Annotated in this window: 51 protein-coding genes; 31 read left to right on the forward strand and 20 right to left on the reverse strand. The window is 64.9% G+C overall.

Annotation, left to right across the window (positions count from 1 at the left end):
• The 3 genes from WG208_RS13415 to WG208_RS13425 form a co-directional block, all read left to right on the forward strand.
• A partial coding sequence (locus tag WG208_RS13415) for a hypothetical protein (protein ID WP_337171880.1) occupies positions 1-1,525 on the forward strand: 1,525 nt, incomplete at its 5' end.
• Between the two features lie 267 nt (positions 1,526-1,792).
• The gene (locus WG208_RS13420; RefSeq protein ID WP_337171881.1) at positions 1,793-2,575 is read left to right on the forward strand and encodes a sigma factor-like helix-turn-helix DNA-binding protein; all 783 of its coding nucleotides are present in this window, start codon (positions 1,793-1,795) and stop codon (positions 2,573-2,575) included.
• A 139-nt stretch (positions 2,576-2,714) separates the two neighbouring features.
• Positions 2,715-3,539, forward strand: coding sequence for a hypothetical protein (locus tag WG208_RS13425; protein ID WP_337171882.1), 825 nt, complete (start codon positions 2,715-2,717; stop codon positions 3,537-3,539).
• Between the two features lie 6 nt (positions 3,540-3,545).
• Here the strand turns inward: WG208_RS13425 and WG208_RS13430 are convergent, their stop codons facing one another.
• From WG208_RS13430 to WG208_RS13445, 4 genes are all read right to left on the reverse strand, one after another.
• Positions 3,546-4,346, reverse strand: a complete 801-nt coding sequence (locus WG208_RS13430; protein WP_337171883.1) for a hypothetical protein — start codon at positions 4,344-4,346, stop codon at positions 3,546-3,548.
• A gap of 1 nt (position 4,347) precedes the next feature.
• Positions 4,348-7,446, reverse strand: a complete 3,099-nt coding sequence (locus tag WG208_RS13435) for a CHAT domain-containing protein (RefSeq protein ID WP_337171884.1) — start codon at positions 7,444-7,446, stop codon at positions 4,348-4,350.
• Positions 7,447-7,576: 130 nt separating this feature from the next.
• A complete protein-coding gene (locus tag WG208_RS13440) occupies positions 7,577-8,491 on the reverse strand; it encodes a hypothetical protein (protein ID WP_337171885.1) in 915 nt (304 codons plus the stop codon).
• An 80-nt stretch (positions 8,492-8,571) separates the two neighbouring features.
• Positions 8,572-9,534: a hypothetical protein gene (locus WG208_RS13445; protein WP_337171886.1), complete on the reverse strand. Its 963-nt coding sequence runs from the start codon at positions 9,532-9,534 to the stop codon at positions 8,572-8,574.
• A 132-nt stretch (positions 9,535-9,666) separates the two neighbouring features.
• On the opposite strand from WG208_RS13445, the gene WG208_RS13450 reads away from it, so the two are divergent.
• The 5 genes from WG208_RS13450 to WG208_RS13470 all read left to right on the forward strand — a co-directional run bounded on the left by WG208_RS13450 (position 9,667) and on the right by WG208_RS13470 (position 13,502).
• Positions 9,667-9,876, forward strand: coding sequence for a DUF1289 domain-containing protein (locus WG208_RS13450; RefSeq protein WP_337171887.1), 210 nt, complete (start codon positions 9,667-9,669; stop codon positions 9,874-9,876).
• Between the two features lie 123 nt (positions 9,877-9,999).
• Positions 10,000-11,259, forward strand: coding sequence for a serpin family protein (locus WG208_RS13455; protein ID WP_337171888.1), 1,260 nt, complete (start codon positions 10,000-10,002; stop codon positions 11,257-11,259).
• 284 nt (positions 11,260-11,543) lie between these two features.
• On the forward strand, positions 11,544-11,702 hold the full coding sequence (locus WG208_RS13460; protein WP_337171889.1) for a hypothetical protein: 159 nt from the start codon (positions 11,544-11,546) through the stop codon (positions 11,700-11,702).
• A gap of 164 nt (positions 11,703-11,866) precedes the next feature.
• Entirely contained in the window at positions 11,867-13,159 is a 1,293-nt protein-coding gene (locus tag WG208_RS13465) for a metal-dependent hydrolase (protein ID WP_337171890.1), read from the forward strand.
• 19 nt (positions 13,160-13,178) lie between these two features.
• Positions 13,179-13,502, forward strand: coding sequence for a putative quinol monooxygenase (locus WG208_RS13470; RefSeq protein ID WP_337171891.1), 324 nt, complete (start codon positions 13,179-13,181; stop codon positions 13,500-13,502).
• A gap of 97 nt (positions 13,503-13,599) precedes the next feature.
• On the opposite strand, the gene WG208_RS13475 is transcribed toward WG208_RS13470, so the two are convergent.
• A complete protein-coding gene (locus WG208_RS13475) occupies positions 13,600-15,222 on the reverse strand; it encodes a serine hydrolase domain-containing protein (RefSeq protein ID WP_337171892.1) in 1,623 nt (540 codons plus the stop codon).
• A 112-nt stretch (positions 15,223-15,334) separates the two neighbouring features.
• Here WG208_RS13475 and WG208_RS13480 point away from each other — a divergent pair, with 112 nt between their 5' ends.
• From WG208_RS13480 to WG208_RS13525, 10 genes are all read left to right on the forward strand, one after another.
• A complete protein-coding gene (locus WG208_RS13480) occupies positions 15,335-16,261 on the forward strand; it encodes a methylated-DNA--[protein]-cysteine S-methyltransferase (protein WP_337171893.1) in 927 nt (308 codons plus the stop codon).
• 62 nt (positions 16,262-16,323) lie between these two features.
• Complete coding sequence (locus WG208_RS13485; protein WP_337171894.1) at positions 16,324-16,947, forward strand: histidine phosphatase family protein; 624 nt, start codon at positions 16,324-16,326, stop codon at positions 16,945-16,947.
• Positions 16,937-17,701, forward strand: coding sequence for a class I SAM-dependent methyltransferase (locus WG208_RS13490; protein ID WP_337171895.1), 765 nt, complete (start codon positions 16,937-16,939; stop codon positions 17,699-17,701). Before WG208_RS13485 ends, WG208_RS13490 begins: the two co-directional genes overlap by 11 nt.
• A gap of 95 nt (positions 17,702-17,796) precedes the next feature.
• A complete protein-coding gene (gene mog / locus WG208_RS13495; RefSeq protein WP_337171896.1) occupies positions 17,797-18,348 on the forward strand; it encodes a molybdopterin adenylyltransferase in 552 nt (183 codons plus the stop codon).
• Positions 18,345-18,545 carry a Trm112 family protein gene (locus tag WG208_RS13500; protein ID WP_337171897.1) on the forward strand — a complete coding sequence of 67 codons (201 nt, stop codon included), beginning with the start codon at positions 18,345-18,347 and terminating at the stop codon, positions 18,543-18,545. Before mog ends, WG208_RS13500 begins: the two co-directional genes overlap by 4 nt.
• Positions 18,546-18,561: 16 nt before the next feature.
• On the forward strand, positions 18,562-19,713 hold the full coding sequence (locus WG208_RS13505) for a cystathionine gamma-lyase (protein WP_337171898.1): 1,152 nt from the start codon (positions 18,562-18,564) through the stop codon (positions 19,711-19,713).
• 28 nt (positions 19,714-19,741) lie between these two features.
• Positions 19,742-21,430, forward strand: coding sequence for an amidase (locus tag WG208_RS13510; RefSeq protein ID WP_337171899.1), 1,689 nt, complete (start codon positions 19,742-19,744; stop codon positions 21,428-21,430).
• Entirely contained in the window at positions 21,427-21,831 is a 405-nt protein-coding gene (locus WG208_RS13515) for a hypothetical protein (protein ID WP_337171900.1), read from the forward strand. The genes WG208_RS13510 and WG208_RS13515 overlap by 4 nt, the downstream gene beginning before the upstream one ends.
• Positions 21,831-23,045 carry a dipeptidase gene (locus tag WG208_RS13520; RefSeq protein WP_337171901.1) on the forward strand — a complete coding sequence of 405 codons (1,215 nt, stop codon included), beginning with the start codon at positions 21,831-21,833 and terminating at the stop codon, positions 23,043-23,045. Before WG208_RS13515 ends, WG208_RS13520 begins: the two co-directional genes overlap by 1 nt.
• 167 nt (positions 23,046-23,212) lie before the next feature.
• Positions 23,213-25,168 (forward strand): serine/threonine-protein kinase, encoded by a 1,956-nt coding sequence (locus WG208_RS13525; RefSeq protein ID WP_337171902.1) that lies wholly within the window; start codon positions 23,213-23,215, stop codon positions 25,166-25,168.
• A 73-nt stretch (positions 25,169-25,241) separates the two neighbouring features.
• On the opposite strand, the gene WG208_RS13530 is transcribed toward WG208_RS13525, so the two are convergent.
• The 3 genes from WG208_RS13530 to WG208_RS13540 form a co-directional block, all read right to left on the reverse strand.
• Positions 25,242-26,603 (reverse strand): hypothetical protein, encoded by a 1,362-nt coding sequence (locus WG208_RS13530; RefSeq protein ID WP_337171903.1) that lies wholly within the window; start codon positions 26,601-26,603, stop codon positions 25,242-25,244.
• A gap of 187 nt (positions 26,604-26,790) precedes the next feature.
• Positions 26,791-28,107: a hypothetical protein gene (locus WG208_RS13535; protein WP_337171904.1), complete on the reverse strand. Its 1,317-nt coding sequence runs from the start codon at positions 28,105-28,107 to the stop codon at positions 26,791-26,793.
• A gap of 84 nt (positions 28,108-28,191) precedes the next feature.
• Positions 28,192-29,412 (reverse strand): amidohydrolase, encoded by a 1,221-nt coding sequence (locus tag WG208_RS13540; RefSeq protein ID WP_337171905.1) that lies wholly within the window; start codon positions 29,410-29,412, stop codon positions 28,192-28,194.
• A 72-nt stretch (positions 29,413-29,484) separates the two neighbouring features.
• Between WG208_RS13540 and WG208_RS13545 the strand changes: the two genes are divergently transcribed.
• Positions 29,485-30,174 carry a hypothetical protein gene (locus tag WG208_RS13545; RefSeq protein WP_337171906.1) on the forward strand — a complete coding sequence of 230 codons (690 nt, stop codon included), beginning with the start codon at positions 29,485-29,487 and terminating at the stop codon, positions 30,172-30,174.
• 27 nt (positions 30,175-30,201) lie between these two features.
• Here the strand turns inward: WG208_RS13545 and WG208_RS13550 are convergent, their stop codons facing one another.
• Complete coding sequence (locus tag WG208_RS13550; RefSeq protein WP_337171907.1) at positions 30,202-30,594, reverse strand: luciferase family protein; 393 nt, start codon at positions 30,592-30,594, stop codon at positions 30,202-30,204.
• A gap of 170 nt (positions 30,595-30,764) precedes the next feature.
• Complete coding sequence (locus tag WG208_RS13555; protein WP_337171908.1) at positions 30,765-32,987, reverse strand: glutamine synthetase III; 2,223 nt, start codon at positions 32,985-32,987, stop codon at positions 30,765-30,767.
• Between the two features lie 280 nt (positions 32,988-33,267).
• Between WG208_RS13555 and WG208_RS13560 the strand changes: the two genes are divergently transcribed.
• A complete protein-coding gene (locus WG208_RS13560) occupies positions 33,268-33,861 on the forward strand; it encodes a hypothetical protein (RefSeq protein ID WP_337171909.1) in 594 nt (197 codons plus the stop codon).
• 499 nt (positions 33,862-34,360) lie between these two features.
• Complete coding sequence (locus tag WG208_RS13565; protein ID WP_337171910.1) at positions 34,361-35,734, forward strand: serine hydrolase domain-containing protein; 1,374 nt, start codon at positions 34,361-34,363, stop codon at positions 35,732-35,734.
• An 18-nt stretch (positions 35,735-35,752) separates the two neighbouring features.
• Here WG208_RS13565 and WG208_RS13570 read toward each other — a convergent pair whose 3' ends face one another.
• Positions 35,753-36,988 carry an HDOD domain-containing protein gene (locus WG208_RS13570; protein WP_337171911.1) on the reverse strand — a complete coding sequence of 412 codons (1,236 nt, stop codon included), beginning with the start codon at positions 36,986-36,988 and terminating at the stop codon, positions 35,753-35,755.
• Between the two features lie 141 nt (positions 36,989-37,129).
• Between WG208_RS13570 and WG208_RS13575 the strand changes: the two genes are divergently transcribed.
• The 5 genes from WG208_RS13575 to WG208_RS13595 all read left to right on the forward strand — a co-directional run bounded on the left by WG208_RS13575 (position 37,130) and on the right by WG208_RS13595 (position 41,047).
• Entirely contained in the window at positions 37,130-37,663 is a 534-nt protein-coding gene (locus WG208_RS13575; RefSeq protein ID WP_337171912.1) for a hypothetical protein, read from the forward strand.
• A gap of 88 nt (positions 37,664-37,751) precedes the next feature.
• On the forward strand, positions 37,752-38,261 hold the full coding sequence (locus tag WG208_RS13580; protein ID WP_337171913.1) for a hypothetical protein: 510 nt from the start codon (positions 37,752-37,754) through the stop codon (positions 38,259-38,261).
• Between the two features lie 130 nt (positions 38,262-38,391).
• The gene (locus tag WG208_RS13585) at positions 38,392-39,786 is read left to right on the forward strand and encodes a DUF3696 domain-containing protein (RefSeq protein WP_337171914.1); all 1,395 of its coding nucleotides are present in this window, start codon (positions 38,392-38,394) and stop codon (positions 39,784-39,786) included.
• A complete protein-coding gene (locus WG208_RS13590; RefSeq protein WP_337171915.1) occupies positions 39,783-40,358 on the forward strand; it encodes a hypothetical protein in 576 nt (191 codons plus the stop codon). The genes WG208_RS13585 and WG208_RS13590 overlap by 4 nt, the downstream gene beginning before the upstream one ends.
• Complete coding sequence (locus WG208_RS13595; RefSeq protein ID WP_337171916.1) at positions 40,358-41,047, forward strand: RNA ligase family protein; 690 nt, start codon at positions 40,358-40,360, stop codon at positions 41,045-41,047. The genes WG208_RS13590 and WG208_RS13595 overlap by 1 nt, the downstream gene beginning before the upstream one ends.
• Positions 41,048-41,999: 952 nt before the next feature.
• On the opposite strand, the gene WG208_RS18805 is transcribed toward WG208_RS13595, so the two are convergent.
• From WG208_RS18805 to WG208_RS13605, 3 genes are read right to left on the reverse strand one after another with little or no spacing between them, the layout of a single operon-like run.
• Entirely contained in the window at positions 42,000-42,404 is a 405-nt protein-coding gene (locus WG208_RS18805) for a very short patch repair endonuclease (protein WP_345787003.1), read from the reverse strand.
• Positions 42,401-43,588 carry a DNA (cytosine-5-)-methyltransferase gene (dcm, locus tag WG208_RS13600; protein WP_337171917.1) on the reverse strand — a complete coding sequence of 396 codons (1,188 nt, stop codon included), beginning with the start codon at positions 43,586-43,588 and terminating at the stop codon, positions 42,401-42,403. The genes WG208_RS18805 and dcm overlap by 4 nt, the downstream gene beginning before the upstream one ends.
• A gap of 55 nt (positions 43,589-43,643) precedes the next feature.
• Positions 43,644-44,627: a hypothetical protein gene (locus tag WG208_RS13605; RefSeq protein ID WP_337171918.1), complete on the reverse strand. Its 984-nt coding sequence runs from the start codon at positions 44,625-44,627 to the stop codon at positions 43,644-43,646.
• On the opposite strand from WG208_RS13605, the gene WG208_RS13610 reads away from it, so the two are divergent.
• Positions 44,626-45,471, forward strand: a complete 846-nt coding sequence (locus WG208_RS13610) for an HNH endonuclease (RefSeq protein WP_337171919.1) — start codon at positions 44,626-44,628, stop codon at positions 45,469-45,471. The two genes, WG208_RS13605 and WG208_RS13610, sit on opposite strands and share 2 nt — an antisense overlap.
• Positions 45,472-46,146: 675 nt before the next feature.
• Entirely contained in the window at positions 46,147-47,172 is a 1,026-nt protein-coding gene (locus tag WG208_RS13615) for an ImmA/IrrE family metallo-endopeptidase (RefSeq protein ID WP_337171920.1), read from the forward strand.
• Positions 47,173-47,237: 65 nt separating this feature from the next.
• On the opposite strand, the gene WG208_RS13620 is transcribed toward WG208_RS13615, so the two are convergent.
• From WG208_RS13620 to WG208_RS13630, 3 genes are all read right to left on the reverse strand, one after another.
• On the reverse strand, positions 47,238-48,179 hold the full coding sequence (locus tag WG208_RS13620; protein ID WP_337171921.1) for a hypothetical protein: 942 nt from the start codon (positions 48,177-48,179) through the stop codon (positions 47,238-47,240).
• Entirely contained in the window at positions 48,176-48,988 is an 813-nt protein-coding gene (locus tag WG208_RS13625; protein ID WP_337171922.1) for a hypothetical protein, read from the reverse strand. Before WG208_RS13625 ends, WG208_RS13620 begins: the two co-directional genes overlap by 4 nt.
• Before the next feature lie 98 nt (positions 48,989-49,086).
• On the reverse strand, positions 49,087-50,037 hold the full coding sequence (locus tag WG208_RS13630; protein WP_337171923.1) for a thymidylate synthase: 951 nt from the start codon (positions 50,035-50,037) through the stop codon (positions 49,087-49,089).
• Between the two features lie 292 nt (positions 50,038-50,329).
• Here WG208_RS13630 and WG208_RS13635 point away from each other — a divergent pair, with 292 nt between their 5' ends.
• Both WG208_RS13635 and WG208_RS13640 read left to right on the forward strand, forming a co-directional pair.
• The gene (locus WG208_RS13635; RefSeq protein WP_337171924.1) at positions 50,330-51,205 is read left to right on the forward strand and encodes a class I SAM-dependent methyltransferase; all 876 of its coding nucleotides are present in this window, start codon (positions 50,330-50,332) and stop codon (positions 51,203-51,205) included.
• A gap of 36 nt (positions 51,206-51,241) precedes the next feature.
• Positions 51,242-51,928: a VOC family protein gene (locus tag WG208_RS13640; RefSeq protein WP_337171925.1), complete on the forward strand. Its 687-nt coding sequence runs from the start codon at positions 51,242-51,244 to the stop codon at positions 51,926-51,928.
• Here WG208_RS13640 and WG208_RS13645 read toward each other — a convergent pair.
• From WG208_RS13645 to WG208_RS13655, 3 genes are all read right to left on the reverse strand, one after another.
• Entirely contained in the window at positions 51,890-52,729 is an 840-nt protein-coding gene (locus tag WG208_RS13645; protein ID WP_337171926.1) for an aldo/keto reductase, read from the reverse strand. The two genes, WG208_RS13640 and WG208_RS13645, sit on opposite strands and share 39 nt — an antisense overlap.
• A 79-nt stretch (positions 52,730-52,808) precedes the next feature.
• Positions 52,809-53,180: a hypothetical protein gene (locus WG208_RS13650; RefSeq protein ID WP_337171927.1), complete on the reverse strand. Its 372-nt coding sequence runs from the start codon at positions 53,178-53,180 to the stop codon at positions 52,809-52,811.
• 170 nt (positions 53,181-53,350) lie between these two features.
• A complete protein-coding gene (locus WG208_RS13655; RefSeq protein WP_337171928.1) occupies positions 53,351-56,344 on the reverse strand; it encodes an Ig-like domain-containing protein in 2,994 nt (997 codons plus the stop codon).
• A gap of 153 nt (positions 56,345-56,497) precedes the next feature.
• Here WG208_RS13655 and paaX point away from each other — a divergent pair, with 153 nt between their 5' ends.
• Positions 56,498-57,433 carry a phenylacetic acid degradation operon negative regulatory protein PaaX gene (gene paaX / locus WG208_RS13660; protein ID WP_337171929.1) on the forward strand — a complete coding sequence of 312 codons (936 nt, stop codon included), beginning with the start codon at positions 56,498-56,500 and terminating at the stop codon, positions 57,431-57,433.
• The last annotated feature ends 238 nt before the right edge of the window (positions 57,434-57,671 follow it).

Consider the following 57,671-nt stretch of genomic DNA (forward strand, 5'->3'; position numbering starts at 1 on the left):
GCGCATGCGCGGCGTGCGCATCTTCGACATCTCGAACATCCGGGAGCCGAAGCTGGTGGCCAATGTGCAGACGTGCCGCGGCTCGCACACGCACACGGTGCTCGAGGACCCGAAGGACAAGCAGAACGTCTACATCTACGTGTCCGGTTCGTCGGGCATCCGCTCCGCGGACGAGCTGGCCGGCTGCGCGGGTGATGCGGCGAGCAACGATCCGAACTCGTCGCGCCTGCGCATCGAGATCATCAAGGTGCCGTTGGCCGATCCGAGCAAGGCGGCCGTGGTGGGCCGGGCGAACATCTTCGCCGGTCTCTCGGACAACCCGCGTCACGGTCTCTCCGACGCCGACAAGGAAGCGGCGGCCAAGCAGCTCGCCGACGCGCGCGCGCGTGGTGGCTTCGTCGCGAAGAACCCGCAGTCGGGGCTCGATCAGGTCGTACCGCCGCAGATCGTGCGTCCGCTGCTCGACAGCCTGGCCAAGGTGCGTGGGGCGTCCACGCCCAACGCCGCCGACTCGGCCGCGGCCCGTCCGCTCGTGCAGAACGCGCTCAACCGCATGTTCGCGAATGCCGCGGGTCCCAACGCCAGCAATGGCGCGATCAGCGAGCGCTCGCAGTGCCACGACATCACGGTGTATCCGTCGCTCGGTCTGGCCGGCGGCGCGTGTGAAGGACATGGCCTGCTGCTCGACATCAGCAACCCGGTCGCGCCGGTGCGTCTCGACGCCGTGGCCGACTCCAACTTCGCCTACTGGCACTCCGCCACGTTCAACAACGACGGCACGAAGATTCTCTTCTCCGACGAGTGGGGCGGTGGCAGTGCACCGAAGTGCCGCGCGGGTGACAAGCACGAGTGGGGTGCCGACGCGATTTTCAACATCGTGAACCGCAAGATGGTGTTCCAGAGCTACTACAAGATTCCCACCTACCAGACGTCGAACGAAAACTGCGTGGCGCACAACGGCTCGCTGATCCCGATCCCGGGCCGCGACGTGATGGTGCAGGCGTGGTATCAGGGCGGCATCTCGGTGTTCGACTGGACGGATGGCAAGGCGCCGAAGGAAATCGCGTCGTTCGACCGCGGTCCGGTGGACAGCACGCGTCTGGTGTCGGGTGGCTCGTGGTCGGTGTACTGGTACAACGGCAGCATCGTGAGCTCCGAGATCGCGCGTGGCATGGACGTGGTGGAGCTGGTGCCGAGCGAGCACATCTCGCAGAACGAGATCGATGCCGCGAAGACGGTGAAGTGGGACTATCTGAACGCGCAGGGGCAGCCGAAGATCGTGTGGCCGCCCAGCTTCGCGCTGGCGAAGGCGTTCACCGATCAGCTCGAGCGCAAGGGCTGCGCGGCGGGCACGGTGAGTGCGCTGCGGACGCAGATCGCGGCGGCGGAGAAGGCCAACGGCGCGGCGCGCAACGATGCGCTGGCCAAGGCGGTGAGTGATGCGGAAGGCGCGCGCAGCTGCGATGGCGCCAAGGTCGACATGCTCAAGAAGTCGCTGCAGGATCTCCGCGCGCTGGCGATGTAAGCGCGGCGTCATCGCGACAGGCAGGAAAAACGGGCGATGCTTCCTGAGGGAAGCATCGCCCGTTGTACATTCGGAACTGGAAGAGGCGACGGCGGGAGTCGTGAACCACGCACAACGACCCTCGAGGGAAAGAAACAATCAATCATTGCATCAATGGTGCGACAGGCGCGGATTGCATCCGCGACGCTCTCCCGTCTTTGATGAGACGGACGGGTGGCTCCGTTTTCCCGGCCCCTCGGGTACATTGGCCGGACGCGCGCCATAACCATGAGTCAGCTTACCGCCACCGAGAGACAGTTCCTGGAACTGTTGCCGACGATCGACCGGATCGCCGGGGCGTTGGCGCGTCATCGCCAGTTGTCCGATGCGGAGATCGACGATTTTGTGGCCCTGGTGCGGGCCCGGTTCGTGGAGACGCAATACGCCCCACTGGAGCAGCATCGGGGAGAAGCCCTGATGACCACGTATCTGCGGGTGGTCATCGGCCGGTGGCTGCAGGATCTGATCGTGGCGCGGGATGGTCGCTGGCGTCCAACGGCGGCGGCGTTGCGGCTGGGCCCGGTTGCCGTGCATCTGGAGCGCCTGGTCGATCGCGGATGCTCAGTGGATGAGGCCGTCGCGAAACTGATGACCGAAGGTGGTCACGGATACAACGCGAGCGAGCTGCGTGCGCTGTTGCACCAGCTTCCCCGCCGGCCGCCGATGCGCCCGAAGCTGGTGACCGAGGAGGATGCGCACAGCGTACCGGCCGGCGATCAGGACAATGCCGATGCTGTTCTGTCCGCGAAAGAGAGCGTTTCGGCATTTGAAATTGCCGGTCTGGCCCTCAAGGAGGCTCTCGCTGCATTGGACGAGGAAGATCGTCTCCTCGTGACCATGCGGTATCTCGATGGTCACACGCTTGCGCACATTGCGCGTGTCCTGCACCTGGAGCAGAAGCCCCTGTATCGTCGACTGGAACGCGCCATGCGGTTCCTGCGGCAACGATTGGAAGCGGGTGGAATCAGGGCGGAGGACACGACGGATTGGCTCTCGCGGGTGAATCGGTGATGCCGATGATTTTTTCGGTGAAATTTTCTGAAACGGCGGTGAGAAACATGTTTCTGCGGTCCGTCAGAAAGTGTGGAAGGCATTGGGAACATGACAGAACATGCAAGGAGCAGCGGTGAACAAGCGGGCCGATACCCGAATGCTGTCTGACGCGGAAGAGGTGGCAGCATTGATCGACGGAACATTGCCGGAGGACCGGCGCCGGGCTTTGCTGGCCCGGCTGGCGGACGATCCTCAGTGGCGTGATGTCCTGATGATGGCGTGGGAGGTCGAAGCGCCGCAGCCTCTGCACGGGTTCGCCCCGCGCGTGAGGCGATGGCGCTGGACCGTAGCGGCGGCGGCCGCGATGATCGGCGTGGTGGGCCTGTCCTATTGGACCCACATACAGATGTCGGCCGCAAAATCGCCGGTCCTGGCGCTTGCCCTGGTCGATCCGTCATTCATGGCCAACCCCTCGGGTGTTGCCGATGTCAGCCCGGCGATCACCCGCTGGACCCGTGTCCGTGCGGCGCAGCAGGTGCTGCCTACGCAGGCGTTGTCGGTACGGCTGGGGGCGCTGTCGGCGGCCGCCCTGCAGGCTTCACAGGGAAGAGACGGGGAACGTCTCGCTCTGTATCGCGAGGACATGCACGCGCTGCTGCGCCAGCTCCCCGGGAGCAGCCCATTGCTGGGCGCCCTGGACACGGCGAAGGATGCACCGGCATTGTTCGAGGTGTTGCAGAATCTGCGGGCGCTGGTGGATGGCGACGCCTTCGATGCCGGCGTCATGCTGGCGTTGTCGCACGCCCGGGTGGACATCGCTTCCGATCGCCTGACCACCTTGCTGACGCGGGATTCGGCCAACGATACCGAAGTGGCGCGGCTGCTGACCCGGCTGCACGACGCAGGGGCCATCAATGCCCCCGCGCCGAGTGCCGTTACGGTCGCAACGCTCGATTCCCTGCTGGTGCGTCTGGGACGCTGAGTGGCGTCAGGGGCCGCCCACGAAGGCGCCGGCGCACAACTTGTCTTCGAATTCGCCCACCGTTTGCACGTCATCCCCTCGAATCGTGTGATGAGGGATTGTGCGCGTCATGTAGTGCGGCACCGGTCGTGGCAGGGGAGAATCGGCGCGCTGCGTGAGCAGGTAGTTGGCGGCAAAGTCGTCGTCCGACCGGCTTTCCGTTGGACGCTGCCCCATGCGATCGGCCAGGGACAAGACCTGGATCACCAGCGTGATCGCGCCGTTCTTTGCGGCATCACCACGCAGGGTGATGGACTCCTGCTCACTGCCGTCACGCAGGGTGCGCGAAATGCTGACCACCTCACCCGTGAGCGGCGCGCTCCACGCTTCCCGATAGGTCAGCAGTAGATCCAAGTCGTCACCGCAGGCGGCGGGTCCCACCAGCGGAAATGCGCCGGGCGTCAGCATGCCGGCCGTGAGCTGCACGAGACCATTGACGGCATCCGGGCATTCCACGAAGGGGTCCTTGCGTGTCACGGGGGCGCCCTCTTCCGCACGCAGCCCCACGAGAAATGGCTGCGCCACGGTGGCCTTGGGCTGGGGGCGGGTCGCCTTGCGCAGATCCAGCTTCCAGTTGCGCAGATCCCAGTACACCGGCTTTCCATCTTCCGTATATGCACCGTCGATGTACAACGATGGATCGTGCGGTGCGATCCACTGTCCATCCGGAGACTTGGCGTGTTCCGCGACAGGGAACATCAACTCCCACCACGATCCACGATCGACCCAGACTCCAAGTCCCTGATGGAACACGGTCATGACACTCATGCTATTGCTCTCCTCGGCTCAGTATCTGAAACGCAGCCCACACGGATGGTGTGTTGCGTGTCGGGTCCGGATCATGGCGCAGGGCAAGCTGGGCCTGCCGCAATGCCGATACGGGGGATACGCCGGAGCGCAGGGCCTCGTGCAGCTTCTGCATGAGGACGACCGTGGCATCGTCATCGATCGGCCAGCCGGCCGCGATGACATTGTGAACTCCGGCGCGATGCAACACACCCGCCAAGGACTCCAATCCACTCAAAGGCGTAACACGACCCACACGGGTGTCGCAGGCGGCGAGGATCATGAGTTGCACATCGGGCAGGCGATACGTGCTCAGCGCGCTCGCCCGGAACAATGAATCCCCCGTGGTGGTGGGAATACGCAGCGCCGATTGTTCCGGAATCTCATTGTCGATGATCGCATGTCCGGCAAAGTGCACGATGTCGGCCGACTGCATGGCCTGTTGCAAGTCGGCATGCTCCGCAGTGGCCGTCGACACGACGCGCGCATACGCTCCCCAGATGGTGCGTAGTGTCGCCACTTCCTGTATAGCGCCTGGCAGGCGCGAAGCTCCCAGGCGTGGTGCGGCGTCGATGATCAGTGTGCGTGATGGATGGACCGTACGTTCCGTCAGTTGGATGGTCGCGATCCGACGGGATGGGGTAAGAACGATTTCGTAATCGTCGACGAGATAGCGGAGTGATGCCGGGAGTGATGCCACGCCTTGCTGCTTCGCATGCAGCGCGGGCCAGGGAACACGCGTGGCGATGCCCTGGACATCTAGCACGAGGCGGGGAGCCGCATCGTGCTTCGGGAGAGCCGACAATCTCCGTTGCCACGGCGCGATCAGGGCGTCGTACATGACCGACAGCGCCTCGTCGTCGGTGCGGGTGACCAATGACTGCAGTGTCCGGGTCGTGATTGGCGACAGATCGATCCGGACCGTGCCCGGCGACTCCGGAGGCCTGGTGAACAACAGCACCGAGTCCCCGATCTGTCGCACGGCCAGCCACGAAGATGCGGCCGGTGATGATGGCGACCTGGTGTAGCCCAGCGAATCGACCAGCGACAATCCACTGGCTACGGCAAGTGCCGCATTGGCCCGTTGCTGATGGAGCAGAGATCGGACCAACTGTTCCCGTGCGTTGCTCATCATCGCCACCAGCCGCGACTCGGCAAACACCGTGGCGTCACGTGTGCCACGCGCGCGATAGGCGGTCAGCACGCTGTCGAGTTCCAGTTGGGCGGCCGTGGTGTCTCCCGCGCGCAGTCGGGCCCGTCCCCGCAGTTGCCGGAGAGAAAGCAGGCGATTGGCATTGGGTTTCTGCTGCGCTACGCGTAACGCAGAATCCAGATACGACAGGACCGCCTGCATGTCCGGTTTGCTCTGCAAGAGCTCCATCTGAGCGGAAAGCTCCTGGGCAAAATCCGTTGAGGCGGCACGAATGCTGGGCGGACTTTCGGCGGCTACCCGCGCCGCATGTTCCACCGCGCTTTGCGCGAGAGCAATGGCCCTCTTACGCGCCGAGGGCAATGCGTACTCTGTGCGTGAAATGGCTTCCTGCGCCCGACGGTAGGCGTTGTCGAGGCGGGTACTCGGACGCAGTGTCCGCGCAGCGAGGAATTCGGTTTCCTCGGTCATGGCCGCGGCCGCATATGATAGGCGATTGAGCTCGACACCCCGCTGCAACTGTCCGAACGCGCCCCAGCTTCGTATGACGATCGGTTGACGAGCGGCACGACGGGCTGCCCGCAACCCGCTGAGCGCCGCGGCGTGGAGATTTCCCATCTGATTCTCCGCACCCACCCGCATGGCCGGCACCGCCACGGCACACTCTTCGTCATCGGCGGCCAGGCATTCCTGCTCGAGCGTGATGAACAGCTCGCGCGCCTGCGCCTGCTCACGCGTGACCAGCTTCACGAGTGCGTCGAGCCAGGCCACCCGACGTTTCACCCACGGGTATTCATCCGTGGCGTATCGGGGACCCTGCGTGGCCAGCACCTTCCGCGCCTCCTCGGGTGCGCTGCGTTGTGTCAGCAGCAGCGGCCCGAGATACCACGTCCATGCCGGGAACGCTTTCATGAACGCGTGCTGGCGTTTCATCCGCGCCAGCGCGGAGTCCGCCTGCGTGAACTCCGACAGATAGAAGTGCGCCCAGTACTCGCCATACGCCACGAACCCTTCGGCGAGTTCACGGCGGGCCGTGGTGTCCACGGTGGTCAGTACGACCTGCTGCACGGCGCGGGGAGAATGGTGCCGGTCGGGGTCGTGGCTGGCACGAACGATCGTGTCCAGCTCCGCGAGTGCCTTGGCCGTGCCTTCGGCGTCGTCGGCCAGCCAGGCGCGGCCCCATGCCGGCGCCACCGTGCGCCAGACGTACTCCCGGGTGAAATCGAGCCATCGAGCCCGCCGGGCGTTGTGACCGGGGCTGCGCATGATGTCGTCGTCGCCCAGATCGATCGTGGGGCGCGGGCGTCCGCTCACCTTCTCGTACCGCGCCCAGGCCGATTCCTGCGTGCGACGCAAGCCGATCCAGGTCGACGCGAGCGCACTGTTCCATGCCGCTGCCGCAGAGGTCGGTTCGATCACCAGGGCATGTTCGGCGGCATCCAGTGCTGTCAGCAGATCCATGCCATCACCATGACGCCTGTAGCGCAGCAACAACGCAGCAGATATATCAGACCAGATGTCGGAACCAGCGCGTGGGTCGCGCGAAGCCTCCTGGAGTGTGGACACCGCTCGCGCCAACACGGTGTCGTTGCTCACGCCGTACCAGAGGTCGATCAGCCCGCGGGTGTGCACGACTTCCAGGTTTGCCGGGGCGGTGTTGGCATTCTGAGGAAGTTCCGGGCCGAGGTCGACGGCCAGCGCCGTCAGGCGGCTGGTGGCGGCCGCATCGTCCCGCCGCGTGGTGCTGCCGCAGTCGGCCGCCGTCACTGTCGTGGTATCCGCAAAAACGAAGTGATCGCAGTCCCGGCCGCCGCCGGTGGACAGCGCCACGGGAATTCCCCAGGACAGACCTTCCAGTCGATGCTGGGGGGTCTTGTCCTGACAGGCGGAGAGCGCGAGCAGCGCGAGGAACAGGAGCCGGGAAAATCGCATTCCTGTGGAGTATGTCGGCCTCCACTCGAGCTCGCCACGGGAGACGGATCGGCTGCCGCCGTTTGCCAACCCGGGGCGGACCAGGGTGCGGGGTTGCCCGGTATGCGATCTCTGGCGGTTCAGGGAGGTCTCAGAAGGTCCAAGGCAGGAGCTGAACCTTCCGGGTGATCAGCACACGGGAGTGTCTCCCACCGATCACTCCGATCTTGGCGTTGCCCCAGGCGACATAGCCGCCGAATCTCGAAACCCCGTGGAACGGGGATTCCAGCGCCCCATCCTTCGCGCCGGCGGCCAACGCTCCCACGGTGATGTGTCCGGGGCGCAGAATGCCACCTTCCCGGCCGCCCCATCCCGGCTTCCAGATGTAGATGCGCAGCCCCGCTTCGGCCACGCTGATCGCGTCGCTGCGAATGCCTTTGCGCGGGAGACTGATCCAGGTCGGGACATACGCCGCGGACAATTCGAAACGGGACGGCGATTCATCGGACTGCGGGCCGAAGAACGGCAGCCACTGCGCGGCATAGTTGATGCCGACCTCCGCGAGATTGCGGGTGGGCGCATCGGGCCCATACTTGCGCTCGAACCGACGCAGTCGCTCGAGGCTTTCACTCAGCGACTGCCGGCGCCGCGCCGAGTTGAAGGCGTCGACGGGCACGAAGAGCTCACGGGCGCGCGGCGCACCCGCCGCTTCGGCCAGCGGCCGGCGTATGGACTGTTCCGCGAGCGCGGCGAGCGTGTCGATGGCTGCGGCCTCGACGGGGGTGAGCGCCAGCACACGGCGCCGTGCCACGTCGGAAAATCGCGCGCGCTCGGCGACGAGATCGGGCAGCGGCCGGGCACCGATGTCCGGGCGCGTGAGTCGGGAGAGGACATCCTGCAGTTTGGCGTGCAGCGGCGGCGCGCTCGTGCGGGCATCGAGCAGCGAGTCGGCCGCGCGCATGGCCCGCACGAGCGAGTCGATCGTCTGACGGGCAAAGCGCGCCCGCAGACTGTCCGCGTTGGGAGCGGGTTGTCCTCCCAGCGAGGCGCGCGGTGCAATTGTCATCAACCCGATGATGGCGCAGAAGACGAGGCTTCTCACGGCGCCTCTTGTTCCGCCGCTCACCACGCTTCGTGTGGCGCGGGTCATGCCAGCCACTCCCGCAGCCGGGCCGCGTGACGCTCCACGTAACCTTCCCAGCTATGGGGATTGTCGAGTCCGAACAGCGGTGGCGCATCGGGTTGACGCGCGGCGCGGAACGTGGCGAGCAACGCCGCCGGTGAGTCGATGTGCAGCAATTCCTGATCGTCGATCACGGCGGCGAACTGCCCGTCCACGTTCATGTATCCCCAGTCCGCCTTGTGTCGGAAGAAATAGCCGCCCACCGGATCGAGGGATCCCGTGATGGAGATCCATCGTTTCACGGAGGGGGTGAAACCGCCGAGCATGAGCGGTTCGCCGGGAATGGTCAACGCGTCGCCTTTCACCGAGTAGAGCCAGCGCCGGTTGGGTACGAGCGCGCCCATGCGATCGGCCACGGTGCGAATGAGCTGCACCGGTGACGCCATGAAGATGACGTTCTCGAAGACGACTCCCTCCGAACCGGGGCGCAGCGCATGGGTGCCCATCACGGCGGCGTGGTGCAGCGCTTCGTAGGTGTGGAAGCAGCCGAGGGAGTGGCAGACGATGGAGAGGCGCCGCTCGAGGGGGTCGACACCGGAGTCCTCGGCGTCGAGCAGCATGCGTTTGATCTGCGCGAGAAAGGCATCGCGCACGGCCGCACGCGCTTCGGCGATCAGCACCGGCCAGAGGACATCGCCGATGACTTCGGCCAGCGTCTCGCCGATCTCGTCGTCCTGTATGGAATCGGAGAGCGTCGTGACCGCCTGTTGCAGCAGCGTCCCGACGTCGAGTTTGTTCTTGACCCAGTCGTTGATCTGGTCGTACCAGAGCTGATAGATGACGGTGGAGTCGGCGGCGGGGCCCAATGCCGTCCGCACCCGCGTCAATAGCTCCTGGTAGTCCCCGGGTGCCGCGTTGCCGATGCCGTGTACGAGAAGAATGGCGCGATTGCTCTTCCACGACTGGCTCTGGGGACTCCACGGCATGCCACGTTCCTCGCAGGCAAAAGCAGAAATGGTCGGGTGTCACATTCCCGGCACCATCGATTGCGGGATCATAGTCGATTCGCGGTGGGTGTACAGGAGAGACGTACCGATCCGTGATGATAGATTCCCGGTATGGCAGAGCCCGTGAATTCGCCCATCGATGCGATGGAGGAGTGGCCGGTGGAGTCGCCGTGCATCAAGGTGTGCCGGCTGGATCTCGACGACCGGTGTTATGGCTGTGGCCGGACGCTGGACGATATCCGGCGGTGGTCCTCGATGACGCTGGAAGAACGACGGGCGGTGAATCGGCGGATCGGATTTCGTGGGCACAAACGTGCGTGATGTCACAATGACGGCCGTCGAATGTGCCGTCAGGTGGTCTGGCGCGGGCTCCGGCACGTGACGGCCGCGGGACAGGTGAGGTAAGGAAGGGGAAGGACATTCCCACCTCAACAGGATCCCGCCATGTCGAGATTGTCCCTGGGTGTCGCCGTCGTGGGCACGTTGCTCCTGACGGCATGCGGCGAAGGCACCGGCCCCGGTGATTCCAATACGCGTGTCGATTCCCTGACCGCGTTACCACGGACCCTGTCGGCCGTGGAGTTGGAAGGCGTCCAGGCGAACAACGGCTTCGCACTCTCGCTGCTGCGCAGCACAGTGACGCGGATCTCCGGAGACTCGGGCAGCGCAAAGAACGTGCTGCTGTCTCCCATCAGCGTTTCGTTCGCGCTCGGACTGACGATGAATGGCGCGGCCAACACGACGCTGGCGGAAATGCAGCAGACCCTGGGGTGGGGGAGTCGGAGCCGTACGGAAATCAACACCGCCTATCGTGATCTCGCGGCGCTACTGCCCAGTCTGGACAACTCGACCACCATCCGGATCGCCAACGGGGTGTGGGTCCTGAGCCCGATGCGAGCCGATACCGGTTTCGCGCGGGATGCCCAGACGTATTTTGGCGCGCCGGTACATTCGCTGCCCACGCCACGGAGCATGTACGACTCGGTCAACGCGTGGGGGAAACGGCAGACCGATGGGATGGTGCCCAGGGTGCTCGAAGATGCTCCGCCCCCGAATCTGGCCATGCTGCTGGTGAACGCGGTGCTGTTCTCCGGCACCTGGCGTGACCGGTTCGATCCGGCAAAGACCACGCCCCGTACCTTCACTCCCACGTCGGGTGCGGCGTTCTCCCATCCGATGATGCAGCGGACGGGAAACTTCCTGGCCTTCGGCAACGGGAAGGTGTCGGCGGTGGAGCTGTTGTACGGCAATGGGGCTTACAGCATGGTGCTGATCGCCCCACAGAACGAGCCGGCGAGCCAGTACGCGGCGCGCCTGGACACGGCGGAGTACGGGTCGATCCTGCGGGGGCTGCGTGCGGCCGACAATCGGAGTGACGTGATCCTGCCCCGGTTCACCGTGCGGGGGACGCTCGAGCTCAAGCCCATGCTGGAAGCCATGGGCATGCCACGCGCCTTCACTCCTACTGCGGAGTTTCCCCGCCTGATAGGCGGCGAGGGAGCGCAGTTGGAGTTCGTCCGGCACGGGGTGGCGCTGGAGGTGGATGAACGGGGGTCGCGCGCCGCGGCGGTGACGGTGGTGGGGGCGACGGTGGTCTCCATGCCGCCGGTCTACGCGTTCACGCGCCCGTTCGTGTTCTTCATCCGCGAGCGGTTGAGTGGCACCATCCTGTTTGCCGGTGTGGTGAACGACCCCCGCCAGTGACGGCATCGGATATTCCGGAACGACCGCGAGGTCCGGTTGTGACGGCCGGCCGGCTCATGAAGTAGAAGAAATGCACGAGCGGAGAAACCTGATGCGCCGGAGTGCGTAGGGAAGGCGCGGAGATCTCCGCTCGGGAGTCATCCTGAAGTCCTGCAGTCATAGATCAGTCATAGATCGAGAGAAAGAGTGCAATCATGTCGTTCAAAACCCGTTCTTCAATGCGTTCGACCGAGTATCCGGTGATGCGGCCCATGATGCGGCCCTTGCCGACATCCACACGCGAGATGGCGACGACGCGCCTTTTCGCTTCGCCGGTGCAGTTGGCGAAGCGCAATGCCCGTCGGCGCTGGCGTCAGCGGGTGCTCACCATGTCGATCGCGCTGCTTGTCGTCATTGTCGCGTCACTGGTTACCGTGCACCCACTGCATGCGGCCATCCGCTGAGTCGGTTTGTTGGATTGAGTGAATAGACGAGAGCCCGGTGCCGGATACGGCGCCGGGCTCTCGTGCTTGTTGGGCTCTTTTCCTGTACACGGAGCACTCTCCCACCCATCATACGGCCGGCCTTCCGCATTTCCTCTCGGATTTCCTCCGGACCCGTCACACTTTTGGACAACGTCACCCACGCCCTGGCCGGCATGCTCATGGCCGACGCCACCACTTCGCTGGTGGCGGCACGCAGCGGTACCACCGTTCCAGACAGATTCCGGCGTGCCGCCGTGGTGGTGGGAATCGCGGCGGCGGAACTGCCCGATCTCGATGTGTTCTACGCCGGGTCGATCCTGCGCATGGGGCCACTCGGCTACCTGCTGCACCACCGGGGGCACACCCACACCATCGTCTGGACGGTCATCGGGGCGCTGCTGCTGTGGGCCGGCGGACGCTGGTGGTTCACACGCGGCGCGGTCGACCATGACCGCCGCTGGTTCACGGCGCATGGCTCCCGGGCGCTGCTGGGGCTGGCTCTGGTGGGCGCACTCTCCCATCTGGCGCTCGATTTCACGAACAGCTACGGCGTACACCCTTTCTGGCCGTTCGATGATCGCTGGTACTACGGTGATGCCGTGTTCATCGTCGAACCCTGGTTGTGGGTGGTGGCGATTCCGGCGCTTCTCTGGCGACCACGGGCCACAGCGGGACGGGTCATCCTGACGCTGCTACTGCTCGTCATTCTGGCCGCCGCCTGGCGCCTCGGTGAAGTGGCCCGTGCGGTGGCCATGACACTCAGCATCTGTGCCGTGGTCTGGTTGTTCGTGCAGCGCGGATTGTCGAATGCCGCGCGCACGGCCAGCGGTATCGGCGCATGGCTCATGGTGACGATGCTGTTCTTCGTGGCCTCCCATGCCGCGGAAGCCCTTGTGGCGAAGGCGGTGGATCGTACGACACCGGGAGCGCTTGCCGATGTCGTGCTCACGCCCGCGGTGGGCGATCCGACCTGCTGGTCGGCGATGGCCGTGTCCACCGATGGTCTGTCCTATCGGCTGAGCACCGGGGTGATCGCGCCGTACCCGCGGGTGCGCACGGTGTCCGACTGCCAGCAGGCGTATCCCAGTGCACGATTGCAGGCCGATGCGCTGCAGGCGCTGTCCGAATCGTCACCGGTGGTCCCGTTCGATTCCAGCACATCGGTGCGATGGAACCGCACGTGGGTGAAGGCGCGATCGGAGTTCACGGGGCTCGCGAACGAACGCTGTGAAGTCATGGGCGCGCTGCGTTTCATGCGCACGCCCGTATGGACCGTCACACCCGATGGCACCCTGCAGATGTCCGATGCGCGCTACGGCGTTGGCGGTGGTTTTGCCAGCATGACGTTGCGCGGGAGTCCACTCGACTGCACACTCACCCATGCCTGGGTGCCGCCCTGGGTACCACCGCGTCGTGATATGCTGCTGGTCGACTGAATCGTCGCATTCCCGCCGCATGCGGTCATTCATCACCATTCCCGAGGAGCCACACCTGATGTATGGACTGATCGGCAGGATGCTCGCCGCCGACGGGCAGCGAGACGCCCTCATCGCGCTGCTGCTCGAAGGCACCGACGCCATGCCCGGGTGCGTGAGTTATGTGGTCGCCCGCGATCCCGCCGACCCCAACGGCATCTGGATCACCGAAGTGTGGGAGACGCAGGAATATCACCGGGCTTCACTGCAACTCCCGGCCGTCCAGGCCACCATCGCGAAAGCGCGGCCGTTGATTGCCGGATTCGCGGAACGCTTCGAAACCGAACCCGTCTCGCGGCCCTGACGATTCCGTCCACGATCTCGTCCACGATCTCGTGGGCGGTTGCATCGACGACTCCGTCAGGGACGCGAGCTTCAGGCCATACGCCGCGGTCGCGACGTTACTGACGACACACGGGCGGTGGTCCCACCTGCCGATCGGCCGGAATGCCGATCACGGTGAACTGCTGGATGCGCGCCGGTTCCGTTGGAGCCAGTGTGATGCCCACCTGAACCGCGCCACGGGCGCAGCGCAGCTTCCACACGCCCCGCAGCGCATTCTCGGCCCACATCGTGCCCTCAGGGCGGCAGTCACCGCCTGCGGCATTGACCACCCGCTCGATGGCCGCGGCACGACGGGGCGCCGATTCATCGCGGAAGAGATTCATCGCCGCCACACTGTCGGCGAGTGGCTGTTCCCAGCGCTGCACGAGACGTGTGGCCTTGGCCTGCATGTCGGCGAGAACGGGGGCCGGCTGCACCGCGCGAGGCGTGAGACCCCCGGCCGCCGCCAGCAGTTCGATCGCCTGATCGATGGGCGGACCCCATCCCGTATATGTGAGATTGCCCAGCGCGACGATGCCCACGCCCTGCTCGGGGAGCCAGCGCATCTGTGAACCGAATCCCGGCAATCCGCCGGAGTGCGCGACGATGTGATTGAAGAGACAGCTCTGCGAGATGCGCAGGCCGTAGCCATAACCGCCACTGGTCATGCTGAGCGTGTTGCTCTGCGCATTGAAGGCCGCGTTGCCGCCGCCGAAGCGCCAGACCTGCTGCATCTCGCGCAGCGATGACCGCTTGAGCACGGGAGACTCCGCACCATCGCGCGGCGGCCAGGCGCTCAGCATCAATCCCACCCAGCGACTGAGATCGGCGCTCGACGTGAGCATGCCGCCCATGGAGCCGAACGCGCCATCGGGCAGCGGCGGCTCTTCGAGCCACTGACCGTCCTGCAATCGGTATCCGTGCGCCAGTCGTGTGGCCGGCACGTCACGCGATTGCATCGTGGTGGACGTCATGCCGAGTGGGCGCAGGACCCTGTCGCGGATGTATGTGGCATAGGGCTGCCCCGAGACATTGACGACGATGCGACCCAGAATCGCGAACCCGTAGTTGGAGTACTCGTAGGCCACACCGGGCACATTCGAAAACGGGATGCCCTGACGGATCATCTGCGACAGCTCGGCGTCGGTGCGATCGAGCTGCTGATCGCCCCACGGGTTGTCCTCCGGAAACCCCGCCGAGTGGGAGAGCAGATGACGCACGGTGATGCGCGGCGCATCGCTGGTGGGGTATTTCAGGGTGCGCAACTCGGGTACGTATTTCTCGGCGGGGTCGTCGAGCGACAGCTTGCCGGCATCGCGGAGTTGCAGGATGGCCAGCGCCGTGAAGCTCTTGGTCATCGACGCGATGCGGAACACCGAACTGGTGTCCACGGGTGAACGGCTGGGGACTTCACGCAGTCCCATGGCCGCGACGTGCAGCAGCTGTCCATCGACGACGATGCCATACGCGATGCCGGGCACACGATTGCGGTCCATGAACGCCCGCATGAGGCTGTCGATCCGGGGCACCGTGCGCTGGATACGCGCCAGACGCTCCGGGTCGGCGAAGCGGGCGGGTGGGGCGACGCTGGACTGGGCCCGCAGCGAAGCCACGGTTCCGGGAAGGGGGAGAAGGGGCGCGAGCAGAAGCGTGGCGCAGATCGCGAGGCCGGACCGCGTGACGGCAGAAAATGGGTGCATCTCCTGATCTGTCACCGATGTGGGTATTGCGCAAGAATCGGAGCGCGGGGCCGGCGTGGTGCGCATTTCATTCGGGCATCACCTGCCACACATTTCCGGGAGGCCTCCCCTCATGACTCCACGTTCCCCGTCGCGCCCGACCTCACGTCCGCCCCGTCGCTCACCGGCGGATGCCACGCGCCAACCCGCCGCGCCATCGGCGGAGATCGTCACGCGGATGCGGCGCCTCGCCGAGTACATCGACGCGCATGCGGATGAAGCATTGCCACTGACGCGCCTGGCTCGCGAGGCCGCGATGAGCCCGTCCCATCTGCAGCGATCGTTCACGCAGGTGCTTGGCGTGAGCCCCAAAGCCTATCAGTCGGCGCAGCGCCTCGAGCAGTTCAAGCGGCGTCTGCGTGAAGGTGACGCGGTACTCGACGCCACGTTCGGGGCGGGTTACGGCAGCACGAGCCGGGTGTACGAACAGGTGACGGGTGGTCTGGGGATGACCCCGTCGGCGTATCGCAGCGGCGGCGCGGGTGAGGTCATCACCTATGCGGTGCGTGAGACCGCGTTCGGGCATCTGCTGATGGCCGCGACCGCACGTGGCGTCTGCCTCGTGGAATTCGGAGATGACACGTCCACGCTCATCGCGCGTCTCGCCGACGAGTTCCCGAACGCCACGCTGGAAGCGGCAGAAGACGCGGCCCGTGAACCGCTCGATGCCTGGATGCTGGCCCTCGATGCGCACATCACGCGGGACGGCCCGCGCCCCGAGTTGCCGCTGGATCTCCGGGGGACGGCGTTCCAGATCAAAGTCTGGCGCTTCCTGCTGCACGTGAAGCCGGGTGAGGTGGTGAGTTACACCGAACTGGCCGCCGGCATCGGACATCCCCGGGCCGTCAGAGCCGTGGGATCGGCGTGTGGCGCCAATCGCATTGCGGTGCTCGTCCCCTGTCATCGGGCGCTGCGTGGTGATGGGTCGCTGGGTGGATATCGGTGGGGACTGGAACGCAAACGCGCCCTGCTCGATCGCGAACGCCACGCGCGCGCGTAGATTGCGGACAGGTTGCTGTTTTCAATCCTGTCGAGGGTGTGAGGTCCATCATGCGGGGGAGCATGCGAGAGATCATGCTGATGATCGTGGGACGGATCGGCGCGAACGGCGGACGTCCGGCCATCGCGGGGCCGCGTCGCGTGCTGCTGGTGATGACGGCGCTGGTCGCCGCGCTGAGTGCACCGGCGGTGATGCAGGCGCAGCCGTCGCTGGTCATTCTCGTGCGGCATGGCGAGAAGCAGGCGGTGCCGGGCAGTGATCCATCGCTGAGCGAAGCGGGGATGGCGCGCGCCAGGGCGTTGAATGAAGCGCTGGCGCACACCACTCCCAACGCCATCGTGGTGACGCCGTACAAACGCACGCAGGAAACCGCCGGCGAGGTGACCCGCCGCACGGGTCTGACGCCGGTGGTGGTTCCCGTCGCGGGCGCGCATGTGAAGGCCGTGGCCGAGGCCGTGATGAAAGCCACGGGTGTGGTGCTGGTGGTGGGCCACAGCAACACGGTGCCCGGCATCGTCACGGCGCTGGGCGGGCCGAAGTTGTCCGATATCTGCGACGCCAGTTATGCGACGATGTTCGTCTTCACACCGGCCCGTGGCGGACAGCCCGCGCAACTCGTGACGGCGTCGTACGGCACACCCGATGCACCGGGCGCCACCACCTGCGCTCCCACCGGTGGGCAGTGATCACTTCTCGACGGTGTCGGTCGACTATGCCGCATACCGTCCGCAGTATCCGATATCGTTGTTTGCGGCGCTGGCGGGCTGTGCACCGGAACGCACGTTGGCCTGGGACTGTGGGTGTGGATCAGGGCAGGCCAGCGTGGCGCTCGCGCAGTACTTCGACATGGTGCATGCCACCGATGTGAGCGCCGCGCAGATTGCCGCGGCCACGGCGCATCCGCGGGTGCGCTACCACGTCGCCCCTGCCCAGGCCAGTGGCCTGCCCACCGGCAGTGTCTCGCTGGTGACGGTGGCACAGGCACTGCACTGGTTCGACGTGGACGCGTTCCACGAGGAAGCGCGACGGGTGCTGATGCCCCGTGGCGTGATCGCCGAATGGACGTACGCGCTGATGGAGACACCGGCGCATCCCGGCGTGGCGACCGCGGTGAATGCGCTCGACACTGCCATGCGCGACTGGTGGCCGCCCGAGCGGCGGCATGTGGACACGCGGTATGCCGATCTGCCCTTTCCGTTCGAGCGTTTCGCCATCGGCGAACACCGGATGGAGGCGCACTGGACGCTGCCCCAGTTGCTGGGTTACCTCGGCACCTGGTCTGCCATCACGCGGTACCGGGCAGCGCAGGGCGAGGACCCTCTGATCGCCTGCACGGAGGCCTTGCAACACGCCTGGCCCGCGTCGCCCACCGTGCACGTCTGCTGGCCGTTGACGGTGCGGGTGGGAAGGTGCCCCGCGGGCGTGGTACCGACAGGGTGAATGGGCATGAATGGGGCATGCCGGCAGGATGATTCCACCAGTCTCGGATATCCCCGGAAGAATCCGGTATGGCAACTTCATGGTAACTTACGGAGATGATCACCCTCGGCATCGTCACGATCTCCGACCGCGCCAGCCGCGGTGTGTACGACGACAAGTCGGGCCCCGCCATTCGCGAGGTGTATGCGCGCTGGCTGACGACGCCATGGCAGGATGAGTACCGCCTCGTACCCGATGAACAGCCCGCCATCGAAGCCGCGCTGCGTGAACTGGCCGATGAAGTCGGTTGTCCGCTGATCGTCACCACCGGCGGCACGGGGCCGGCTCCGCGGGATGTCACGCCGGAGGCGACCATGGCCGTCTGCGATCGTATTCTGCCCGGGTTCGGCGAACAGATGCGCGCCGTGTCGCTGCAATCGGTGCCCACTGCCATTCTCTCGCGACAGCTTGCCGGCTCGCGCGGGAAGTCGCTCATCATCAATCTTCCCGGCAAGCCCGCGGCCATCGAAGAGTGTCTGCGGGCCATCTGGCCGGCCGTTCCCTACTGCATCGAGCTGCTCGGTGGACCGCATCTCGCGTTCAGCGACGCGGCTCCCCGTCATCACCGGCCGTCCTCCGCGTCTTCACCGCAATTGTCCACCCCATGACTCTCTCTCCGCAGTTGCTCGAGATTCTCGTCTGTCCCAAGAGCAAGGCTCCGTTGGAGTATCATGCCGGTCCTCCCGAGGTGCTGGTGTGCCGCGAGAGTCGCCTCGTGTATCGCGTGGAAGACGGCGTGCCGGTGATGCTGATCGAAGAAGCCGAACCGCTCGACGAGAGCCGCTACCCCGCGCGCGATGGCTGACCGGATGGCCGACGGGATGACTGACTGGCACAAGGCCACACACGTCGTGCGGGCCGGTCTTCCGGACGCCACGCCCGGCACACCATACCTGCCCGGACCGGTGTTCGCCGCGCCGTACCATGCGCCCGGCGATCCCGCGTTGTCGCCCTACACGTACGCGCGTTTCGACAATCCCACGTGGAAGGCGTACGAAACCGCGCTGGCGTCGCTCGAAGGCGGTCCCTGTGTGCTGTTCCCGAGTGGCATGGCGGCCACGGCGGCGGTCCTGGCGACGATGGTCCCGCCCGGATCGACCATGGTGATGGCGGCGGAGTGTTATTACACCACGCGGGTGCTCGCCACGCAGGAGTTTGCCGGGGCATGGTGTGCCGCGCAGGGGATCACCGTGATCCTCGCCCCCACACATGGTGACGGTATCGTGCAGGCCATCGAGGCCGCGAACGCGCCCCTGGCGATGGTGTGGCTGGAATCGCCCACCAATCCGCAACTCGACGTGTGCGATATCGCGGCGATCGCGGCGCATGCCCATGCGCGCGGCGCGCTGGTGGTGGTGGACAACACCACGGCCACACCGCTGCTCCAGCAGCCGCTCGCGTTGGGGGCGGACGTGTGTGTGGTGTCCGATACCAAGGCGATGACGGGGCACGCCGATGTGCTGCTCGGGCACGCCGCCGTTCGCGATGCCGCACATGCCGAGGCGTTGCGCACCTGGCGCACCCGCATGGGAGTGATTCCGGGACCGATGGAAGTGTGGCTCGCGCATCGCTCGCTGGGCACGTTGCATGTGCGGTTGATGCAGCAGTGTCGTACCGCGCAGATCGTCGCGGAGTTTCTCACCGAACGCGCGGCCTCGGGCCCGACGGTGCGGAACGTCCGCTATCCGGGATTGCCGGGTGACCGTTCGCACGCGATTGCCGCCGGACAGATGTCGCACTTCGGTGGGGTGATCAGTTTCGAACTCCCCGATGCCGCCGCGGCGACGAAGTTTTTTGCGACCTCCCGCCTGGTGTACGAGGCCACGAGTTTTGGCGGGTTGCATACCAGTGCCGAACGTCGGGCGCGCTGGGGTGGTGACGCCGTGGGTGAAGGATTCATCCGACTCAGCGTCGGACTGGAAGACGTGAACGATCTGGTGCGCGATCTCGCGCAGGCACTCGATGCGATCTGAGCGATCTGAACGACCGGAGTCCCCCGTCATGTCCGGGAGTGTGCCTCAAAGCGAGGCCGGCGATCCCCGTATCATCGATCGACGCCGTTTCATGACGGCGGCCGGTGTGACGACGCTGGCTGCCATGGCGGGTGTGAGTTGTGTCGGTGACCCGTCGCCCGATGAGACGACGGGCTCCGACACGTCACGTCGTGCGGCAGGCGGCGATGCCGCATCGACGGTATTCGCCTTCGACGAAGCCACGATCGCTTCGTTGCAGGAACAGATGCAGCGGGGCACGCTCACATCGAAAGCCCTCACCGAAGCGTATCTCGCACGCATTGCGGCCATCGATGCCGCCGGCCCCACACTGCGCGCCGTGCTGGAAACCAATCCCGATGCGCTCTCCATTGCCGCCGAACGTGATGCCGAGCGCAAGGCGGGAAAGGTGCGGGGACCCTTGCACGGCATTCCGGTGCTGGTGAAGGACAATCTGGATACCGGCGACCGGATGCAGACCACCGCCGGATCGCTGGCGCTGGTGGGCACACCGGCCGCGCAGGATGCGCATGTGGTGGCACGACTGCGTGAGGCCGGCGCGGTGCTCATCGGCAAGACGAATCTCAGCGAGTGGGCCAACTTCCGTTCCTCGCATTCGTCGAGCGGCTGGAGTGGACGTGGCGGACAGACGCGTCATCCCTATGTGCTCGATCGCAATCCGTGCGGGTCGAGTTCGGGCACCGGTTCGGCCATCGCCGCCAACCTTGCGACCGTGGGCATCGGCACCGAAACCGATGGGTCGATCATCTGCCCGAGTTCGATCTGCGGACTGGTGGGACTCAAGCCCACCGTTGGTCTCGTGAGTCGCACCGGCATCATCCCCATCTCGGTCACGCAGGATACCGCGGGTCCGATGACTCGCACCGTCGCCGATGCGGCCGCGCTGTTGCAGGTGATTGCCGGTCGTGACGAGCGGGATGCCGCCACCAGCGGGGCACCAGCCACGCTTCCCGACTACAGCGCCGGTCTCACACCCACCGCGCTGCAGGGCGCCCGCATCGGCGTGGCGCGCAATCTCGCCGGCTTCAATGCCGCCGCCGACGCGGCGTTCAACACCGCCCTCGACGCGTTGCGTGCGGCGGGTGCCGTGCTGGTGGATCCCGCGAACGTGCCCAGCGTGGGCAAGTACGACGATGCCGAATTCACCGTCCTGCTGTACGAGTTCAAGGATGGACTCAACCGGTATCTCGCGGCGCGTGGCGCGACGGTACCGTACCACACGCTGGCCGATCTGATCGCGTACAATCGCGAGAACAGTGCCCGCGAGATGCCCTGGTTCGCGCAGGAGATTTTCGAGCAGGCCGAGGCCAAGGGGCCGATCACCGATGCGGCCTATCGCAGTGCGCTGGAGGTGTGCCGCCGGCAGGCGAGGGATCTCGGACTCGACGCCGTGTTCCGTGAACATCGACTCGATGCCCTGGTGGCGCCGTCGAACGCTCCGTCGTGGGTGACCGACCATGTGAACGGCGACAAATACAGCGGCGGCAATTCGTCGGTGGCTGCGGTGGCCGGATATCCCTCGCTCACGGTGCCCATGGGGTATGTGCACGGACTCCCACTCGGCATCAGCTTCATCGGACTCGCGTGGAGCGAGGCCCGGTTGCTGGGTTACGGATTCGCCTTCGAACAGCAGACCAAGGCGCGGCAGACGCCAAAGTTCCTGAGGACGCTGGAATGAACGCCGATGGTGCGAGAGGTGGTGCGAGTGGGGGTGCGAGCGGGGGTGCGAGCGGCGGTGCGGGTCCGGAAAAACCGCCGGTGGCCGCGTTGCTCACCCTCGTGGTGGCGCTCGTGGTCGCGGTGGTGGCCTGGCGGTTGTTCGGCAAGGCCGCCGATGCGGGTGTGGAGCGATTGGCCCGCATCGACGTGGTGCGGGCGTGGTGCGCGGAGTTCTATGCGCAGGCCCGGACGTCGAACGACACGATGCGCGTGGATCGGGTCGCGTTGCCGGACACCATCGATCCGGCGTCGAGCGATGCCATCGACCGGTGCGGGGATCTCCGCGAGCAGATCGTGCAGAGTGCGCCGTCCAATTCCCGTGAGATGACCGGCAAGGAGATGCCGCGAGGACTTCGCTGATGACCGCTGCGAACGCAACCGCAAACCCGACCAGAGGCCGCACCTGGGTGCGGGTCGGGATCGGCGTGGTGGTGCTGCTCGCCGCGGCGCTGGTGATCTTTCACACCGTGGTGCCGCGGGTGGTGGACAGCCGGATGAACAGCGTGGTGAGCACCACGATTCCAGCGGTTCCGCCGGAAGCCGCGGCGCTGCACCGCACGTTGTTCGTGGCCGACATGCACGCCGACGAACTGCTCTGGGGGCGCGATCCGCTCGTGCGGGTGTCGCGTGGCCATGTCGATGTGCCGCGTCTGCAGGAAGGGCATGTCGCGTTGCAGGTCTTCAGCGCCGTGACGAAGACGCCGCGTGGCATGAACTACGATCACAACACCGGCGAGACGGACAACATCGCACTGCTGGCGCTGGCCCAGCGCTGGCCCGCCGAGACACGCACCAGTCTTCGCGCGCGTGCGCTGTATCAGGCCGACCGGTTGCACGATGCCGCGCTGCGTTCGCGGGGGGCGCTCACCGTCATCACCTCGCGCGATTCATTGGCGGCGTTTGCCGAACGCCGGCGTGGCGATCCGGCGCAGGTGGGCGCGCTGCTGGCCATCGAGGGACTGCACGCACTCGACGGCAAGCTCGAGAGCGTGGACGTGTTGTACGGCGCCGGTTATCGCATGATGGGACTCGTGCACTTCTTCGACAACGAAGTCGCGGGCAGTGCGCACGGGGTCACGCATGGCGGGCTCACCCCGCTCGGCCGCCAGGTCATCCAGCGCATGGAGGCGCTGGGCATCATCGTCGATCTGGCCCACTCCTCGCCGCAGACGATCACCGAAACCCTGGCGATGGCCACGCGCCCGGTGGTGGTGTCCCATACCGGTGTGGCGGCCACCTGCGCCGGTCCGCGAAATCTCACCGACGACCAGTTGCGCGCGATCGCCGCGAACGGTGGCCTGATCGGGATCGGCTACTGGGACGGCGCGGTGTGTGAACCCACGGTGGCCAACATCGTGAAAGCGATCCAGCACGCGGTGTCGGTGATGGGGGTGCAGCATGTGGCACTGGGCTCGGACTTCGACGGTGCCATCCGTGCACCGTTCGACACGCGTGGTGTCGTGCTGATCACGGCGGGATTGCTCGAGGCGGGGATGCCGGCCGCCGATGTGGCGCTCGTGATGGGACGAAACACCCTGGATTTCCTGCTCCGCAATCTGCCGCCGGCCCGCTGAGGGCTGCCGGTTGTCCGCTGGTGGTCAACGGATCGCCACCGGATCGTTTGTCTGCGGCTTGCTTCCCGACGGGACCGGCGCATGTTGACTGTTGCCCCGGTCATTCGTCATGTCTGGGAGCGAATTCTGTTGCCATGTGACATGCCGTACCCGCCGCACCCTTCCGCATGACCCTGCCCACACCGCCGAACGAACCGATCGCGATCGGGAAATACCAGATCCTGGACCTCGCAGGCGAAGGGGCCATGGGATCGGTGTATCGCGCGCGCGATACCGTGCTGAATCGTGTGGTGGCGATCAAGGTCATGAACGCCACCATCGCGCGCGATCAGAGTCTGCGCGACCGGTTCCTGCGTGAGGCGCAGTCGGCGGGGTCGTTGCAGCATCCGAACGTCGTCACGATCTACGACTTCGGCGAACTCGATGGCCATCTGTTCATCGCCATGGAGTACGTGGAAGGCAGCGATCTGGAGACGCTGCTGGCAAAACAGCAGACGCTCACGCTGCAGACCAAACTCGAGATCATGATCGATGTGCTGGCCGGGCTGGCCTACGCCCACCAGCATGGCATCGTGCATCGCGACCTCAAGCCGGCGAACATCCGGGTGACCCCCGAGCCGCGCGGCAAACTGATGGACTTCGGCGTCGCGCATCTCGAATCGCAGAAGATGACGCAGACCGGTGTCATGATCGGCACGCCGAACTACATGGCGCCGGAGTACATCTCCGGGAAGCCGGTGACGGGGGCCAGCGACATCTTCTCGATGGGTGCGGTGCTGTACGAGGTGCTCACCGGACGGAAGCCATTTCTCGGGGATACGCTGCACGCGCTGCTGTTTGCCGTGGTGCAGGAGGAACCGGTGCCTCCCAGTCAGCTCGTGCCCGGATTGCCGGTGGCGCTCGATGCCGTGGTGCAGCGGGCGATGGCCAAGGAGCCGGCGGACCGTTACGAGTCGGCCATCGACATGGCGCAGGCGCTCACCGCCGTGCGGGCCTCGCTGAGCGGAGCGGCGTACAACGAGTCGATGGCGCTGAGTCAGACGCTGGCGCACAAGGTGGCTGCCAAGGGCGCGGACGTGGCGCGTGAAGCGGCTGCCCGCGAGGCGGCCGCGGTTGCTGGCGGACGGGCCAATCGCACCGTGCCGCCGGGCGCATCGACGTCCGCGTCTTCTATTTCGTCTTCCTCGACACCCGCCGCGTCGGCCCCGCGAAATACCCGCACGTTGCTGTTTGCCGGCATAGCCGCGGTCGCGGCGTTGTCGGCCGGTGGTGTGGCGCTCATGAAGCGCTCGGTGGTCGAAGCGTCGGCTGAACCGGCGACATCGGCCGCCCAAACGGCCGCCGGCAATGCAGCGGACGCGGGTGCAGCGGGTGCCGCCGGGAACGCACCGGCCGGTGGTGGGAACGACGGAAGAACGAACGACAGTCCGACCTCGGCGCCAGCCTCTGCATCGGGATCCGCCACCACACCCGCGCCTCCCGCACGCGTGGCGTCAGGCGCCGCGGCACCGACCCGTTCGTCGAACGTGCCCGCAACACCTGCTACGGGAACTGCCCAGCCATTACCCGTCGGTGTCGCCAGCAGTGGCGGCAACGGTGGCGCCAATGGTGGCGGCAACGCATCGGCGCACACCGCGGCGGGATCTCCGGCTGTATCGGCACCAGTGTCTCCCGCGCCGGTGAGCACGCCTCCCGTCACTGAACCCACTGTGACGGCGCCGGTGACCAGTGCACCCGCGAGTGTTTCGCCGAGCGCTTCAGCGAGTGCTCCCACCGGTGCATCCGCTGGTGAGGCCCGGTCGGCGCAGGCCGATCTGCGCGAGATCATCGCGCGTTACGCCCGTGCCATCTCCTCACGCGACATCGGTGCGGTGCGTTCGGCCTACCCGGGCATCACGCGTGACCAGCAACAGGGCTTCGAACGGTTCTTCTCGTCCACCAAGTCGTTGACCGCATCGCTGCTGATCGGCGGTCTCGACGTGCGGGACCGGGCGGCGGAAGGACGGGTGACGGGCACCTACGAATTCATCGGTGGCAGCGGACGCAAAGAAGTGCAGATGGTGTCGTTCCGCGCGCAGTTCGAACGGGACGGGGAGACCTGGCGCCTCACCAGCGTTCGCTGACAGCGTGCGTTGACCCGGATCCGCCGGCAGTCGGAGAGTCGACTGCCGGAATGCACGGCCTGAGTCGCCGCCGTCAGAACGAGTACTCGAGCCCCAGCGTCCACGTCTGATTGGCCCGCATGCCGCCGCGGTTCAGCGGCAGCAGCGCGTTCGTCACCACGATGACATTGCGTGAGGCGAGGAACTTGAAGCCGAACGATCCGTTGATGAGATCATCGCGGATATCGGGGATCGTCGTCGGGCTGACACTGCGGCGATAGGGCGAATCGAAATAGATCGGCTGCGGCAGCACGAGTTTGCTGGCGCCCACCTGGAACTCGCTCACCACGTCCACCGCCATCGTGACCTTGGCGCCGAGCAGGTGATCGAACCCCGCGGTGGCCAGCACCGAATGGTTCTGCGACCGGTCGGCCCGATAGAGAAAGCCCGCGTTCAGGTGCGGTGAAAAATCGCCGAACCGCGACGAGAGAATGGCCTGACTGCGCAACGCGAAGTGGCCCATGCCGAGCAGGTCTTCCGTGTCGCCAGTGGGGAAGCGGGCGTCGGCGAGAAAGGCCACCGCGGTGTTCTGCGACTGATAGGCGTTGACCTTGAGGCGCGCCGCCACGTCGCCGATGCCGAAGGTGTTGCCCTTGGAAGTCTTCGTGGCCTGCAGCACCGGATCGGTGGGGGTGCCCGAAAAGAAGTGCGCCGCGGCCGTCCCGCCGAACGGATTGATCTGCGCGAAGCTGGTGCCGCTGAACGACGTCTGCTGCAGCGGCACGACCACGCCGAAGTCGACACGGTCGGTGATGCCGAACGTGGTGTAGAACATCGTCACATCCACACCGATGTCGAGATCGAGATTGAAATTCATCGATTCGTTCTCGAGGACCGGCACGCCATACTTGCTGCAGTCCTGTCCACCGTTCTCCGCATCGCAGCCGTCGTAGTCGACATTCTCGTGCGTGAAGACGAGTCCCACGTCGGAGAGCGGACGACCGCGCAGCGTGGAGAACCGGAAGCTGCTGCGGTTCACGCCGGCCAGAACGCGGCCACGTCCGAGGGTCTGTCCACGCTCGGCAAAAATGGGACCGGCCGATGTCGCCGTGCTCACCGGCACACCGCCTTCGAAGCGGAAGGTCTCACCGCTCGTGGTGGCGCCGATCGGCACGTTGGACACCGACGCGGCGAGTGCGCTGCCGATGAATCCGATGATCGAACCGTTCTCGGCCTGCGACGACGGAATGAAGTGTGTGCCGTGCTGGCGGATGCTGGCCGGGTTGGACGTCGTCGCGGAGCCGGCGAGAAACAGCGGCTCCTCGCCGTCCCCGAAGATGAACAGTTGTGAGATCCGCTCCCGCAGGCGCTGTGCCTGGGAGCTTGCCGGCATCACCGTGACGGTGAACGCTGCGGCACAGAGAAGGCACAACGGAATGCGTGAACGGCGCAGCATTGGCGGGTGTGGTGGAGGGTCACACAGCGGAGCCGGCGAAATCCAGTCCCGGCAGCCGATACTATACAATTCGGACGTCCAAGTCGCGAATGGGCAACCGTGGTGTCTGCGCCGGTCCTTGCCTCGGGACCGGCAGCCGTGTGTACGCCCGATCGTGCGTCAGTGCGTGTCCGTCAGCGCGTGTCCGTCAGAACGCGTACTCGAGACCCAGCGTCCAGGTGTGACTGGCGCGCATGCCGCCGGTGTTGAGCGGCACCATGGCGTTCGTGACCAGCATGAAACTGCGGGTGGGCGCGAACTTGAAGCCCACCGATCCGTTGATCACATCGTCGCGCATGTCGGGGATGGAGCTCGGATTGACGATGCGACGGAATGGCGCTTCGAACGTGACCGGTCCACCCATGTCCAGCAGCTTGCCGCCCACCTGGAATTCACCGACCACATCGAGCGCGAGTGTCACGCGGGGACCCAGCAGGTGATCGAACCCCGCCGTGGCGAGCAGTGCGTGATTGCGGGCCTCCCCGGCGCGATACACGAAGCCGGTGTTCAGATGCGGCGAGAAGGCGCCGAAGCGGGACGAGATGATGGCCTGACTGCGCAGCACGAAGTGCCCGAGGCCCAGCATGTCGTCCACATCGCCCGTGGGAAAGCGTGCATCGGCCATGAGTGCGACCGCGCTGTTCTCGGTGGAGAAGGCGTTGATCTTGAGACGGGCCGCCACATCGCCGACGCCGAACGCACTGCCGCGGGCGTTGGTGGTGGCCTGCAGCACGGGATTTGTCGGGGTGCCCCCGAAGAAGTGCGAGGCCGGCGCCCCGCCCAGGGCTTCGATCTGCGCGAAGTTGCTCCCCACGAAATCGATCTGCTGCATGGGGATCACCACACCGAAGTCGATGTGATCGGTGATGCCGATGGTCGTGTAGAACGTCGTGACGTTGACGCCCAGATCGAGATTCAGCGCAAACCGGGTGAGATCGTTCTCGTAGGCGGGCACGCCGAGCAGCGAGCAGTCCTGTCCTCCGTTCTCGGCGTCGCAGCCTTCGTAATCCACGTTCTCGTGCAGCAGCGCGATCTGGATGTCCGAGAGCGGGCGGCCGCGCAGCGTGGTGAACCGGAAGCTGCTGCGATTCAGGCCGGCGAGGATGCGTCCGCGTCCGAGGGTCTGTCCGCGTTCGGCGAAGATGGGGCCGGCCGATGTGGCGGTGCTGTACGGCACGCCGCCTTCGAACCGGAAGGTCTCGCCGCTGGTGGTCGCGCCGATGGGGACATTGGCCACCGCATTGGCCATGGTGCTGCCCAGGAAACCGACGGCGGCGCTGTTGGCGATGGTCGACGACGGGAGCGTGTGCGTCCCGTGCTGGTGCGTGCCGGCCGATCCGCCGGAGAGCGGATCACCGAAAAAGAACAGTTCGGCGATGCGATGGCGCAGTCGCTGCGCTTCGCTGGTGGCGGGCAGCGAGACGATGGCAAGCGCGAGACACAGGAGGGGCAAGAAACGACGCATTGGCCGGACGGGTTGGGGGCGCATCGGCGGCCGCTGCGCCCCGGATCCGGCGTCGCTTCCTGCAGACGATGCTCACGACTTCGCTTACGACTTCGTGAGTAGGTCGAGTGAGGCCGCCGTGAGGTAACGCAATCCGATGCCCAATGAGGCTTCGTCGATCTGGAAACGCGGATGATGGTGCGGGAAGGTGATGCCTTCGGCGTCGTTGCGCGCGCCGACGAAGGCAAAAACTCCCGGCGCGCGCTGCTGGTAGGCCGAAAAGTCCTCGCCGCCCATGGACGGTCGCATCTCGATGAGCGTGTCCACGCCGAAGGTGGTCTCGACCACCTCGGTGAGACGGGCGGTGAGCGCCGGATCGTTCACCACCGGACGGTAGCCCCGTTCGTACGAGAACTCGTACGACGCCCCGAACGCCGACGTGATGCCGGCAATGATGCGCTCCATCTGCGCGGGAATGCTCGCCCTGAGCCCCGGGTCGAAGGTGCGCACGGTGCCGGCGAGGTAGGCGGAACCGGGGATCACGTTGAACGCCGTGCCGGCGATGAACTGTGTCACCGAGAGCACGGCCGGGTCGAGCGGGTCGACGGTACGGGAAACGACCTGCTGCAACGCCGTCACGATCTGTGCGCCGATCGCGATCGGATCGACCGTCTGATGTGGCATGGCGGCATGCCCCCCCGTGCCCAGCAGGGTACACTGGAACGTGTCGGGCGCCGCCATGGCCGGTCCGGAAATGAGTCCGATGCGTCCCACCGGCATCGGCGACCAGAGGTGGAGGCCGATGACGTGTACCACGCCGTCCATCACACCCTGCTGGACCAGTTCCTCCGCACCGCCGGGCGCGACCTCCTCGGCGTGCTGGAAGATGAACCGTACCGTACCGGGCAGCTTCTGCCGGTGACGGGCCAGCAGTGTGGCGAGGGCCAGCACGATGGCCGTATGCCCGTCGTGGCCGCAGGCATGCATGACCCCATCGGTGCGCGAGCGGTACGCGACGTCGTTCTCCTCGAGAATGGGCAGGGCGTCGATGTCCGACCGGACGGCGATGGTGGGGCCGGTGTGCTGGCCGCGCAGTTCGGCCACCACGCTGGTGCGCGTGGGACGCGCCACCGAGAGCCCTTCGATGGCCGAAAGGATGTCGAAGATGGTCTGTGACGTGCGGACCTCCTCGAACGCCACCTCGGGATGCATGTGCAGATGACGCCGCCAGCCGATGACCTGCGGGAGCAGGGCGTCGATCTCGTCCTGCAGGAACTCCTGGCTGAGGGGCGGGAAATGCTGGGCCGTGGAAGCGTGGTCGGTCACGTCGTGCGTCACATGGCTCGTCATCGGTCCCCCGGGTGTAACCGTGGCGCCGTCGGGCGCGTAGAATCCAGTATGCCTGTTCAGCAAGCTATCACGGCGCCTCCGGTTTCACCGGCCCCACCTTCGGTCCCGCCGCAGCCTATCGGCGTGGCCGTGGAAGGGACCACGATTCCGCTCAATGCGCGTCCGCTCACCGAGGCCGATGCCTCGGCGCTGCGAGCCAAGCGTTCCGAGCTGTCGAATCAGCTCAATTCCGCACAGGGGCGGCGCGACCGCCTCGTGCAGGAGCTGCGCCGCAGCCCGGAGGGTGTGGCCCGCACCGGTGTCGAGCAGCGGCTGGCCGTGCTCGACGGCCGCATCCTGCAAATCGAGAAAGACATCGCCGCGAACGGACAGGAACTCGCGCGATTGCCGCTGGCGCTGGTGGAGGCACCGTCGTCACCCACCAACTTCCCCGACAACATGTCTTCCGGTCAGATCACAGCCATCGCCATCGTCTTCACGGTGACAGTACTCGGGCCGCTGGCGGTGGCCATCGGGCGCGCCTTTGCGCGTCGGGCCAGTCAGCCCAAGCCGAGTCCGCAGATTCTCGAAAGCACCGCCCGCCTCGAACGCATGGAGCAGGCTATCGATGCGATCGCGGTGGAGGTGGAGCGCATCTCCGAAGGGCAGCGCTTCGTGACCCAGCTCATGGCCACCAAAACGCCAGAGCCCGCACTGATCGAAGAACGTTATGAGGTACCCGGCTCGGCGCCGCGCTGAGCCGGGTCCCGAAGGGGGCTCCGGACGCTACGCCGGCATATCGTCGATACTGCGATCGGGCAGCAGGGACGCGCGGCCCAGCACACGGACCGGCGGCTTCACGGTGTTGCCGCACAGACGCTCGTAGTTGAGACGAAAGAGCTCCACCGCCGAGGGCACGTCGTGTTCACTGCGGATGCGGAAGCTGATCCAGCCTGAATGGGGAAGGGTGTGGTGCGCGGACGCGCGACCGGCGGCCACGAGATCGCGTCGCAGCCGCACGGAAACGAGCAGGTCCGCCACGTTGCCGACATGCACGTGACCGATCTCGCGTCTGCCCACGCGGAACTCCACGCCGCCGAAGCGGTGGGGCAGCACCTCCACTCCTTCCCACTGACGCACAATCCCGGCAACAACAGCTCCGAAGTCGGTCGTGGCCATGCGCGCCCTCCAGGCACGAAACAGGTGCCCAGAGCATGAAGCGCCAGCGCGCGACGCGCAAGCCGTGAGCTTCCGTTCACTGTGTCACGATGCACAACACCCCGCGTCGATCATCCAGAGCGGGATCGACGCGGGGTGTCGTGTAACCTGACAAGTATGCAGCGTCCGGTTTACACCGGGAAGAGCATCTCGCGGTAACGCGGCAGCGGCCAGAACTCGTCGGCGATCGCGAGTTCGAGGGCATCGCTCGTCTCCCGCACCTCGGCCATGGTATCACAGCCGGTGGCGGTGAGATACGCCGCCTGGGCGTCGAGATCGTCGTGCATGGCTTCGGCTTTGGCGATCACCTTGGCCAGTTCGGCCCGCTTCTTCTGCGCGGCCGCCACCAGCTTCGACGTGGCGTTGGCCGTGTCGACGATGGGCTGCAGGTTGATGCCCGCCGCCGCTCCCTGACCGGCCGCGCCGGCAAGCTGCGCCAGATACGCATACGACGCCGGCAACACCTGCGTGTCGATCATCTGCTGCAGCGTGTGCAACTCGATGAGGATGTCCTTCACATAGCGCTCGAGCCGCACGTGATAGCGGCTTTCGAGTTCCACCTCGGTGAGGATGCCGGTGTTCTTGAAAAGCGTCTTGGCCGAATCGGTGGTGAGCTGCACCAGCGCTTCCGGCGCCCGACGCAGGTTGAGCAGACCGCGCTGCTTGGCTTCCACCACCCACTCGTCGGAGTAGTTGTTGCCTTCGAAGCGTACCGCGGCGGTTTCCTTGAACGCCTTGCGTACGACCTTGAGCACCGCGTCGTCGGTGCTCTTGGCCGTCTTGATCTCCTTCGCCAGCGCCTCGGTGAGTTCGATGACCGCTTCGGCCACACCGGCCTGCAGCAGCATCACCGGGAACGCGATGCTCTGCGAGCCGCCCACGGCGCGGAACTCGAACTTCGCGCCCGTGAAGGCGAACGGCGACGTGCGGTTGCGGTCGGTGTTGTCCTGCTCCACTTCCGGCAGCTTCGCGACGCCGAGCTTCAGCATGGCCTGCTCGGCGTTGGTCGGCGACGTCTTGCCACCGGCGATGTCTTCGACGACCTGCGTGAGGCCCTTGCCGAGGAACGCCGAGATGATGGCCGGCGGCGCTTCGTTGGCACCGAGTCGGTGTTCGTTGCCCGACGTGGCGATGCCCGCGCGCAAGAGACCCGCGTGCTTGTGCACGCCCTTCAGCACGGCGGCGAGGAAGATCAGGAAGCGGAGATTCTGGTGCGGCGTCTTGCCCGGCTTGAGCAGGTTGGTGCCATCGAGGCTGTTGTCCGACGTGATCGCCATCGACCAGTTGCAGTGCTTGCCCGAGCCGTTGATGCCGGCGAACGGCTTCTCGTGCACGATGGCCTGCAGTCCATGACGGAGCGCGACCTTGCGCAGCACGGCCATGACCAGGTGATTGTGGTCGACGGCGATGTCGGAGTCTTCGAAGATGGGCGCCATCTCGAACTGCGACGGCGCGACTTCGTTGTGCCGCGTGACGATGGGCACGCCGAGCTTGTAGAGCTCGTGCTCGACTTCGCTGATGCAGGCCTGCACGCGCTCGGGGATGCCACCGAAGTAGTGGTCTTCGAGCTGCTGTCCGCGCGGCGGCGGTGCGCCGACGAGCGAGCGGTTGGCCATCACCAGATCGGGGCGCAGCGCGAAGTGCGCGCGGTCGATGAGGAAAAATTCCTGTTCGACGCCGAGCGTGGTGTTGACGCGCAGCACACCGGTGTCGCCCATCAGCTCGAGGAGCTTGATGGCGGCATTCGAGAGCACGTCGCAGCTGCGCAGCAGCGGTGTCATCTCGTCGAGCGCTTCCCCGTTGTACCCGATGAAGACCGACGGAATGCAGAGATACTTCACACCGCCGGTTTCACTGATGAAGACGGGCGACGCCGGATTCCAGGCCGTGTAGCCGCGCGCTTCCCACGTGGCCCGCAGACCACCCGAGGGGAACGACGAGGCATCGGGTTCCGACTGAATGAGCTGCTCGCCGGTGAACGTCTCCATCGGCAGCTTGTTCTCGTCGAAATTCAGGAACGCGTCGTGCTTTTCGGCGGTGAGACCCGTCTGCGGCTGGAACCAGTGCGTGAAATGGGTGACGCCACGCGACAACGCCCACTCCTTGATGACCTGCGCCACGACCGGCGCGATATCGGAGTCGAGTTTTTTTCCGAGACGGATGGAGGCCGCGAGCTTCTTGTAGACGTCCTTCGGGAGCTTCGCGCGCATATCGCGCAGCCCGAAGGTGTTCATTCCGAACCAGCTGCTCGTGGGCTGCTGCACGCCGTTGGAATCAGGGCGCGTGGTGATGCGAACCGGACGATGCGTGATTTCGCGCATGGCGGCGCTGCGCGAAGGATTGTGGGTCGACATGGATGAAGGGCTGTGGTTCCGACGGATGCAGCTGCAGATCAGGTGTCACTGGTTTTGTGCACTTCCGGAACAAATATGGAGACATCCGGTCAGAAACCCAATTGCCGAGTCTGATTTTTTCAGATTTTTTTGCAGATTATGCATAAATGCCGGGACAGTGATGGAAATGGCTCATTTATTGCGAATAAATACCGAATAAAACAGGGCCGAATGGTGATGTGGTGCGTTCCGTCTGGACAGGCCGTCTTGTCCACCGGGTGCCGGAGGGTAGAGTGAAGGGGTGACCAGACCTCTCCTTTCCCGAATCCGTGCCATGGGGTGTGTGGCACTCCTGGGCGGTATGGCGGCGGCGTGTGGCGGCGGCGACTCCGCGGCGGCCGACAGCGCCAAGGCCGTGGCTGCGCTGCCGCCCGTCTCGCGTCCACCCACGCCCAGCGATTCGGTCTGTCCGCGGGACGGGACCTGGAAGGCCTGTGCCCTCGAGGATCGCATCAACAAGGCCGGCATGCCGATCAAGGTGCTGGACACCGTGCGTGTGCCGTATTTCGCGCAGCCCGGCGTGCGGTATCGCATCGGACGCGTGGCCACGATGATCGCGTTCTATCTCCCGGATTCCGCCACGGGGGCGAAGGCCACGGCGAAGCTCGATCGGATTCGTCTCACGCCACCCGGCGACACCATCGGCGACTGGCCGGCCGCGCCGTTCGAAGCGGTGCGGTCGGCCAATCTGATCGCCGTGCTGTTCGACGTGAATGGCACGCAGGCCGAGCGGCTGCGGCTGGCCATCACGGCCGGGGCGCCACAGCCGGCGAGCAGCATGCCGCCCGTACCGTCGGGCGCCCAGAAGATGCCGCCGGCGCCACCGGCTCGCTGAGACGATTGTTCGATCGATCCCGGTCGAGCACGTAGAGCAGCGGATCGATCTCCACCGACCGGACGGGCCACGGTACCAGTGTGTCGATGGCCACCAGACCCTGCCGCGCCCGAACGGACAGCAGGTGTTGCGCGCGCGACCAGGTCGTACACCACGCGCTGCGGCGAAGATGTCGCGCCCGTCATCAAGGTCCAACTGAATGGTCAGGGGGCGTGAGCCGATCGGTGCGCAGCTGACGCGTGATGGGAACACGAGGAGACACGCGAGGAGACGTGAGCGGAAAAGCCCTCCACGCTCATCAGCTTGTTCTCCCCCCCCAACCGTCCAGCCAGCCATGCCTGCGTTCTTCCGCTTGTCCCGAGGTGTCGTGCCCGGCGTCGCCGCCATGGGCTGTTGCGCCATTGTCCTGCTGGCGGCCTGCGGAGGTGGCGGAGGTGATGGGCCTACTCCGCCCGCCCCGCCCCAACCCCCGGGCCCACCCACTCCTCCGGCGCCGACGGTGGCCAGTGTGACATTGCAGCGCAGCGGTTCGTGGCTGGTGATCGGCGACACGGTACGGTTCACCGCGGTGGCCCGCGATGCACAGGGTGCTACCGTCAGCGGGGCGGCGACGCCGGTATTCGGCGCCAGTGGCGATGCCGTGACCGTCACGGCCGGCGGTGACGTGGTAGGCGTGAAAGTGGGTACGGCCACGGTGACGGCCCGTGTGGGCACGCTGGAAGGCACGGCCACGGTGCAGGTGGTGGCGGGAAGCGGCGCACGCGCCACCGAGCTGCACATGGTGGACAGTGCCATGATCAACGAGATGCGTCGCCTGCGCATTCCGGGCGCCCAGATCGCCATCGCGCGGGCGGGTCGATTGCTGTTTGCGCGCGGCTACGGTTGGGCGGATACGACCACGCGTCGTCCCGTGACCCTCGACGCCATGTTCCGCGTGGGGAGCACGTCCAAACCTCTCACCGCCGTCGCCACGATGCGGCTGGTGCAGGAAGGCAAGCTGAGTCTCGACACGAAGGTGTTCGAACGACTCACGAACGTGCCCTCCATCGCAGGGCGCACCGAAGACCCGCGCACCGTGCAGCTCACCGTGCGTGATCTGCTGGCGCATCTGCAGGGCTACGACTCCACGCGTGTCGTCGATGACACCTCGTGGGCCGTGGTGAATCGGGGGATCGTCGATCCGGTGCAACTCGCGCGATATGGACGCAGTGCGCGCTTCACCACCAATCCGGGTGTGCGTCACGCCTACAACAACTACGGCTACATCCTCCTCGGCCGTCTCATCGAACGGGCGAGTGGGCAGACGTATGAGCAGTATGTGAAAAGCGCCATTCTCGCGCCGGCGGGGGTGACGGCCATGCACCTGGGGCGTTCACCGCTGGCCAGCCGGCATCCGCTCGAGGTGACGTGTTACGACACGTCTCCCACGCTCACCGGTCTCTACGGCACCGGGAAGGACTGCGATGTGCGCCCGTATCAGGAGTACGCCGAGGCGTCGGGCGCGTGGGTGGCGTCGGCGACGGATATGGCGCGGTGGATCTCGGTGGTGGACGGGGTGAGTGGAGGTCCCGCCGACGTGCTCACCGCATCGACCATTGCCACCATGACCGCGCAGCAGGTGCCCGGGCCGAACCTGACCTTCCACTATGCCCTGGGGTGGCAGATGGTGGCCGACGGCCCGGGGTGGCAGTGGCAGCACAGTGGCGGGCAGACCGGCGGCGACGGATGGGTGGCGCGTCGGGCCGACGGCACGATCATCGTCATCGTCGCGAACCTCACGCGCGGGCAGGGTACGGGTGGAGCATCGCTCGACGCCGTGATGATGCCGCTGCTGCGCACCATCACCACCTGGCCGGCGGGGGTGCCTTTCTGACCGCGACTGCGGATCGCGTCAGCTCGCCTTGCGCATCCCCGATTGCTGTGCGTCCAGCGCCGCGCCGAGTGCCTCGGCGGTCCAGACGATCGCGTTGGTGTAGAAGTCGTTGATCTTCGCCTGATCGACGCCCATGTCCTTCGCGATGAGCGTGGCGTTCTCGAAGAGACCCAGCTCGTAACTCTCGGCGAAGTCGAGCGCCGTGGCGTACGGGCCCGAACGCACGAGCAGCGCATTGTTGGCTTCGGGGCTCAGCACCACCCGGTCGAGAATCTCCGGCAGCGGCATGCGGAACACCGCGTCGAGCAGCGAGAACAGTCCCACGAGGAAGAGCGTGCCGCTGTCGCGTCCACTGCCCACGAGCTGTTCGAGCAGACGGCCGCGTTCGACCGCCTGCCGCACCAGTTCCTGATCGACCCCCGTCTTGCTCTTGCGCGCGGCCGCCACGGCCACGGCCAGCCAGCGCAGGAACGCATTGCGTCCGATGAGACGCAGCGCCTGACCGATGGAGCTCACCCCGCGTCCACCGAGCGCGGCGGAATTCACCAGACGGAGGAGCTGGAACGTGAGCACCGGATCGGTGGCGATCACGTCCTCGAGCTGCCGGTCGTTGATGTCGCTGTTGCGGGCCATGCCGAGGAGACGCATGGCCGCGACGGTGCTCTGCGGCATGTCGGAGGCCGGGAGCGGTTCGGGGCGACTGAAGAACGTCCCCTGAAACGCCTGGAACCCGCAGGCCAGGGTGGCCTCGTAGTGGGCGAGCTCCTCGACATTGGCGGCGATGAGCTTCGGCGCCGCTTTGGCTCCGGGCGCCGGCGTTCCCACCCGTGCGCAGATGGCCGCCAGCGTGTCCGCATCACCGGCCCGGGCGTCCACGCGGACCCAGCTCGTGTGCGGCAGCAGCGACTCGGTGGGTGCCGGCGTGGCCCCCACCTCGTCCAGCGCGATCGAGCCGCCCACGGCGAGAAAGCGCGCGATTGCCTCGATGACCGGTTCGTCGATGACCATCTGCTGCGGGATCAGCAGCACCGTCGACCCCGACTCCGCGGCCAGGAAGGCGCCGTCGAGCAACTGCTCCCGGGACGCCATCACGAACGCCGGCAACCGGTTGCGCACGAGGTCGAACGTGCCGCTCAGCAGACTCCGCGAGAAGGCCGCGCGGCCGTCCTCGGCGTCGGTGAACCGGATTTCGTAGCCGATCAGGGAGCCGGTGGATCCAAAGACGGGCTGACGGACGAGGCAGAAATCGGACATGGGGCGGTGACGATCGCACGGACAAGGGGTAGCGGGGACCACGGCGTCCCAGCGACTCTACAGACGATTCAGACGCCCCCGGGGCACGTCCCCGGCCGATCCGATCCCGGATGAGGGCGTGGTTCCTGTGCCGGTGATGTGATGAGTTTGGCGACCCTGGAGGGCACCCTGCATCGGGGATGTGGGGGGCGGTACGCGCTGCAGACGGAAACGGTGACCGTGCGGTTGAGCGGCATGGCCGCTGAGGTGACGCGGGAGTTCTTCCGGTGCGAGAAGTGCGGGCATGAACAGCGGACGATCGATCAGCGGGACGCGGCGGAAAAGGCGGCGGTCGAGCAGATCCGCGCGCGTCATGACCTGATGGCCCCGCGTGCGATCCGGCAGTTGCGGGAGTCGCTGGGGCTGACCGTGCCGCAGTTCGCGGAGCTGATCTACGGCACGCCCAAGGGGATCGTGGAAGGGTGGGAGAAGGGCCGGTATCTGCAGAACCGTGAGGCCGATGCGCTCATTCGCAGCCTGGCCGACCGTGAGACGCTGGAGAAGCGTGCGGCAAAGGCGGGAGTGACGTTGCCGGTGGTGGGGGATGCGCAGGCTGCACCGGCCGCGACGCCGACTGGAGCCCCGGTCGGAGCGCCAGCAGGAGCCCCGGCGGAGGCGGATCAGCCCGGAGGCTGACACCCGGCGGCACGACGTTCCGTAGGGGCGAGACAATCGGTGGACCACAATCGGTGGACCTGTTGCCGGACCTTTGTCTTTGCCTCCCATGACTGAACTGTTGCTGCTGCGTGTGGTGCATATCCTCGCCGGAACCTGCTGGCTTGGCACGGTGCTGGTGAACACCCTCTTCCTGATGCCGGCCGTGGGCCGTGTGGGCGCTCCCGGCGGCCTGGTGATGAAAGCGCTCACCGAGCGCGGCATTCTGCGCTGGTTGTTCGGATCGTCGGTGCTGACGTTGCTGTCGGGCATGCGTCTCCTGTCGATCCTCGCCGCCAATGCACCCGGCGTGTTCTTCCAATCGCGGATGGGACACATGTTCATGGCCGCCGGAAGCGCCGCCCTGCTGGCGTTCCTCGTGGCGATGATGGTGATCCGGCCGTCCCACGCCAGGGCGGCGGTGCTGTTGGGCCGTGCGGGTGATGCGTCGGACGCCGATCGACGGGCGCTGCAGGAGCAGGCCGCCCGTCTGCGTGCGCGTGCGGGGATAGCATCGGCGGCCAATGTCGCGCTGCTGGTGGCGAGTGTGACCGGGATGGCGGTGGCGCGATATCTCTGAGGAGCGCTCGAGGATCGCTGACCGCGGCGTACGGGTGACGCCGATGGCATGGGGCGTGTCCGTCTGCGAACTTCCGGCGAGGCACTGCAGGAAGTCATCCAGTTAGGTATTCCCCGGCCCGATCGCGGACATGCTGACCCGGCTTCGCATCAGGAACTTCAAGGCATGGAAGGACACCGGAGCGGTGCGCATGGCGCCGCTCACGGTGCTCTTCGGCGCGAACAGCGCGGGGAAGAGCAGCCTCGGTCATCTGCTGTTGGCGCTCAAGCAGACAGCGTCGTCGTCGGATCGTCGACGGGCGCTGCACACCGGCGACGATGCCTCGCTCGTGGACCTCGGCGGTTTCGTGGAAAGCCTGCATGGACGCGATCCGAACGTGCCGCTGGAGTTTCTGCTGGACTGGCGACTCGATGCGCCGATGCGGGTGAGCAATCCGCTCGTGGATGGCGAGACGTACGTTGGCGATCATCTCCGGTTGAGCAGTGACCTGGTGGCAGCGCCGGATGGACAGCCGGTCGTGCGGCGACTCGAGTACGCGCTCCTGGATGGTGTGTCCGAGCCGTCGCAGGTCACGCTGCATGTCACGCTCACGCAGGATGCGCAGGGCGAGGTGACGCTGCGGAGCGCGCCGTACACGCTGGAGACTGCGCCGGGACGCACGTGGCCACTGGAAGCGCCGGAGAAGTTCTATCGTCTTTCCGATCGTTCGCTGGCGCGGTATCGCAACGCCGATTTTCTCGCCGACTTCGCGCTCGACGTGGAGCGGCAGTTCGCGGCGCTGAGTCATCTCGGTCCGTTGCGTGAAGCGCCGCGTCGTCTGTATGGCTGGTTGGGCAACACCCCGGAAGACGTGGGTGTGCGCGGCGAGTACGCCATCGCGTGTCTGCTGGCCGCCGATGCGGAGCAGCGCGTGTTGCGTCGTGCGCCCGGAGCGACAGCCGAGCCCTTTGCGGAATTCATTGCGCATTGGTTGGAAGACCTGGGCGTGATCGAGCGTTTCGATGTGCGCCCCACCGCACCCGGGCGGCGTGAGTATGAGGTGCGCGTGAAGACGCTGGGTGGACTCACCGACGTGGCGCTTCCCGATGTGGGATTCGGCGTGTCGCAGGTGCTGCCCGCGCTGGTGCAGGCGTTCTATTGCGCGCCCGGATCGACGGTGTGGATGGAGCAGCCCGAAATCCATCTGCACCCCGAAGTCCAGGCGAAGCTGGCCGACGTCTTCATCTCGGCCGTGCATGCAGAAGAGAACGACCGCGCGCGCAATGTGCAGCTCGTGGTCGAGACCCATTCGGAGCACTTTCTCAATCGTCTGCAGCGTCGCATTGCCGAGGAAGCCATCGCACCGGAGGACGTGGCGGTGTACTTCGCAAGACCGGGTGCGGACGGCGCGCAGCTCGAAGAACTCGTGGTGAACGAATACGGCGACATCGTGAACTGGCCGCACAACTTCTTCGGCGACGAGATGGGTGAACTCGTGGCGCGCACGGAGGCAGCGTCGCCGCGTCGTGGAAAAGGTGGCGCGTGAGTGGTACGTCCACTGGCACCGTTGTGGACGCCGGTACGGATATCGGCATGGACACGGTGGTGGTCGATACGAACGTCATACTCGTGGCCAACGAAGCACACGAGCGTGTGGGGGAATCGTGTGTGGTGACGTGTGTGCAACGCCTGCACGCACTCATGCACGGCGGGCGACTCGCCATCGACGATGGATATCGCATTCTGGGGGAGTATCTGCACAAGACGGAGCCTGCCACCGGCAAGCGCGCGGGCGACACGTTCGTGAAGTGGCTGCTGCGCAACAACTTCAATCCCGCACGGTGTGATCAGGTAGCGCTGGTGGAAACGCCGGAGCGCGGCTTCGAGAGTTTTCCCGACGACGAGCGGCTGGCACACTTCGATCTGTCCGATCGCAAATTCGCGGCCGTGTCGGCGGCGCATAAGGAGCGGCCACCCATCTGGCAGGCCACCGATTCCAAGTGGCTGGGATGGGCGCCCGCACTGCAGGATCATGGTGTGACGGTGGAGTTCCTGTGCCCGAGTGATATCCAGTCGTTCGAGGGAGCGAAGAGCGCGCGCAGAGAGGGCGTGGGCTGATGTCGTTCTTCCGTTTCCCGCACACGCCGCATCTCACCTGGCTGGGCCCCGGGCAACCGCGGGACGACAAGGTGTTGTCGCCGATGGAAGCGCGTGAGTTTCTGGCGGGCGATGTGGTGGTGGAAGAAAAAGTCGACGGCGCGAATCTGGGCTTCTCGGTGGATGCGCACGGTGTGTTGCGCGCGCAGAACCGCGGGAGCTATATCGACCTCGATGCGCCACAGGGACAGTGGAAGCCGCTCAAACGCTGGTTGTCCATGCGGCGCGCGGCGCTGGAGGAGGCGCTGAGACCAGAACTGATGTTGTTCGGGGAATGGTGTCATGCGGTGCACAGCGTGCGGTATACCCGATTGCCGGACTGGTTCCTGGCATTCGATGTGTACGATCGCGCAGCCGGTGTGTTCTGGAGCGTGGACCGGAGGGATGCGCTGGCGCGGTCATTGGACATCGCCGTGGTGCCGGAGCTCGCGCGCGGAAAGTTGCGCGTGGAGGAGCTGACGGCGCTGCTGGGCGCATCGCGGCTCACCGACGGACCAGCGGAGGGCGTGTACGTGCGTCGGGAGACCGATGGGCAACTCACGGCGCGGGCGAAGGTCGTGCGCGCGGAGTTCGTACAGGCCATCGGGGAGCACTGGTCGAAGCGGAGGTTGGAGGTGAATGCGGTGGAGGGGGGGCGGGATTCGAGATGACTCGAAGATTTTGGTGGGGTTTCACGAGGTCGCTGTACTTGTGTGAAGTTCAATTTTGTAAAGCATAAATCAGCATAGTCGCATTTCGAGGCGGCTCCTGAGCGCGGTGACAGCTCGCAAGCCCATGGACGGAGCCTAGGTGTCGCCGACGTTGATCGCTCGGCGCGCACGCCGACAGAAACGCTCGCATTACTTGATGTGACGGTAGAGCTGGCCCTTCCACCGTTATCACGACCCGCTTTGACCGGCTACTCCGCCATGTGCACGCCATCCCTTGCGGGTTCCGATCCTGGCGGACCAAACTCAACGCGGTGATCGACGCCTGGTATTGCCTCCCGATAGCCAGTCTCGGTGCTCGATCGTGGTGGTCAGTTTTGCGATGTTCAGTGGCTGGACTCTAGGTGTCCACCAAGGTCGAAGGCGGCCGGCGGTATTTCAGTGGACAAACCAACACATATGACGGTGGATGACCATGCTTCTTCTTCGCTTTCTCCCAGCCCTGTTTTTTGCGCTCGTTGCCACGCCCGCTGTAGCTGATATGAGTTGCGGTCGCCCCCCACTCGATGCGCAGCCACGTTGCAAGAAAGGATGTCCGTGCGGAAACGCATGCATCAGTTGCTCGAAGACATGCCGGATCGGCTCAGGAAGTGCGAGATCAGAGCCATCGACGACATCATCTTCCCGAGCCGAGCCCCAGAAGCTCATTGGTGGAACGGGCGTCGACGGTGCTGCTCGTGTCTACACGGGCAAATGGCTCGGGTCTTCGGCGAATCAGTTCTATTTCCGCGCCAGTTGTCCGATCGTGAAGCTGCTGCCAGCAGCCGATGTCGTTGCCTTACCCGATTCCATTGCCGCCGAAGGGATTCGATTCCGACGATTGGCCATGCCGGGCTGCTGATCGGCTACTGTGTCCACCAGATGAATTGCCACCGAAACTCGCATCGCATGACAATCAGCAAAGTTTCGAACAGAGTTTCCGCTTCGCCACCACTGGGAGTTCACATTGCCAGAGCGAAACTACTGTAAACCCGAGTTTTGTCAGCGCTCGCACTTTTGCTCGATCTCGGGTGCGATTGGCCGCAAGTTTCGCCTCCCAGAACTCCCTGTTACGCCTCGGCAGCTTTGCCAATTTGCATCCACGATGCCCATGCCAGAAGCAACCATGGACGAAGATGACGAGCTTCCGATGCTTGTTCGCGAAATCGGGTGTCCCCGGCAATCCCTTCACATTGCGTCGCATGCGAATGCCCAGCTCCCGCAGAATGACCGCTGTCGCTTCTTCCGGCGCCGTGCCGCTGCGTCGTACTCTCTTCATGAGAGCGGAACGTCGCGGATCGGTTTTCAGTTTCGTCGTCAAAGCAACAAAGGTTGCTGTTCGTCCGTGGACGAGAGCATGTAACTGCGGTGAGCATCGAGCGCTTCGAGAAATCCAGGTCGGAATCGCAGCGATCCTGCGCGTGCGCGCTGCAGGAATCCTGTGGTCGCGCGTGCAGAGAGTGGTGCGCCCTCGTGTTGCAAGAACTCCGATAGAGACGGGTGCACCAGACCACTGGGAAACATCGACACGTCCATGGCCTGCCGCCCCTTCGCATTACCCCATGCAGCAACGGGCCAAGAACTTCCCCGAGCCAGCACCTGCCCGTTCATGCTTCGCCCGCTCGTAACAGTCGACAACAGCGCTCGCCCAACCCATTCCGCGACCGAAGTGGTGACGGCGTTACCCACCAGTTTCCATCGCTTGCCGAGTGCCCGACGATCGCTTCCCACTGCAGCGGTCCAATCAGCAGGGAATCCCTGCATCCGTTCTGCGTCTCGAATATCCGGCGTGAACACCATCCCATCGGTGACGCGCCAGATGGCCGGCGGTGAGGCGATACCGATGGTGGAGCCGCCCTTCAATGTCGGCACGGCATCGACAGCCCAACCAAGTCCCCCACGCCCTTCTGTCCAGTAAAAACCGAAGGCCGAGGCATGGTCCGGATCACGAGCCTGCTCTCCGATATCCTCACCGAACAACACGGGCCGCGGATCTTCTGTGCGGGATGCCAGCAGGATCACCCGCTGGCGCCGCTGAGGAACGCCGAATGCGCGCGAATCCACGACTCGGTATGCCCAGGTGAAACCAAGTTCTTCGAGCCGCGTCGCCAGATGTTCCATGGCAGCACCACGGCCAAGTCGGAGCATGAATGACACATTTTCGAGCAGCAGCCAGGATGGGCTGCTCTTGGGCTTCGTGACCAGACGAAAGATCTCGTCCACCAATCCTGACTGCGTTCCCCCGATACCGGCGGTTCGTCCCGCCTGGCTCAAATCCTGACAAGGAAAGCCGGCAGCCAGCAGATCCACGCGAGGAAGAGCCTTCAGTGTCCGTACGTCGGCTTCGATGGGCGCTTCCGGAAATCGCTGCCGAAGAACCGACTGCGCGGAACCATCGATTTCGCAGAGCAGTCGGGTCGCGAATCCGGCTTTTTCGAGCCCGTATTCGATACCGCCGATGCCTGCGAACAATCCGATCGAGGAAAGAGTGCCTGGCGAAGACATCCGATGGAGAAAGGAGGATCCGAAATGTAATGTTCGGGCGTTGTTCGGGCAAGCCTCAGCGGGCTTGGAATCGGCCGTCGTATAGGCTCGCGATGCGGGTGATCATCGTTTCGTAGTGGTAGTTCTCCCCGCCTGCGGGAAAGCCGGGAATGTTCGCGATATCGACGTTGCCGCCATCGTTCCGCATGTGCAGCGGGAGCACGCCGACGGCGTCGAAGCCGTGTTCGGTCGTGTGACTTCGTACGCGAAGTTTTCGGACACGGTCGAGGATCACCTGCGCACCGTTGGGTTGGCGTTCGATCGTGACTTCGGGGGCGGCGGGATCGAAACCTCTCTTGTTGCGATCCGAGCTGACGAACTCCGAGGAGGAGTTGATCATCACCAGGCCGACTGCCACCGCATGTTGCGAAGCCCCGTTGATGCAGGTGTATGCGGACGTCAACTCGTCGAATAGTCGAGGGGCGGCACGTACATGCGCTGTCATGGCTGCTTTTGCCTCGAGCGCCATCAAGACATCCCCCACGGGGCGATTCTCGAGTGGGGGAAGGGAAGCCAGCACCTCCGTCTCCTTGTCGTCGAGAATCACCCCATACTCTCTCGCCAGGTCCGCGAAGGACCGCCATCGCCCGGGTGCCTCTTCCTCGTCTTCCTCGCGTGGGACACAGATGACCAGGTCGAGATCCTTCTGCTTGTCGGTGCGGAAGTCGATCATCCGATGGTTGATCCCGAACGCCACCTTTCCTTCGAGTGCGTGCCGACGTAGGAGGGGGCATCGCTGGAGCACATCGAAGAGCACCACCCAGCACGCGACCTTGGAATGTCGGTCGCTCCGGGAGTGGTACTGCCAATTGTTGCCGTGCTGATCGGCGATGCGTGTCGCCGACATACTTCGTGCGATGATGCGTTGGCCGAACATTCGCTGGCGGTAGTGGTGGTGAGCTTCCGAACGCAGAAACTTAGCCTCGGTGACGGCAAGATGCCGTGGTCCTGGTGCGGCCCTCGTCGGCGACATAGTTTCGCGAAATGCTGGCCAGACCATGCCCTTCGATCTGAGGCTGCTGAAGTTGGGATGTCTCTACACGCGCCCTGAACTTGCGACGCTGTGGGGCTACGAAGACTATCATGCCCTCGCGAGGGGAGTATTCACTCCTCGCGGAGCGGGTACGATCGTTTTGTTCGTCACGCGTCGAAAGCAGCAAGGGCTCACGGCATACGACGACTATATCAATGGCGACCTTCTCCACTGGGAAGGCGAACAGGGGCATCGGAATGATCGTCGAATAGCGCGAGCAGTGGAGAACGGAGAGTCCATACATCTGTTCTATCGAGACGTCCACCACACTCCCTTTCGGTATCACGGGCAGATCCTGCTCACTCGTTTCACAGGGCGTCGTGATGCGCCAAGCAAGTTCAAGTTCGAGCTGCTGCACAACATGAGCGCAGTAGATGATCTACGCGTTCATCGGCACGAGTTGGAGAGTCTTCCCACGACGGAACGTGAGCAAGTGACGAAAGCGAGGGTGGGGCAAGGGAGGTTTCGCGAGAGGCTCCTCCGTTTCTGGAGAGGTTGTGCGATAACAGGCGTGGAGCGTGCCGATCTCGTTCGTGCTTCGCACATCAAGCCATGGAGGGTCAGCACGAACGAGGAGCGCATGGATCCATTCAATGGGTTATTGCTGCTACCTCAGTACGATCATCTCTTCGATGGAGGATACATATCGTTCGACGACGACGGCCGGCTCCTGAAGTCACCCGTCATCGAGGATATATCACCCGCGATACTGGGGTTCGAGCCTCGTGCGAAGCTGCGACGAATCACCGAGGAACACAGGAAGTTTCTCGAATTTCATCGCTCAAATTTGTTCATTCGACGAAGCGCCTGAAACAACCTGATACGAGCGGGCGTACTCCAGTCCAGATGTTTCATCGACTGTCGCGAACGTCAACGCGATTGGTCTTGCCTCTAAAGTTGGCCCAGACCGATTCGCTTTATGCGGTACAGGTGGTCTTGCAAGAGCATTGTGTGTCCCACTTTCTGGAGCTGTGGGCCGCGACTATTCCTGTTCCTAGGTGATGTCACCGATGCTATTTACCGCAAAATGTATTACAGTAAATAGACGTCACCAACCCGACCTTCACCTCGCTTTTCGCAGCAGTGCTGATCGCCTTTGAGACTCGCGACCTCCGAACCGTATGTCTCACGCGGGAGGCTGCTGTCACCAAGTATGGTGAGACGATCGCTTCGCTGCTGATCGACCGTCTTGCCGATCTCCGGGCTGCGACTAGTATCAGCGATCTTATCGCTGTTGAGCCTCGCCTGCTTCCCGATGTCGGCGAGGGTACCCTGGCACTAGACTTGACGGATAGCCTCGTGCTCATTTTCTGTGCTAACCACTCGGATCTTCCGCGCAGCGCGGAGGGAATGATGGATTGGACCCGCGTGAGTCGCGTCCGATTACTTCGTATCGAGGCTCATGACTAGCACGCCGTTCTTGCCGGATTGGGTGTCGCCACCTGGGCGTACGATTCGTCACGTCCTACAACGTCGCGCTATCCCCGTGGCCGAGTTCGCGAAACGCGTCGAGCTACCTGTCGACGATGTTTCCGCACTTCTCGAAGGCCGGCTGGCAATCAGTCTCGGACTCGCCAGACGCCTCGAATCTGAGATTGGCGCTTCGGTTGCCTTCTGGTTGGCACGCGACAACGACTATCAGCAGGACGCCGCACGTCGAGCAGGTCGCACGCCACGCGATGAGCGCTGGCTCGCTGAGCTTCCGATTGCGGACATGCTGCGCTTCGGTTGGATCACTCCCCGTCCAGCCGCTGGAGAAGAGATGGATGCGTGTCTTCAGTTTTTTGGTGTGCCCGACGTCGAATCATGGCAGGAACACTACGCGCCTGTCGTGTCACAGGCCGCGTATCGCACCTCGCTGAGCTTTGATGCACGTCCGGCTTCAGTCGCCGCCTGGTTGAGACAAGGCGAGCGCGTAGCTGCTGGAATACCATGTGGATCATGGAACCCCGAAGGATTCCGGGCCGTCCTCCAAGAGGTGCGTGCGCTGACGCGCATTAAGGAGCCCGCACGGTTCATTCCCCGCCTCCAAGAGCTCTGTGCCGCACATGGGGTCGCAGTGGTCATCGCCCGGGCTCCCAGTGGGTGTCGTGCGAGCGGTGCAACGATGTGGGTGGCACCGGATAAGGCGCTGCTTCTCCTCAGTATGCGTTTCCTCACAGATGACCATTTCTGGTTCACGTTCTTTCATGAAGCAGCGCATCTCCTGCTGCATCGAAACAGGGAGTTAATCCTCGAAGGCGTCGGAGAGTCTGTCGATGATGACGAAGAGGCTAACCTCTTCGAGACTCACATCGAAGAGGAAGCCAATCGCTTTGCTGCAGAAACTTTGATCCCTCTCGAACATGAAGCCGTATTTAAACGTCTCGGCCAGGATGCGATCCGTGTAATTCGTTTCGCGACGCAGATAGGCATCGCGCCAGGCATCGTCGTGGGGCAACTGCATTTTCGCGGGCTCGTCCAACGCAATCGCCTGAACAAGCTTCGCCGTCGGTACTTGTGGACTGAGTGACGGAACAGCAAGAAGGACGCAAGCTGCATGAGGATCGCAACCCGCTTACTCGCCTACCCGTCAAGTTAGCCTCGAAACCCTCTAAACTTTGTGGGAGCTTTCTGCCAGTTGCAAATTGCATCCTCAAGCGCTTGCATGCCTACCCCCAGATAGCCATCTAATTCTACGAACATCTGCTCCAGCGCAACCCACGAAGTACGAACCGATATGTCGTCGTTGAGCAGGAGGCGTGCACCTGTGAGTGGACCTGTAGCACCTCGCAAATAGGGCGAGCCGGGAGAAATGGACGCTAGGCCGAGCTTCCCCACCATAGTGAGATAGTCGAAGCGGGCAGTGCGTCCGAAGCTAGCCACGTCGTTCATCGACACATATAGCACGTCAAAGGCTTGGGATCCGTTGTAGCTCGCACAAGATAGCGCGCTTTGTATGAGCGCATCGTGTGATCCCGTTTTTAGGACCCATTTCACATAAGTTTCGACCGCTGCGCCGGTGCCGCGCGGCGAATGGGCATCGAGGCTTTCACGCTTGCGATGGTTACCGAATCCGCAACCCGGCCTTCGTAAATGCGCCTGGTTTGCGTCCAGCCACGCGCGAAATGCCGGTGGATCTTGACTGATCGTCACCCAGTTCCATTGACCGCCCTGTCCGAGTCGACCGTAAACTTCGCGCGAATACCTCCACTGGCCTCGCGCATGTTGACCGAAGTGCACGAACAGAAAGACGAGCCAGAAAGCTTCGTCGCGATTCCCTGCTCGCAGTTGCATGATCGCCGCGAGCAATGGATTGAAGTGTGGCGTATCCGGGTCCGCGAAGTCTGGTCCTAGCGGTCGCCGCATCATCACTCTCGGATATGAAATACGATGCAAGCTCTCTACTAGCTGAAACACCAAAGTATTACGGCGCAGAGGATCAGCAATTCCTCGCAACGTTTTTCCGGTCTCACGTTCAAAGGTTTCGATGCCGCCGAACAGCGCGGTCGCGCGCTCGATGTCCTTTGGTCGAATCATGTGTCGACTACGGTCATGATTCTTGTCGCCGAAGCAATCCATGCGCGAATTGCATGCACTACTTCGCGTGTTACCCCGAAACTACTCTGTAGGTTGTGGTTGTATCCCAGCACCAACACGCTCCGACCTAGCGGAATGTCGCCTATGCGGGCAAGTATTCCGTGATACGCCACGCCGGCGACCCCTTCGCCCCCTTGACGCGGGAGCGTCCACTCTGGCATGCGCTTGACCTCCAGCGTCACGCCCGCGATAGCGGCAAACTCTTCCACAACAGACCGGCCATTGAGAATGAGCACCTCGATGCTCGAGTCGCGTAGGAGCACTGCGAGCGCATCATATGATAGGTGAAGTAGTCGACTGCGCTGCGCACTTGAGAGCTCTGTCCACTTTTTGGCGGTTGCAAACGGGATTAAGTCGAGATGACATGCGTGCTGCTGTGTGCTGTAGTATGAGCATCCAGTTCCAGCGACCACTGTGTCTATCTTCCGAAACCATCGATCATACGGCGCACGCTGAAAATAGTCACGGCAGGACTCCTCAATGAGGCGGAGGTGAGCGGCCTCAATAACCTCCCATGACTCAAGGTTCAGGGACCGCAGAGTATGGAAACGACGTGATGGGCCTTGCAGTTCATCGCCACCCTCGTCCATGAACTCGCGATTGCTTGGGTTGATCCCTAGCGTTGCAACGCGCGCGGTGGCGACATCGCCGAACACTGGGATCGGAGCACCCCATTGAATCACACCAGCCCGACGAATAGTGCTCGTGTCCATCCGGTCCACGAGGCTCGCGAGAGTAGCGTACAGCATGCGTCACCTATGTAGAAGACAGTGGGCTCGGACGATGTCGAAGGAGGTCGGCAATTCAGATACCGCGGGGATACCTACGGTCCTTGTCCTCCGAGAAACTACATCGTGACAAGCCGTGCTTCTACTGCCGGTTTGAACGCATCACCGATCTCTCCGTGAATTCGCATTATGTCATCGCGGCGACCCTGTCTTCGGTACGTCAACACAAGGAGAAGTCGTACCAAATCTGCCCAGTATGGATCAAGCTCTCCGAGAGTGGTGGCGGGCGTATCTCCCTCCATGCGAATCTGCGCTTCAAGTTCAATGAGACGACGGACAGCCGCCCATGGATCACCCTCCGGCATTTCGGGCATAAGCGAGTCGGGCTGCCATCCCTCCCGCAAGAACGCACTGACGTTTGGTTGATCGCGAGCGTAGAGATGAAGGCTACCAGCGAAGTGCACGTAGCGACCCATGTTGATACCAAGACTGCGCGCGAATATCTCCTGAAGCATAGTGAAGCAGAAGATGTCGTGCGGCAGGCCGAGATACGCATCGTTTGAGCGCATGCTGACCACCATATGGAGCCGTTCATCGCGTCTCAGCAACTGGAGCGTGCAAGTGCAAGGCACTTCTTTGTGATCGGCCGCGATGTCCTCTGCCGAGAAAAGCTGGATAACAGCTCGCCGCGTCGAAGGACGTGACCTCAACAGCGTCAGTACGCTCTCAATCTGGTTGATGCCGCGCTGAGCGAAGAATCGAGGACCGTATCCACCGTGAATGATGCCATTGTCGGCATCGTTTGCGTACTTGGAAATGTAGTGACTTATTTGGTCAAGCGCATTGCTACCTGAAAGATACCAGATCAGTTCACCTAGTGCGCTGATCACGCGCCCGCGAGACTCCGTCACACTGAGACGTGCTCGAGGGTTTCGGAGTTCAAGACTCGCGCCGATCAGCTCCTGCGTGCCGCCGCGCGATGCGTCGTTGGCGCAACCGTGCGCTCGAATCGCAGTGAAGACGACTTGCAGAAGGTCGTCTAACGATTCCTCGCAGCACGAGATTATCATGGTGTCGGCAAGGCAGTGAGGGGCGAACGATCGACCATGGTTAATGCGCAAACCTGCAAGCAGCTTCCTGATGGGGCAAGGCCTCGAATGCTGTTTGGATCAGAGGGTCATTTCTGCTTTGTCCGGCCGCCAGCACCAAGAATGTAGTATACCATCTTAGGTCGCGTTAACCCTTCTCAGGGCGAGGACGGTCATTGACGGCAGGTCTCTCCATCCCCGCAGGCAAATGATGATTTCGCACTCGTCCGGGATCATTTTATCTCCGAAGCTATCATCTATAAAAAAGAGTCCCATGAACCTCCCCACCACGAAGTCTCCCCCCTTCGACTGGCCCGGTCGCTCCGGCGAGATCTGGCGCGACAACCAGGCCCGCCTCGACCGCATGCTCGCGCCGTGCGGCACAGCAGCCATCACGGCCGCCGCTCCCACCCCCGGCGAACGGATCCTCGACATCGGCTGCGGTTCCGGCGCGTCTTCCCTCGAACTCGCGGACCGCGTCAGCCCGACCGGCCACGTCCTCGGCGTCGACATCTCCGAACCGCTCCTCTCCCGCGCACGCGAACGTGCCAACGAACGTGCGGGCGCGAGCGCGCCGGTCTCCTTCCGGCTCGGCGATGCCGCCAGCGATCCGCTTCCGGAAGCGCCCTTCGATCTGTTGTTCTCCCGCTTCGGGGTCATGTTCTTCCCCGATCCGATCGCGGCGTTCACCAACCTGCGTCGCGCGCTCGCGCCCGATGGGCGGCTCGTGTTCGTGTGCTGGCGGGCGTTCGAGGAGAACGATTGGGTGCGTCTCCTCATGACGGCGGTGGCCGATATCCTGCCGCCCCTGCCGATGCCTCCTCCGGAGGCGCCGGGGCCGTTCTCCTTCGGCGATCCCGATCGGGTGCGCCGCATCCTGTCGGGCGCGGGGTTCAGCGACGTGCGCCTCGAGGCGTTCGACTGCCCGCTGGTGTATGGCGAGGCGTCCACACGCGAAGAGGCCGTCGACGCGGCGCTCGAACTGTCGCTGCAGGTGGGGCCGCTCAGTCGCGCGCTGGCCGAGCATCCACCGGAGCTCCGCGAACGGGCCGCGGCAGCCGTTCGTCGCGCGCTTGGTGAACGTGTGTCCGGTCATGTCGTCGCTCTGAATGGCGCCTGCTGGATCGTCACGGCACGCAACGCCACATAACGTCACACGCCGCGCCCCATGACGCCGCACGGGAACATGACCCACATCGATCATCTGGTATGGGGTGTGCGCGATCTCGACGACGGAGTCGATACGCTCACCACACTCACGGGATGCACGCCGGTCATGGGCGGTGCTCACTCGGGCAATGGCACACGCAATGCGCTGCTGCCGCTCGGCGATCGCTGCTATTTCGAAGTGCTCGCGCCCGATCCGGCGCAGGATGTGATGAACACGCGCGGTGCGGGACTGCTCTCGTTCACGCATCCGCGTCTGCTCACCTTTGCCGTGGCCTGCGACGACATCGAGGCCTCCGCGGCCCGCATTGCTGCAAGCGGCCTGCCAGCGCCACAGATCGCGGCCATGTCCCGCACGCAGCCCGATGGTGAGGTGTTGCGTTGGCGACTGGCGCACGTCACCGGACACACTTTCGGCGGTCTCGCGCCCTTCCTCATCGACTGGGGCGATACACCACATCCCTCACGTCTGGGGCCTGCGGGTTGTTCGCTCGCCCGCTTGATACTTCGGCACCCCGATCACGAACGGCTTGCCGCACTCCTCGCAGCACTCGCCCTCGATGACACCATCCCGGTCGATTGTGTGCCGGGATCGGCGGCGCTCGTTGCCGATCTCCTCACGCCGCAGGGGCCCATCTCACTGACGTCGACTTCCGAGCCGCCGCCGTCAGAGTTCTTCGTGCGTGGCCGGGTCCAACCCCAGTAGTCGTCCGTCCGTTCGTGCCAGTGTCGCCACCGCTGCCATCTCCTCGGCAGTGAGTTCGAAATCGAACACGCCGAGGTTCTCGGCCTGACGTGCGGGCGACGCGGCCTTGGGGATGGGGATCGCACCCATCTGCACATGCCAGCGCAGCACCACCTGCGCCACGCTGCGCGTGTGATGCTCGGCGATGTTCACCAGCACGGGTTCCTGCAGCAGTTCCCGGCCGCGTCCGATGGGACTCCAGGATTCGGTCACGATGCCATGCACGGCGTGATACGCGCGCTGGGCATGCTGCGGGAGATACGGATGCATCTCCACCTGGTTCACCGAGGGCACGACGTCGGTTTCGGTGATGAGGTGATCGAGATGTTCGGGAAGAAAATTGCTCACGCCGATGGAGCGCACGAGGCCACGTGCACGCGCTTCAATGAGGGCCTGCCAGGCTTCCACGTACAACGCCCGACGCGGATTGGGCCAGTGAATGAGATACAGGTCCCAGTATTCGAGTTGCGCGCGATACAACGACTCCTCGATGGCCTGCAACGCCTCCGCATACCCGTGATGTCGCCCCGGCAGCTTCGACGTGAGGCGCAGGTGTTCACGCGGCACACCGGCCCGCCGCACGGCTTCTCCCACCGCACCTTCGTTTTCGTAGTTCACCGCGGAGTCGATCAGGTGATAACCACTCCGGATGGCGTCCATCATCGAGACCACGCCCTGCGCGCCGTTCAGGCGATACGTACCAAGTCCGATGGCCGGCAACGTCGTGCCATCGTTGAGCGGGAGCATGGGGACGTCGATCATGTCGGGAATCGTTCGGAGAATGGTTCGGGGAGCCGGCGGGAACACCCGGCGTGGCTGTCACATGGTGGTCACGCGACTCTCACAGGGTGCCGAGTGTGATGTCCATCGGCACGACTTTGAGACCGCTGCCACCACCCTGCACACCGCTCTTCTCCACCAGGCCGCTGCCCTGTGAGCCCGAGCCCATGAGCCGGATGCAGCCACTGAACTCCACACCGAACGGTACGCTGAACCGGCCGTTGCCATCGCTCAGCACCTGACTGCGCTGCCGCATCTCGCCGGTGGCGCAGTCTCCGATGTACAGCTCTCCGGTGATCAACGCGCCCACGGCCGGCGCGCCGGCGAGTGTGGTGGCCGTGCCTTCCACACGAAACGCCATGTCGGCCGTGGGCGCGCCTCCGCACCCGGTCACCACCACACCGAGTGTGATGCCCATCAGCGCGGTCTTCACGCTCCGCCCACGTCGAACACGTATTGTCTGTTGCCCTGCCATCGTTCCTCCCGGGGACGCTCTGCAACCTGCTGAATCCTAGCGATGGGGGGTGACCGACAGCCATGACGACAGCCATGTCCGACGTGACGGAGCGCTCTATCGGAAATCGCTGAACACCGCGAGCCGGTTCATCGCAGGGCCGTACCGTACACCACCAGTCCGTTCTGCCCCACCGCCAGCGCCCGATTGCCCACGTACATGGCGTCGTTCACGAGCTCGGGTGTGGTACCCACGGACACCCACCGATCGTTCTGCAGCGTGTAGATGTTGCGATCGCTGGCAAATGCGTAATACTCGCCCGGCGCGCGTCCCGTCATCACACGGATGGTGGACCCCAACACGGGCAGGGGTGACCAGCGCGTGCCGTTCCAGCGCAGCGCGCCCGAGCCGCCGTAGAGCAGCGCTTCGGTGGACGACAACACCACGATGCGATCGTAGAAGCCGGTGGTGGACGCCGTGTCGATCGTGAAGCTCGTGCCGTTCCATCGCAGCACCCGATTGGCGTTGGCCAGTGTGGTCACGGCCATGATGTTGTCGGGTCCGGTGCCATGCAGGTCGTTGAAGCTCCAGTTGGTGGCGATGGCCGGAACGCCCGCGTTCACCCAGGTGCTGCCGACCAGGCGCATCAGTCCCTGCCGGCCGATCGACGAAGACGCCGGACCGACGCCCCACAGGGCGTCCAGCGAGGGCCCCCACATGCGGATGAAGTCGGTGGATGTCGTGCTCCACTGCAACACGCCGTTGGTGTAACGCGCCGCGACGCCGGAGAGGGTGAAGTACGCGGCGCCCGAGGCATCGGTGGCCACGGCGCCGTTGGAGAAGCCGATCGTGGAGGTGCGTCCCAGCAGCAACGGGGTCCACCGCTGTCCATCGTATCGCAGGGCCGATTCGGCGCTGCGCCCCACCGTCCACGCCTTGCCATCGCTGCTCATCGACAGCACGGCATTGTTGGGGAAATATCCGGTGGCCGTGACGCTGTTGCCGACGATGCGCCAGAGCGCGCCGCCGGCGACGGTGTTGAGCATCCGCACGGTGCGGTCCTGTGCGCTGCGACAGGCCTGCAGACTGCTGGGATTGCGTGCGCCGTTGGGCACGGTCATGGCCGTCAGTGAACCACCGCCGTAGCGATAGATGTCACCGAGGCCGGCCGATACGATCACGTCGCCATTGCCGCACACCACGGGGACGGCCGAGTTGTTGGTGGTCTGCGTGGAGGAGGTGCTCACGCGTTGCCAGTTGCTGCCGGCATAGCGGGCGACGTACCAGTTGAAGGCGTTGTTCTCGTTGCCAGCCACGAGCAGTTCCCCCGTGGACAACATGAAGAGCGATCCCGCTCTGCCGGTCAGCGAAGAACGGGGCAGCGGTGTCCAGGTGCCGGCGTTGAATTCGAGAACATCGGTGGTGGCCCATGGCGCGAGCACACTCCACAACATGAAGAACCGTCGACCCGTGGGCGCGATGACGAGATCACGTGCCTCCGATGGTGCACCGGGGATGCCGGCATCACTGAGCACATCCCAGGTGGTGTCGCGTCGCTCGAGGATGAGTCCGCCGGCGCCAGTCGCAAAGCCGGCGCCGTCGGCGCGCATGGTGATGAACTGCAGATTGCGCGTGGTGTTGGTGACCTCACGCACCCAGCCCGTGGCCGTGCGGCGGAGAATGCGTCCGCTGTCGCCCGCCACCCATGCGCCCGTGGAGGTGGTCGCAATGTCGCGCAGCGCGGCGCCCTCGGGGATGCTGACGGCGCGCCAGCCTCCGTTCGCGGATTCTTCCCACGCCCGTCCTCGGCCCGCGCTGTTGGCGCCCACGGCCAGCACGATGTCGTTGCCGGCCAGGGGCTGCATGTCGATGATCTGACTGACGATTTCCGCCTCACCCAGACGGGCGTCGTAGGTGGACGTCCATCGGGTCGGAAAGGCCGGCGCCTTCACGGTGATGGATGCGGTGGCCGTGACGGCGGGCGTCGCGACGCTGCTCACCGTGATGGTGGTGGTGCCCGTGGCCACGGCGATGACCCGTCCGGTGGCGCTCACGGTCGCGATGGTGGGTGACGCGCTGAGGTAACTGACCCGGGTGTCGGCGCCACTGTCGGCACTCACGGTCACCACGAGTTGTGCGGTGTCGGTGATTTCGAGTGCGGCCACCGTCTGCACGGTGATGCTGCGTACCACCGGCGCACGCACCACCAGTGTGGCCGATGCGCGCATGGTGGTGTCGGCCGTGGCGATGGCGGTGATGGACGCGGTGCCCGCGCTGGTCGTGGTCACACGTCCGTCAGCGGCGACGGTGGCCACGGCACTGTTGCCCGAACGCCAGGTCACGGTGCGCGCGAGTCCGCTGTCGGCGGTCACGGTGGCCGTGAACTGACGTGCCTGACCCACGAGCGCCGTATCGGTGGTGGGCGTGATGATCACGCTGCGCACCCGCGGCACGGCGCTGACCGTGACGATGCTGGTGTCCAACAACGCCGCGCCCGTGCGATCCGTCGTTCGGCTGCTCGCGATCATCGCCGCCGTGCCCGGTGCCACGGCGGTCACGAGACCCGTGCTGTCGATCGTGGCAATCGTGGCCGCCGTACTGCGCCACGTCACGCGGGTGTCGATCCCCGCGTCGCCGCTGACGGTTGCGGTCAGTTGCCTCGTCTGCCCCACCTGCAACGCGGCCGTTGCCGGTTGCACGTCCACGCCGCGGGCCACCGCGCGCACGGTCACGGTGAGACGGGCTTCCGCGCGCAGTGTGCCATTCAGCGCTTCGGCCACGATGGTGGCGCTGCCCGCACCGACGGCGGTGATGGTGGCGGAGGTGCCCGTGCCCGACACCGTGGCCACGGCGGGTGTCTCACTGCGCCAGCTCACGGTGGCACTGGCGGGGGAAACGGTGGCCGTGGCGGTCGTGGTGGAACCGAGGCCGGCCAGTTCGGCGGTGGTTGCGTTCAGGGAGATGGTGGGTGCGGTGGGAGTGGGCGGTGTGACCGGTCCACCGCCGTCTCCTCCTCCGCCGCCACACGCGGACGCGAGGAGAGAGGTGATGAACAGGGAGAAAACCAGCGCCCGGGGCGTGCGCGGGCGATGGAGGACACCCGCCGGGCATCGGCGGGCGGATTGGGGCAACGGAAGGGGCACGACCGGGCTCCTGAAGTGAGAAGGCGACACTTCTTCTTCAGGCGTGAAATGCCCGCGAAACTACTCATGACGGAATCCGACCCGGAATCCGATTCGGGATCCGACCCGGGACGCGACTCGTCCCCTGCGCGATGGGCGAGTAAACTGCGCGTCATGTCCGTGCCACAGGCCGATCCGGTGATCACCCGCTGGACGCGTCAGTTCCTTCGTGAGGAGCCGCCGCGCGCGACGTCGCTGCTGGTGACGGTGTTCGGCGATGCGATCGCGCCGCATGGGGGCGCGGCCTGGCTGCGGAAGCTCATCGAGCTCATGGACACATTCGGGATCAACGAGCGCGCGGTGCGCACGAGTGTGTTCCGTCTGGCCGAGGATCACTGGCTGGAGGCACAGCGTCACGGGCGACAGAGCCGATACACCCTCACGGCGTCGGGGGGCCGGCGATTCGCGCTCGCGTCCCGGCGCATCTATCACCCCGGTCCGGCCACGTGGGACGGCCACTGGACGCTGGTGTTGATACCGCGCGGCGCGGACGTGGTGACGTCGCGCAGCGATCTGCGCCGCGAGTTGGGGTGGGAGGGTTTTGCCACGATCACACCGGGGTTGCTGGCGCATCCGCAGGCCGACCGGGACCGGCTGCGCGAACTGCTCGACGAACTGGGCGTGCGGGACGACGCCTTCGTGGTGGGCGCCCGGGATCTGCCCGGGGTGACGACACGCGAGCTGGCCGAGCTGGCGGGCTACTGGCCGTTGGACGCGGTGGCCGCGCAGTACCGGGAGTTCCTGACGCGCTTCGGGCCGGTGGCGCGGGCGATCGGGACCGACGGAGCGCGCTGTTCGCCGCGCCAGGCGTTCCTGGTTCGCACGCTGCTGGTGCACGCGTACCGCCGGGTCGTTCTGCATGACCCCAGGCTTCCGGCGGCCATGCTTCCGGAGGACTGGCCAGGGCGGGAGGCGTACGGGCTGAGCCGGGGGGTGTATCGGGCGGTGACGCCGGCGGCGGAGGGGTATCTGGAGGAGGCGCTGACGGGCGCGGGGGAGGTTTTGCCGATGCCGTCTGCGGAGTTCAGGGAGCGGTTTTGCGTTAGATGACGGTAAAGTGTTTCGTTGATGATCTTATGATGCGCTGTTGTTCTATTGATCTCCTCCCTGACCCACTCCCTCCTGCTCCCTCTTGAAATATTGACGCCGTGGAATCGGTACTCTCCGGATGACGCACCACCGTACCGTGCCCGCCGTCCCTCTCCCCGGCTCGTCATCCGGACACATTCGGTGCCACGGCGTCATGGGGTATCAAGAGGGAGCAGGGAGGAGCTGGTCAGGGAGGAGA

The sequence above is a fragment of the Gemmatimonas aurantiaca genome (assembly GCF_037190085.1).
GTDB lineage: Bacteria > Gemmatimonadota > Gemmatimonadetes > Gemmatimonadales > Gemmatimonadaceae > Gemmatimonas > Gemmatimonas aurantiaca_A.

Excerpts from the sequence above, each read along its gene's own strand:
- WG208_RS13420 (WP_337171881.1), top strand. The coding sequence starts at position 1,793 with ATGAGTCAGCTTACCGCCACCGAGAGACAGTTCCTGGAACTGTTGCCG.
- WG208_RS13425 (WP_337171882.1), top strand. The coding sequence starts at position 2,715 with ATGCTGTCTGACGCGGAAGAGGTGGCAGCATTGATCGACGGAACATTG.
- WG208_RS13430 (WP_337171883.1), bottom strand. The coding sequence starts at position 4,346 with ATGAGTGTCATGACCGTGTTCCATCAGGGACTTGGAGTCTGGGTCGAT.
- WG208_RS13435 (WP_337171884.1), bottom strand. The coding sequence starts at position 7,446 with ATGCGATTTTCCCGGCTCCTGTTCCTCGCGCTGCTCGCGCTCTCCGCC.
- WG208_RS13440 (WP_337171885.1), bottom strand. The coding sequence starts at position 8,491 with ATGACAATTGCACCGCGCGCCTCGCTGGGAGGACAACCCGCTCCCAAC.
- WG208_RS13445 (WP_337171886.1), bottom strand. The coding sequence starts at position 9,534 with ATGCCGTGGAGTCCCCAGAGCCAGTCGTGGAAGAGCAATCGCGCCATT.
- WG208_RS13450 (WP_337171887.1), top strand. The coding sequence starts at position 9,667 with ATGGCAGAGCCCGTGAATTCGCCCATCGATGCGATGGAGGAGTGGCCG.
- WG208_RS13455 (WP_337171888.1), top strand. The coding sequence starts at position 10,000 with ATGTCGAGATTGTCCCTGGGTGTCGCCGTCGTGGGCACGTTGCTCCTG.
- WG208_RS13460 (WP_337171889.1), top strand. The coding sequence starts at position 11,544 with ATGGCGACGACGCGCCTTTTCGCTTCGCCGGTGCAGTTGGCGAAGCGC.
- WG208_RS13470 (WP_337171891.1), top strand. The coding sequence starts at position 13,179 with ATGCGGTCATTCATCACCATTCCCGAGGAGCCACACCTGATGTATGGA.
- WG208_RS13475 (WP_337171892.1), bottom strand. The coding sequence starts at position 15,222 with ATGCACCCATTTTCTGCCGTCACGCGGTCCGGCCTCGCGATCTGCGCC.
- WG208_RS13480 (WP_337171893.1), top strand. The coding sequence starts at position 15,335 with ATGACTCCACGTTCCCCGTCGCGCCCGACCTCACGTCCGCCCCGTCGC.
- WG208_RS13485 (WP_337171894.1), top strand. The coding sequence starts at position 16,324 with ATGCGAGAGATCATGCTGATGATCGTGGGACGGATCGGCGCGAACGGC.
- mog (WP_337171896.1), top strand. The coding sequence starts at position 17,797 with ATGATCACCCTCGGCATCGTCACGATCTCCGACCGCGCCAGCCGCGGT.
- WG208_RS13500 (WP_337171897.1), top strand. The coding sequence starts at position 18,345 with ATGACTCTCTCTCCGCAGTTGCTCGAGATTCTCGTCTGTCCCAAGAGC.
- WG208_RS13505 (WP_337171898.1), top strand. The coding sequence starts at position 18,562 with ATGACTGACTGGCACAAGGCCACACACGTCGTGCGGGCCGGTCTTCCG.
- WG208_RS13510 (WP_337171899.1), top strand. The coding sequence starts at position 19,742 with ATGTCCGGGAGTGTGCCTCAAAGCGAGGCCGGCGATCCCCGTATCATC.
- WG208_RS13515 (WP_337171900.1), top strand. The coding sequence starts at position 21,427 with ATGAACGCCGATGGTGCGAGAGGTGGTGCGAGTGGGGGTGCGAGCGGG.
- WG208_RS13520 (WP_337171901.1), top strand. The coding sequence starts at position 21,831 with ATGACCGCTGCGAACGCAACCGCAAACCCGACCAGAGGCCGCACCTGG.
- WG208_RS13525 (WP_337171902.1), top strand. The coding sequence starts at position 23,213 with ATGACCCTGCCCACACCGCCGAACGAACCGATCGCGATCGGGAAATAC.
- WG208_RS13530 (WP_337171903.1), bottom strand. The coding sequence starts at position 26,603 with ATGCTGCGCCGTTCACGCATTCCGTTGTGCCTTCTCTGTGCCGCAGCG.
- WG208_RS13535 (WP_337171904.1), bottom strand. The coding sequence starts at position 28,107 with ATGCGTCGTTTCTTGCCCCTCCTGTGTCTCGCGCTTGCCATCGTCTCG.
- WG208_RS13545 (WP_337171906.1), top strand. The coding sequence starts at position 29,485 with ATGCCTGTTCAGCAAGCTATCACGGCGCCTCCGGTTTCACCGGCCCCA.
- WG208_RS13550 (WP_337171907.1), bottom strand. The coding sequence starts at position 30,594 with ATGGCCACGACCGACTTCGGAGCTGTTGTTGCCGGGATTGTGCGTCAG.
- WG208_RS13555 (WP_337171908.1), bottom strand. The coding sequence starts at position 32,987 with ATGTCGACCCACAATCCTTCGCGCAGCGCCGCCATGCGCGAAATCACG.
- WG208_RS13570 (WP_337171911.1), bottom strand. The coding sequence starts at position 36,988 with ATGTCCGATTTCTGCCTCGTCCGTCAGCCCGTCTTTGGATCCACCGGC.
- WG208_RS13575 (WP_337171912.1), top strand. The coding sequence starts at position 37,130 with ATGAGTTTGGCGACCCTGGAGGGCACCCTGCATCGGGGATGTGGGGGG.
- WG208_RS13580 (WP_337171913.1), top strand. The coding sequence starts at position 37,752 with ATGACTGAACTGTTGCTGCTGCGTGTGGTGCATATCCTCGCCGGAACC.
- WG208_RS13585 (WP_337171914.1), top strand. The coding sequence starts at position 38,392 with ATGCTGACCCGGCTTCGCATCAGGAACTTCAAGGCATGGAAGGACACC.
- WG208_RS13595 (WP_337171916.1), top strand. The coding sequence starts at position 40,358 with ATGTCGTTCTTCCGTTTCCCGCACACGCCGCATCTCACCTGGCTGGGC.
- dcm (WP_337171917.1), bottom strand. The coding sequence starts at position 43,588 with ATGTCTTCGCCAGGCACTCTTTCCTCGATCGGATTGTTCGCAGGCATC.
- WG208_RS13610 (WP_337171919.1), top strand. The coding sequence starts at position 44,626 with ATGCCCTTCGATCTGAGGCTGCTGAAGTTGGGATGTCTCTACACGCGC.
- WG208_RS13605 (WP_337171918.1), bottom strand. The coding sequence starts at position 44,627 with ATGGTCTGGCCAGCATTTCGCGAAACTATGTCGCCGACGAGGGCCGCA.
- WG208_RS13620 (WP_337171921.1), bottom strand. The coding sequence starts at position 48,179 with ATGATTCGACCAAAGGACATCGAGCGCGCGACCGCGCTGTTCGGCGGC.
- WG208_RS13625 (WP_337171922.1), bottom strand. The coding sequence starts at position 48,988 with ATGCTGTACGCTACTCTCGCGAGCCTCGTGGACCGGATGGACACGAGC.
- WG208_RS13630 (WP_337171923.1), bottom strand. The coding sequence starts at position 50,037 with ATGATAATCTCGTGCTGCGAGGAATCGTTAGACGACCTTCTGCAAGTC.
- WG208_RS13635 (WP_337171924.1), top strand. The coding sequence starts at position 50,330 with ATGAACCTCCCCACCACGAAGTCTCCCCCCTTCGACTGGCCCGGTCGC.
- WG208_RS13640 (WP_337171925.1), top strand. The coding sequence starts at position 51,242 with ATGACCCACATCGATCATCTGGTATGGGGTGTGCGCGATCTCGACGAC.
- WG208_RS13645 (WP_337171926.1), bottom strand. The coding sequence starts at position 52,729 with ATGATCGACGTCCCCATGCTCCCGCTCAACGATGGCACGACGTTGCCG.
- paaX (WP_337171929.1), top strand. The coding sequence starts at position 56,498 with ATGTCCGTGCCACAGGCCGATCCGGTGATCACCCGCTGGACGCGTCAG.